Origin of the sequence: Paenibacillus sp. OSY-SE (assembly GCF_000283315.1) — a bacterium.
In the GTDB taxonomy this organism is placed as follows: Bacteria; Bacillota; Bacilli; order Paenibacillales; family Paenibacillaceae; genus Paenibacillus_B; species Paenibacillus_B profundus.
The window spans coordinates 1-56,230 of the sequence record NZ_ALKF01000162.1 but is presented as its reverse complement, the minus strand read 5'-3'; the positions used below and the strand labels follow the sequence as shown (position 1 = coordinate 56,230).

The 56,230-nt window shown below is 49.7% G+C and carries 55 protein-coding genes, 1 rRNA gene and 2 riboswitches; of the genes, 2 read left to right on the top strand and 54 right to left on the bottom strand.

Annotated elements, in window-relative coordinates:
* Positions 1-146: 146 nt before the first annotated feature.
* The 43 genes from A372_RS0108000 to A372_RS0107785 form a co-directional block, all read right to left on the bottom strand.
* A complete protein-coding gene (locus A372_RS0108000; RefSeq protein WP_019420314.1) occupies positions 147-1,097 on the bottom strand; it encodes a peptidylprolyl isomerase in 951 nt (316 codons plus the stop codon).
* Positions 1,098-1,139: 42 nt separating this feature from the next.
* Positions 1,140-2,057, bottom strand: a complete 918-nt coding sequence (gene hslO / locus A372_RS0107995) for an Hsp33 family molecular chaperone HslO (protein WP_019420313.1) — start codon at positions 2,055-2,057, stop codon at positions 1,140-1,142.
* 65 nt (positions 2,058-2,122) lie between these two features.
* A complete protein-coding gene (locus A372_RS0107990) occupies positions 2,123-2,896 on the bottom strand; it encodes a type III pantothenate kinase (protein WP_019420312.1) in 774 nt (257 codons plus the stop codon).
* A gap of 6 nt (positions 2,897-2,902) precedes the next feature.
* A complete protein-coding gene (nadC, locus tag A372_RS0107985; RefSeq protein WP_019420311.1) occupies positions 2,903-3,766 on the bottom strand; it encodes a carboxylating nicotinate-nucleotide diphosphorylase in 864 nt (287 codons plus the stop codon).
* Positions 3,759-5,375, bottom strand: coding sequence for an L-aspartate oxidase (gene nadB, locus A372_RS0107980; protein WP_019420310.1), 1,617 nt, complete (start codon positions 5,373-5,375; stop codon positions 3,759-3,761). The genes nadC and nadB overlap by 8 nt, the downstream gene beginning before the upstream one ends.
* Before the next feature lie 138 nt (positions 5,376-5,513).
* On the bottom strand, positions 5,514-6,458 hold the full coding sequence (gene nadA, locus A372_RS0107975; RefSeq protein WP_019420309.1) for a quinolinate synthase NadA: 945 nt from the start codon (positions 6,456-6,458) through the stop codon (positions 5,514-5,516).
* A gap of 167 nt (positions 6,459-6,625) precedes the next feature.
* A complete protein-coding gene (ftsH, locus tag A372_RS0107970; RefSeq protein WP_019420308.1) occupies positions 6,626-8,761 on the bottom strand; it encodes an ATP-dependent zinc metalloprotease FtsH in 2,136 nt (711 codons plus the stop codon).
* Positions 8,762-8,851: 90 nt separating this feature from the next.
* Complete coding sequence (hpt, locus tag A372_RS0107965) at positions 8,852-9,400, bottom strand: hypoxanthine phosphoribosyltransferase (RefSeq protein ID WP_019420307.1); 549 nt, start codon at positions 9,398-9,400, stop codon at positions 8,852-8,854.
* A 136-nt stretch (positions 9,401-9,536) separates the two neighbouring features.
* Positions 9,537-11,123 (bottom strand): tRNA lysidine(34) synthetase TilS, encoded by a 1,587-nt coding sequence (gene tilS / locus A372_RS0107960; RefSeq protein ID WP_019420306.1) that lies wholly within the window; start codon positions 11,121-11,123, stop codon positions 9,537-9,539.
* Between the two features lie 209 nt (positions 11,124-11,332).
* The gene (locus A372_RS0107955) at positions 11,333-12,376 is read right to left on the bottom strand and encodes a protein kinase domain-containing protein (protein WP_019420305.1); all 1,044 of its coding nucleotides are present in this window, start codon (positions 12,374-12,376) and stop codon (positions 11,333-11,335) included.
* A complete protein-coding gene (locus A372_RS0107950; protein ID WP_026010953.1) occupies positions 12,348-13,112 on the bottom strand; it encodes a VWA domain-containing protein in 765 nt (254 codons plus the stop codon). The genes A372_RS0107955 and A372_RS0107950 overlap by 29 nt, the downstream gene beginning before the upstream one ends.
* 218 nt (positions 13,113-13,330) lie before the next feature.
* Complete coding sequence (spoIIE, locus tag A372_RS0107940; RefSeq protein WP_019420302.1) at positions 13,331-15,835, bottom strand: stage II sporulation protein E; 2,505 nt, start codon at positions 15,833-15,835, stop codon at positions 13,331-13,333.
* Between the two features lie 528 nt (positions 15,836-16,363).
* Positions 16,364-16,858: a S1 domain-containing RNA-binding protein gene (locus A372_RS0107935; protein ID WP_019420301.1), complete on the bottom strand. Its 495-nt coding sequence runs from the start codon at positions 16,856-16,858 to the stop codon at positions 16,364-16,366.
* A 124-nt stretch (positions 16,859-16,982) separates the two neighbouring features.
* On the bottom strand, positions 16,983-17,309 hold the full coding sequence (locus tag A372_RS33545; protein ID WP_019420300.1) for an FtsB family cell division protein: 327 nt from the start codon (positions 17,307-17,309) through the stop codon (positions 16,983-16,985).
* A gap of 144 nt (positions 17,310-17,453) precedes the next feature.
* Entirely contained in the window at positions 17,454-18,095 is a 642-nt protein-coding gene (gene yabQ, locus A372_RS33540) for a spore cortex biosynthesis protein YabQ (RefSeq protein ID WP_019420299.1), read from the bottom strand.
* Positions 18,092-18,379 carry a sporulation protein YabP gene (gene yabP, locus A372_RS0107920; RefSeq protein WP_019420298.1) on the bottom strand — a complete coding sequence of 96 codons (288 nt, stop codon included), beginning with the start codon at positions 18,377-18,379 and terminating at the stop codon, positions 18,092-18,094. Before yabP ends, yabQ begins: the two co-directional genes overlap by 4 nt.
* 74 nt (positions 18,380-18,453) lie before the next feature.
* Entirely contained in the window at positions 18,454-18,945 is a 492-nt protein-coding gene (queF, locus tag A372_RS0107915) for a preQ(1) synthase (protein ID WP_019420297.1), read from the bottom strand.
* An 89-nt stretch (positions 18,946-19,034) separates the two neighbouring features.
* On the bottom strand, positions 19,035-19,760 hold the full coding sequence (gene queE / locus A372_RS0107910; RefSeq protein ID WP_019420296.1) for a 7-carboxy-7-deazaguanine synthase QueE: 726 nt from the start codon (positions 19,758-19,760) through the stop codon (positions 19,035-19,037).
* Positions 19,757-20,245, bottom strand: coding sequence for a 6-carboxytetrahydropterin synthase QueD (gene queD, locus A372_RS0107905; RefSeq protein ID WP_019420295.1), 489 nt, complete (start codon positions 20,243-20,245; stop codon positions 19,757-19,759). The genes queE and queD overlap by 4 nt, the downstream gene beginning before the upstream one ends.
* Positions 20,242-20,913, bottom strand: coding sequence for a 7-cyano-7-deazaguanine synthase QueC (gene queC / locus A372_RS0107900; RefSeq protein ID WP_026010952.1), 672 nt, complete (start codon positions 20,911-20,913; stop codon positions 20,242-20,244). The genes queD and queC overlap by 4 nt, the downstream gene beginning before the upstream one ends.
* Before the next feature lie 300 nt (positions 20,914-21,213).
* Positions 21,214-21,257, bottom strand: a riboswitch (PreQ1 riboswitch).
* Between the two features lie 163 nt (positions 21,258-21,420).
* Positions 21,421-21,699, bottom strand: a complete 279-nt coding sequence (locus A372_RS0107895; RefSeq protein ID WP_019420293.1) for an RNA-binding S4 domain-containing protein — start codon at positions 21,697-21,699, stop codon at positions 21,421-21,423.
* The gene (locus A372_RS0107890) at positions 21,699-21,971 is read right to left on the bottom strand and encodes an HU family DNA-binding protein (RefSeq protein ID WP_019420292.1); all 273 of its coding nucleotides are present in this window, start codon (positions 21,969-21,971) and stop codon (positions 21,699-21,701) included. The genes A372_RS0107895 and A372_RS0107890 overlap by 1 nt, the downstream gene beginning before the upstream one ends.
* 185 nt (positions 21,972-22,156) lie before the next feature.
* Positions 22,157-23,677 (bottom strand): nucleoside triphosphate pyrophosphohydrolase, encoded by a 1,521-nt coding sequence (gene mazG / locus A372_RS0107885; RefSeq protein WP_019420291.1) that lies wholly within the window; start codon positions 23,675-23,677, stop codon positions 22,157-22,159.
* A 161-nt stretch (positions 23,678-23,838) separates the two neighbouring features.
* Positions 23,839-25,575 (bottom strand): putative polysaccharide biosynthesis protein, encoded by a 1,737-nt coding sequence (locus A372_RS0107880; protein WP_019420290.1) that lies wholly within the window; start codon positions 25,573-25,575, stop codon positions 23,839-23,841.
* A 750-nt stretch (positions 25,576-26,325) separates the two neighbouring features.
* Positions 26,326-26,868 carry a stage V sporulation protein T gene (gene spoVT, locus A372_RS0107875; protein WP_019420289.1) on the bottom strand — a complete coding sequence of 181 codons (543 nt, stop codon included), beginning with the start codon at positions 26,866-26,868 and terminating at the stop codon, positions 26,326-26,328.
* Between the two features lie 448 nt (positions 26,869-27,316).
* Positions 27,317-28,411, bottom strand: a complete 1,095-nt coding sequence (locus A372_RS0107870; RefSeq protein WP_019420288.1) for a peptidylprolyl isomerase — start codon at positions 28,409-28,411, stop codon at positions 27,317-27,319.
* Complete coding sequence (gene mfd / locus A372_RS0107865) at positions 28,398-31,928, bottom strand: transcription-repair coupling factor (RefSeq protein ID WP_019420287.1); 3,531 nt, start codon at positions 31,926-31,928, stop codon at positions 28,398-28,400. Before mfd ends, A372_RS0107870 begins: the two co-directional genes overlap by 14 nt.
* 235 nt (positions 31,929-32,163) lie before the next feature.
* Positions 32,164-32,394: an anti-sigma-F factor Fin gene (locus tag A372_RS0107860; protein ID WP_019420286.1), complete on the bottom strand. Its 231-nt coding sequence runs from the start codon at positions 32,392-32,394 to the stop codon at positions 32,164-32,166.
* Between the two features lie 64 nt (positions 32,395-32,458).
* Positions 32,459-33,019, bottom strand: coding sequence for an aminoacyl-tRNA hydrolase (gene pth / locus A372_RS0107855; RefSeq protein ID WP_019420285.1), 561 nt, complete (start codon positions 33,017-33,019; stop codon positions 32,459-32,461).
* Between the two features lie 120 nt (positions 33,020-33,139).
* The gene (locus A372_RS0107850; RefSeq protein ID WP_019420284.1) at positions 33,140-34,093 is read right to left on the bottom strand and encodes a ribose-phosphate diphosphokinase; all 954 of its coding nucleotides are present in this window, start codon (positions 34,091-34,093) and stop codon (positions 33,140-33,142) included.
* 149 nt (positions 34,094-34,242) lie between these two features.
* Positions 34,243-35,628 carry a bifunctional UDP-N-acetylglucosamine diphosphorylase/glucosamine-1-phosphate N-acetyltransferase GlmU gene (gene glmU / locus A372_RS0107845; RefSeq protein WP_233698612.1) on the bottom strand — a complete coding sequence of 462 codons (1,386 nt, stop codon included), beginning with the start codon at positions 35,626-35,628 and terminating at the stop codon, positions 34,243-34,245.
* A gap of 132 nt (positions 35,629-35,760) precedes the next feature.
* Positions 35,761-36,045, bottom strand: coding sequence for a septation regulator SpoVG (gene spoVG / locus A372_RS0107840; RefSeq protein ID WP_005545528.1), 285 nt, complete (start codon positions 36,043-36,045; stop codon positions 35,761-35,763).
* 137 nt (positions 36,046-36,182) lie between these two features.
* Entirely contained in the window at positions 36,183-36,566 is a 384-nt protein-coding gene (locus tag A372_RS0107835; protein ID WP_019420282.1) for a RidA family protein, read from the bottom strand.
* Positions 36,567-36,591: 25 nt separating this feature from the next.
* Positions 36,592-37,440: a pur operon repressor gene (gene purR, locus A372_RS0107830; protein ID WP_019420281.1), complete on the bottom strand. Its 849-nt coding sequence runs from the start codon at positions 37,438-37,440 to the stop codon at positions 36,592-36,594.
* A gap of 318 nt (positions 37,441-37,758) precedes the next feature.
* Positions 37,759-38,613 (bottom strand): 4-(cytidine 5'-diphospho)-2-C-methyl-D-erythritol kinase, encoded by an 855-nt coding sequence (gene ispE, locus A372_RS0107825; RefSeq protein ID WP_019420280.1) that lies wholly within the window; start codon positions 38,611-38,613, stop codon positions 37,759-37,761.
* Positions 38,614-38,818: 205 nt separating this feature from the next.
* Positions 38,819-38,998, bottom strand: coding sequence for a small, acid-soluble spore protein, alpha/beta type (locus A372_RS0107820; RefSeq protein WP_019420279.1), 180 nt, complete (start codon positions 38,996-38,998; stop codon positions 38,819-38,821).
* A 176-nt stretch (positions 38,999-39,174) separates the two neighbouring features.
* Complete coding sequence (gene veg / locus A372_RS0107815; protein WP_019420278.1) at positions 39,175-39,450, bottom strand: biofilm formation stimulator Veg; 276 nt, start codon at positions 39,448-39,450, stop codon at positions 39,175-39,177.
* A 147-nt stretch (positions 39,451-39,597) separates the two neighbouring features.
* Complete coding sequence (yabG, locus tag A372_RS0107810) at positions 39,598-40,491, bottom strand: sporulation peptidase YabG (RefSeq protein WP_019420277.1); 894 nt, start codon at positions 40,489-40,491, stop codon at positions 39,598-39,600.
* Positions 40,492-40,587: 96 nt separating this feature from the next.
* Positions 40,588-41,481: a 16S rRNA (adenine(1518)-N(6)/adenine(1519)-N(6))-dimethyltransferase RsmA gene (gene rsmA / locus A372_RS0107805; RefSeq protein ID WP_019420276.1), complete on the bottom strand. Its 894-nt coding sequence runs from the start codon at positions 41,479-41,481 to the stop codon at positions 40,588-40,590.
* A 4-nt stretch (positions 41,482-41,485) separates the two neighbouring features.
* Complete coding sequence (rnmV, locus tag A372_RS33535; protein ID WP_019420275.1) at positions 41,486-42,058, bottom strand: ribonuclease M5; 573 nt, start codon at positions 42,056-42,058, stop codon at positions 41,486-41,488.
* Between the two features lie 386 nt (positions 42,059-42,444).
* Positions 42,445-43,566, bottom strand: a complete 1,122-nt coding sequence (locus A372_RS0107795) for a 3D domain-containing protein (RefSeq protein ID WP_019420274.1) — start codon at positions 43,564-43,566, stop codon at positions 42,445-42,447.
* A 311-nt stretch (positions 43,567-43,877) separates the two neighbouring features.
* Positions 43,878-44,081: riboswitch (cyclic di-AMP (ydaO/yuaA leader) on the bottom strand.
* Between the two features lie 192 nt (positions 44,082-44,273).
* Positions 44,274-45,041: a TatD family hydrolase gene (locus A372_RS0107790; RefSeq protein ID WP_019420273.1), complete on the bottom strand. Its 768-nt coding sequence runs from the start codon at positions 45,039-45,041 to the stop codon at positions 44,274-44,276.
* A 94-nt stretch (positions 45,042-45,135) separates the two neighbouring features.
* Positions 45,136-46,410, bottom strand: a complete 1,275-nt coding sequence (locus tag A372_RS0107785; protein WP_019420272.1) for an HD domain-containing protein — start codon at positions 46,408-46,410, stop codon at positions 45,136-45,138.
* Between the two features lie 357 nt (positions 46,411-46,767).
* Here A372_RS0107785 and A372_RS0107780 point away from each other — a divergent pair, with 357 nt between their 5' ends.
* Positions 46,768-47,022 (top strand): AbrB/MazE/SpoVT family DNA-binding domain-containing protein, encoded by a 255-nt coding sequence (locus A372_RS0107780; RefSeq protein WP_005545514.1) that lies wholly within the window; start codon positions 46,768-46,770, stop codon positions 47,020-47,022.
* A 274-nt stretch (positions 47,023-47,296) separates the two neighbouring features.
* Here the strand turns inward: A372_RS0107780 and rsmI are convergent, their stop codons facing one another.
* The 10 genes from rsmI to A372_RS0107730 all read right to left on the bottom strand — a co-directional run bounded on the left by rsmI (position 47,297) and on the right by A372_RS0107730 (position 55,127).
* Entirely contained in the window at positions 47,297-48,217 is a 921-nt protein-coding gene (gene rsmI, locus A372_RS0107775; protein WP_019420271.1) for a 16S rRNA (cytidine(1402)-2'-O)-methyltransferase, read from the bottom strand.
* A gap of 1 nt (position 48,218) precedes the next feature.
* Entirely contained in the window at positions 48,219-48,983 is a 765-nt protein-coding gene (locus A372_RS0107770) for a methyltransferase (RefSeq protein WP_019420270.1), read from the bottom strand.
* Between the two features lie 121 nt (positions 48,984-49,104).
* Positions 49,105-49,491 (bottom strand): DNA replication initiation control protein YabA, encoded by a 387-nt coding sequence (yabA, locus tag A372_RS0107765; RefSeq protein WP_019420269.1) that lies wholly within the window; start codon positions 49,489-49,491, stop codon positions 49,105-49,107.
* 34 nt (positions 49,492-49,525) lie between these two features.
* Entirely contained in the window at positions 49,526-50,326 is an 801-nt protein-coding gene (locus A372_RS0107760) for a PSP1 domain-containing protein (protein WP_019420268.1), read from the bottom strand.
* Entirely contained in the window at positions 50,327-51,307 is a 981-nt protein-coding gene (holB, locus tag A372_RS0107755) for a DNA polymerase III subunit delta' (protein ID WP_019420267.1), read from the bottom strand.
* A gap of 85 nt (positions 51,308-51,392) precedes the next feature.
* On the bottom strand, positions 51,393-51,836 hold the full coding sequence (locus tag A372_RS0107750; RefSeq protein WP_019420266.1) for a YaaR family protein: 444 nt from the start codon (positions 51,834-51,836) through the stop codon (positions 51,393-51,395).
* A 24-nt stretch (positions 51,837-51,860) separates the two neighbouring features.
* Positions 51,861-52,190 (bottom strand): cyclic-di-AMP receptor, encoded by a 330-nt coding sequence (locus A372_RS0107745; protein WP_019420265.1) that lies wholly within the window; start codon positions 52,188-52,190, stop codon positions 51,861-51,863.
* A gap of 145 nt (positions 52,191-52,335) precedes the next feature.
* Positions 52,336-53,001 (bottom strand): dTMP kinase, encoded by a 666-nt coding sequence (gene tmk / locus A372_RS0107740; protein WP_019420264.1) that lies wholly within the window; start codon positions 52,999-53,001, stop codon positions 52,336-52,338.
* Positions 52,998-54,617 carry an aminotransferase class I/II-fold pyridoxal phosphate-dependent enzyme gene (locus tag A372_RS0107735; protein WP_019420263.1) on the bottom strand — a complete coding sequence of 540 codons (1,620 nt, stop codon included), beginning with the start codon at positions 54,615-54,617 and terminating at the stop codon, positions 52,998-53,000. Before A372_RS0107735 ends, tmk begins: the two co-directional genes overlap by 4 nt.
* Positions 54,618-54,944: 327 nt before the next feature.
* Positions 54,945-55,127, bottom strand: a complete 183-nt coding sequence (locus A372_RS0107730) for a sigma factor G inhibitor Gin (protein ID WP_019420262.1) — start codon at positions 55,125-55,127, stop codon at positions 54,945-54,947.
* A gap of 504 nt (positions 55,128-55,631) precedes the next feature.
* Between A372_RS0107730 and A372_RS33530 the strand changes: the two genes are divergently transcribed.
* Positions 55,632-56,033: a hypothetical protein gene (locus A372_RS33530; protein ID WP_237728502.1), complete on the top strand. Its 402-nt coding sequence runs from the start codon at positions 55,632-55,634 to the stop codon at positions 56,031-56,033.
* Positions 56,034-56,143: 110 nt separating this feature from the next.
* Here the strand turns inward: A372_RS33530 and rrf are convergent.
* Positions 56,144-56,230 (bottom strand): 5S ribosomal RNA (gene rrf, locus A372_RS35375); the annotation flags it as partial.

The following is a 56,230-nucleotide window of genomic DNA, read 5'->3' as shown; positions in this document are numbered from 1 at the left end:
TTCGAGGGTGAATGCAAGATTCGATGCCGAATCACATCTTGCGATACTCCGTTATCAAAAGGGGACTTTTTGAACTTCCTCTATAAATAAAAAAAGGGATAGTCGCAAGAACAAGCATCTCCCTCGCTCTTGCGATTACCCCTTCATTATCCATGATGTTCGGCGAATGCCGAATCCTTGATTGCCGCATTGTACTTTTTTCGCAGCGCCTCTTCCCAGTCCGTTAAAGGCGATGTCTTCGACAGAGCCAAGTCTTTGCGCACCCGGCCTCGAAGCGCCTTGCGTTCTTCCGGTTCGACTTCTTTTTTTCCGTTCAGCATCACGATAGCATACCCGTCCTTCACCTGGATCGGTTCTGATATTTCACCGACTGACATTTGGGTGGCCGCATTCAATTCAGCTGTGTTCACGAAAGGATCATCTTCATCAATCCACCCAAGCCGTCCTCCTTGGTTTGAAGTAAACTCATCACGGGAAAGCTGCTCGGCAAGGTCGGCAAAGGTTTCGCCTTGCTGCACCCGCTTCAAAATTTCGTTGGCTTCCCGCACGGTCGGGACGATAATGTGGACGATGTCATATGACGCAACTAGCTCGTATACATCGCGATGCTTCTCAAGATACCTCTCAACTTCTTCCTCCGTCACTTCTACACCGTTGGTCGCAATCTTCTCCATTAGGAGACGGTTATACAAATCTTGCCGCAGCTGCCTGGGACTCATTCCAAGCTGCTCCTGCATAGCCTGAAAGTAGACCTCTTCATCATCATACCCTCTCATCTGCTGCTTCAGTTCCCATTCCACTTCTTCCCGGGTAACATCGATTCCGAGCGTTTTCGCTTCTTTTTCTGCCGCTTTGGACGTCAATATTTGCTCTAGCACCATAGCTCCGTACTGACGTTGTAATTCGGCGTCCCATTCCGATCGAGTCACCAACTCATCGCCTATTGTGGCAACAACTGACGAGGATTTAGGGGGGAGTGTTGCATCATGCTCTTCTGCCGTCGTGTCGAGCCGAAAGATGAGGATGCCTGCAAGTATGATGATGCAGGTAAATAAAATAATGATGCAGCCCCATAAGCTTTTGACTTCTTTCGTCATATTGCTTGCTTCCCTTATCCCATATTTCCGTTCATACGTGCGCTAGTTCTTCGTTTGTTCTACCAGTTCCACTAATTCATCACGGTTAAAATCATACGCTTCATTGCAGAAATGGCACACGACTTCAGCCTTCCCGTCTTCTTCAATGATAGCATTCAATTCATCTGTGCCGAGGCTGATAAGCGTCTTCTCTACCCGCTCTTTGGAGCATTGGCAGCGAAAGACGATTGGCATGGAGTCCATCACTTGAACGTCATCAACAATCCACGTCACCAATTCTTCAAGCTCCAGACCTTGATCCAACAGAGCAGTAATCGGTGGAAGTATGCTGAGCGACTGTTCGATTTTGTTGATTTCTTCATCCGTCATGCCAGGCAACAGTTGAATGATGAAGCCTCCGGCATGAAGCACCGAAGAGTCGGCATCAACCAGTACTCCTAATCCGACTGCAGATGGCGTCTGCTCGGATGTGGCGAAATAATAAGTGAAATCTTCGCCAAGTTCGCCAGAGATGATAGACGAGCTGCTGCGATAAGGCTCCTTCAGTCCCAAATCTTTCATAACATGGATAAAGCCATCCCGGCCAACCGCTCCAGCGACATCGAGCTTGCCTTGCTCATTGCTTGCCAGATGGACTTGCGGATGCGTAACGTAACCCCGAACCTCGCCGCGCGCATTCGCATCGGCTACGATTTGTCCGATCGGTCCGTCGCCTTTGACCTGAATCGTAAGTTTCTCTTCTCCCTTCATCATCGCCCCCATCATGGCAGCGGCCGTAACTGTGCGGCCAAGGGCTGCAGTTGCAGTAGGATAGGTGCCGTGGCGGCGCTGCAATTCATCCACTAACTGTGTCGTACGAACGGCAAAAATACGGACTTTCCCTCCGAGCGCTATGCCGCGAATGAGTTTATCCTGCTGTTTATTTTGCTCGTGTGCTTGTTGTTCCTTGCTTTCTATCATTGAAGCCTCCTGTTGCGCTACATATTTTCAGACGTGTGACCACATCGATTAGTACCTCTAATTGGTTACACTTTATTTCGGTTATAGATGAGACGCAATCCTTCTAGCGTAAGCAACGGATTGGTCGTATCGATCGTGCGCGATTCACTGGCAATCAATTCGGCGAGTCCGCCAGTCGCAATGACTTTAGGATGCGCCCCCAGCTCGTCCCGTATCCGGTCAATAATCCCGTCTACTTGGCCCGCGTAGCCGAATATAATACCGGCTTGCATCGAGTGAACCGTATTCCTGCCAATGACCGACTTCGGCTTCGTCAGCTCAATGCGAGGCAGCTTGGCCGCATGTTGGTACAACGCTTCCGTCGAAATACCGATACCGGGCACAATGGACCCACCCAAATAGTTCCCTTTACTATCTATCACGTCAAACGTCGTAGCCGTACCGAAATCGACCACAACAAGCGGATCTTGCCCTCCGTACAGCTCTATCGCCCCGACCGCGTTAACGATTCGGTCCGCCCCCACTTCACGCGGATTCTCATAGCGGATGTTAAGCCCCGTCTTAACGCCTGGACCGACAACGACCGGCGTTTTAAACAAATAGGTCTCGCATAACTGTTCCAGCGTATGCATAATTGGCGGTACGACGGAAGACATAATGACGCCTTCTATATCTTTGACCGATAACCCAGCCAAAGCAAACAAGTTATGAATCATGACCCCGTACTCATCGGTTGTCGCCTGCCGGCTTGTCGACAAGCGCCAATTATGAAGCAAGGTTTCTTGTTGATATACTCCTAGTACAATATTCGTATTTCCAACATCGATGACGAATATCACGGTACACTAACCCTCTTTCTTCGCATTCAAATCGAGACTGATGTCGAGCGCCGCAAAAGAGTACGTTAACGCTCCAACGGAAATGACATCGACACCGCTCAGCGCTTTGCTGCGAATCGTATCCAGTGTGACTCCTCCCGATGCTTCAATCAGAATATGCGGCCCGGCGTCGCGAATGAGCTGCACCGCTTCTTTCATACGCGCTTCATCCATATTGTCGAGCATAATAATGTCGGCTCCGGCCTGAATCGCTTCGCGAACTTGTGCAATCGATTCCGCTTCGACCTCAATCTTCATCGTGTACGGAATCTGTCCGCGTGCCCGCTCCACAGCAGCCTGAATACCGCCGGCTCCCTTAATGTGATTGTCTTTGATCATCACTGCATCATAAAGACCGAAGCGATGGTTAAAGCCGCCTCCGACTCTAACCGCATATTTTTCCAGCGCACGGTGCCCCGGCGTCGTCTTGCGCGTATCAACGAGCTTGGCAGATAGACCTTCGATCGCCTGTACGAAAGAGCTCGTCTTTGTCGCAATGCCGGACATCCGCTGCAGCAAGTTCAAGGCAAGCCGTTCTCCCATTAAAATGCTGTGCGTACTCCCTTCCACTTCGGCCAAAATCGTACCGCGCTTGACAACATCCCCGTCCGAGACTAAGGCCTTGAACTGCAATGCATCATCCACGACCTCAAATACGGCTTCGGCAACAGGCAGCCCAGCGATGACGCCGTCATCCTTCGCATGAATAATCCCTTTCGACGTATGCCCAGCAGGAATCGTGAATGCAGTCGTGACATCTCCGGTACCCAAGTCTTCCTCCAGCCATGCTTCGAGTTGGCGGCGCAAGGCCATTCGTTCCACGCTAAACATCGTTGATTCTCTCCTCTGTTATCCCTCGCTCGCGATGCACCAGCGTATGTTTGCGCCAGCATTCGTCGTCACGCTCTGGATAGTCTTCACGGGAATGTGCTCCGCGGCTTTCTTCGCGCCAAGAGGCTGATTCGGCTACAAGCATAGCGCAGGTAAGCATATTGGCAAATTCATATTCTTCCCGTTTCGTTAATTTCACATGAAAAATCGTATCTTGCCGCTTCAACTCATCCAATCCTTTAGCTAGTCCTTCCGCATGACGGCGGAGCCCAGCGTAACGAACCATCACCTTCTGCAGCTTCAGCCGTCGTTCGACAACAGGCTGACACGAATGCTCCCGCCGTTCCGCTTGGTAATCCGTACGAGTCTCAGAAGGAATGAGCGGGGATAGCTGGGATATGTGATCAACGATGCGTCGGCCGAAGACGATAGCCTCTGACAACGAATTGCTCGCGAGGCGGTTCGCTCCATGCACTCCGGTAGAAGAGGTCTCTCCACAGGCGAACAGGCGCCGAATGTTCGTTTCTCCATTCAGATCGGTCTTGATTCCGCCCATCATGTAATGCGCCGCCGGCGCTACAGGTATCCAGTCACACGTTAAATCCAAACCGTATTGCAAGCAGGTTTCATAAATGGTAGGAAACCGGTGCTTAATCATATCTTCCGATTCATGCGATATATCCAAATAAACGAACGTAGATTTGGTGGCTTCCATCTCACTCAGGATGGCACGAGCAACAACATCGCGCGGCGCAAGCTCCAATTGGTGATGGTATTTCTCCATAAAGCGTTCACCTTTAATATTACGAAGTACCGCTCCTTCACCCCGAACTGCTTCCGAGATAAGAAACCGTGGTGCCCCCGGGTAGCAGAGCACAGTCGGATGGAACTGAATGAATTCCATATCTTGAACATAAGCCCCCGCCCGGAACGCCATTGCAATGCCGTCCCCAGTCGCAACTTCCGGGTTGGTCGTATAACGGTACAATTGACCCGTCCCTCCGGAGCATACCACAGTTGCCTTCCCGCTCACAAATACACGCTCACCATCAGGGCGCTGTACGATGACACCGCGGCATTCCCCTCGTTCAGCGACTAAATCAATCGCGAAATGGTCATCCCATACCGTCACATTACGCAGCCCTTTTACTTTATCTGCTAACGCACGCACAATTTCGTAGCCGGTAGCATCTCCATTCGCATGCAGAATGCGCCGATGACTATGTGCCCCTTCCTTGGTCAGCGCAAGCGCTCCGTTCTCCACATCGAATGCGGTCCCCATATTTATGAGCTCCTGCACGCCGGCAGGCCCTTCATGAACGAGCACGTTGACCGCTTCCTGTGAGCAGAGACCCGCACCTGCAACGAGCGTATCTTGGCGATGATAAGCTGGAGAGTCATCCTCTGCAATCACTGCCGCAATTCCTCCCTGCGCATAGCGCGTGTTGCTGTCAAAGAGCGATTTCTTCGTAATGATGAGCACGCGGTGCTGCTCGCTTGCTTTAATAGCTGTATATAATCCCGCGATTCCTGCACCGATGACGATAACGTCGGTATGTGTCTGCTCAATGTTATCAAGTGAAAAATCGATCAAATACGGTGGTATCATGCCCGTTCATCTCCTCAATAGCCCTCGGTTCATTTCAGCAATGACGAAGTCACTTCTTATGCGTGTTCAAAAGTGCTTCGTGATCAAAAGGGGACCTTTTGATCAACCTCTTCTTGTTGATCAGAAGAGTAGCGCATGCTACTTCACTTGTAACATACGCTCCAATGATAACCGTGCTTTCTCTGCGACATGCGGCGGCACGTAAATTTGCGGCTGCATCGTTTCGAGGCATTTCACGAGTTTTTTCAAGTTATTCACTTTCATATTCGGACAAACCAAAAATTTGGTTGCAAAATGAAACTGTTTATCCGGGCTGTCTTTACGCAACTGATACCCCGTTCCATCTTCCGTGCCGATAATGAATTCCTTCGCATCGGAATTTTTGCAATATTCAAGGATGGCTGTCGTACTCCCTACAAAATCACCCATGGCCACTACTTCCGGACGACATTCCGGATGAACGACGAACGGTGCATGCGGATATTTCGACTTCATCTCCACGACATCTTTTACCGTCAGCATATCATGCGTGTTGCAGTACCCTTCCCAAATAATCAGCTCTTTGCCTGTCTTCTCTTGTACATAATGGCCCAGATTTTTATCGGGAACCCAGATAATTTCGTCCGCATCAAGCGATTCAATGACCTTAACCGCATTCGAGGACGTACAACAAATATCCGTCTCCGCCTTAATCTCTGCCGAAGAATTAATATAAGTTACAACCTTAGCTTTCGGATGCTGTGCTTTCAGCTTGCGCAATCCGTCCACATTCACCATATCGGCCATCGGACAACCGGCACGTTCATCGGGGATAATGACCGTTTTGTTTGGTGCCAATATTTTGGCGCTTTCCCCCATAAAATGAACCCCACAAAATACGATAACTTCCGCATCGGTTTCCGCTGCTTTTTGGGCCAACAGAAACGAGTCGCCCCGAAAATCAGCCACTTCCTGAATTTCATCCCGCTGATAGTAATGAGCAAGAATAATTGCATTGCGTTTCTTCTTCAGTTCCATTAACCGTTCACGAAGTTCCCGTTGCTGCTCTTCCTTGCGTGCCAGTGCCAGTGCTTCTAACTGCACCTTCTCTTCACCCCTTGGCCTTGTCGTTAACACTTAATTTACACAACGCCTCCCCCCGTGTCAATTCAATCTAAGCGGTTGTTCAAAACAAAAAATAGAGTGCACATGAATGTGCACTCTAGAATCGCCGGAATCAGCGAATGAGGGTATAACTATAGGCTGCCATCTTACTTATCGTCTTTCTTCTCTTCTGTTGGATCCGAAGGAGAAGAGGATGACTCATCTGATGGAGTCTCTTGTTGAGCATCGGATGACGATGGTTCCTGCTTAAGCTCTTGCTCTTGCGGAGAAGAACTGTTCGGAGCATCGTCTGCCGGCTTAGCTGTGCCGGTATCTCCCCATTGTGTCGGGCCGAGCTTCTCCGGTTTGCCTACCACGTTCACCTTCACATCCCCTGTCGTTTCAATTACAGGAGTGTTGCTGGATGAGCCTGTTGAATCGGAGTTGATCTCAAATGGAGCTTTGCTCAATTTGCCTTCTTCAATGAGCTCCTTGATTTGCTCGAGTTCAAGTGTTTCTACTTCAAGCAACGTCGTCGCAATCAGATTCACTTCACGTGTATGCTTAGTCAAGAGCTGCTTCGCACGTTCATAACACTCGTTCATAATGTTCTGCATCTCTTGATCAATTTCATAAGCAATAGCATCGGAGTAATTCTGTTCGTGGCCCAAGTCACGGCCCAAGAACACTTCTCCTTGGCGATTACCGAACTGCATCGGTCCAAGCTTGTCGCTCATTCCGTATTCCATAATCATGCTGCGCACAATGCGCGTCGCTTGCTGGAAGTCACTGTACGCGCCTGTGCCAATTTCCCCGATAAACAGTTCTTCGGCAACGCGTCCGCCGAGCAAGCCGGTCACTTTGTCCAGCAGCTCCTGCTTCGTTACGAGCATGCGGTCTTCCTTCGGCATCATGATAACGTATCCGCCTGCGCGTCCGCGTGGAATGATTGTTACTTTGTGAACCATATCGGCATGCTCCAAGAAGTATCCGATAATGGTATGTCCTGATTCATGGAAAGCAACAATGCGCTTCTCGCGATCACTAATCATGCGGCTGCGTTTCTCCGTACCGACGATGACGCGGTCAATTGCTTCATCAACGTCCTGCATCGTAATATCCTTGTGGTTCTTCCGTGCGGCAAGCAGCGCCGCTTCGTTCAACAAGTTCTCCAAATCGGCGCCTGTAAATCCAGTCGTCCGTTTGGCGATCGTTTCGAGTCTCACGTCTTTGTTCAACGGCTTGTTGCGCGCGTGAACTTTCAATACCGCTTCGCGGCCCTTCAGATCTGGGCGGTCCACCGTAATCTGGCGGTCAAAGCGGCCCGGACGCAGAAGCGCCGGATCGAGAATATCGGGACGGTTCGTCGCCGCGATAATGATGATGCCTTCGTTCGCGCCGAAGCCGTCCATCTCAACGAGCAATTGGTTGAGTGTCTGCTCCCGCTCGTCGTGCCCGCCGCCGAGTCCGGCGCCGCGCTGACGTCCAACGGCATCAATTTCATCGATAAAGATAATGCAAGGCGCGTTCTTTTTCGCATTTTCGAACAAGTCCCGCACACGTGACGCACCGACCCCGACGAACATTTCGACGAAGTCCGAACCGGAAATGCTAAAGAATGGTACGCCTGCTTCACCCGCTACGGCACGAGCAAGCAACGTCTTACCGGTACCCGGAGGACCGTTCAAGAGTACACCTTTCGGGATGCGCGCGCCGAGTGCGGCGAATTTGCGCGGATCTTTCAGGAACTCTACAACTTCCACCAATTCCTGCTTCTCTTCATCCGCACCTGCCACGTCTTCGAAGGTGACGCGTTTCTTCTCTTCGTTATACAAGCGAGCACGGCTCTTACCGAAGTTCATTGCCTTGCCGGCCCCGCCCTGAGCTTGATTAAAGAAGAAGAAGAACAGGACGAACATGATGATGAACGGAATAATGGAGGTCAAAAACGTAAGCCACAGGCTTTGTTCCTCCATCTTTTTCCAGTTAATTTTAAGCGATTGCTGGTTTTCCCCAGCGTTCATAATCTCTTGTACAGCCGGGTTGCTGTCCGGAATATACGTAACGAACTGCTGAGATTTCGCCCCTTCTGGAATCTTCTTATATTTACCGATGACCAAATATGCCCGACCTTCATACTGAATCGTCATTTCTTCTATATTGTTGGTCGTTAGCTCTTTGCGAAACTGGTCATATCTCGGGGTGTCCGTGGCTTCATTGCCGTTTCCGATAAATTGGACAATACCAACCACGACTAAAAAAAGAATCAGATAAAAACCAGAGTTCTTAATAAACCGATTCATCCCCAACCTCCTCTCAAGGACACGAAGTTATTGTATCATAGCACGTATTGCCATCACAACTTGACCACGCAAGCAATGACAGCTGAATTGTTACTTTGCTTCATCTGTATAAATTTCGGGTTTTAATACACCAATGTATGGGAGGTTGCGATATCTTTCGGCGAAATCGAGACCATAACCGACGATAAATTCATCGGGTAGCACAAAGCCTTTATAATTAGCTTCCATATCTACGGTACGGCGCGCCGGTTTATCAAAGAGCGTAACTACACGGATGGAATTCGCTTTACGTCCTTGCAGCACTTCGATAAGATAGCTAAGCGTTAACCCCGTATCGATGATATCCTCCACAATCAATACGTCGCGGCCATCAACAGGCACATCCAAATCCTTGATAATCCGGACGACACCTGACGATTTCGTTGATGCTCCATAGCTGGACACAGCCATAAAGTCCAATTCCAACGGAACGGAAATCCGCTTCACCAAATCAGCCATAAAGATAAAAGCGCCTTTCAGAACGCAAATGACAAGCGGGCACTTTCCTTCATAATCACGGCTGAGTTGTTCCCCCAACTCCTGCACTCTCGCTTGTATTTGTTCCTCGCTAAATACTACCTTTTCAATGTCGTTATGCAATGATGGGCCCCTCCTAGAGTGAATACTAATTAGTGCGTGTTCAAAAAGGGACTTTTTGAACAACCTTTAATACTTATGTGAACAAAGATCGTTCCATACGGTTACGAATGACCGAACTGCTGTCATATCGTTGATACTACGTTGAAGCATGCGCCCCGCCTTCCAGTACGAAATGAATGATGTACTGAGTTGACGGCTGTACGAGCGCAACATCGGAACGCCGTACTCCGGGCACCCATACAATTTGTCCGTTATGATCCGTCACAATAGGAATGAAGCTTCGCAATGACGGCCCAATTTTAGCATCAACGAACATATCTTGCACTTTTTTGCTGCCGTTTAATCCTTGCACACGCATCCGATCGCCCGGCTGGCGAGATCGGACATGAAGCGGCCAGCACAATGTGTCTGCATCGAACTGAGCTTCCCAAGTCCGTCCGCGCACGCGCGGGCCCGCACTAGAGTCACTACTGTCAATGAGATGCCGCATATTCGAAGTTGCATCTCTATCTGCTGCAGCCCTGATCATCCAGTGCAGCATGCTGTTATTAAGCGGTAACGATAAATGACCCGATGTACTCGTTCTATGTATCGTCAAGCTCTTCACGCAGCGGATATCATCAGAAGCAGAGACATCCTGACGCAGCCACAGCAGACGGTCATATTCGCGCACGAACGCAACGTCGCGAGAAACATCCATTCTCCATGTGGAAGGGTGTTCTCTTGCCGCCGCATTCCGCAGCGTGTCAATGACATCAAAATCAATCTGTTCCGCTTCCCGCGTGAGATAATTTAATATTAGTTTAATCAACCTGCGTTGTAAAGCAACATGTGTATTGCAAAATGTCTTCCGGTCTAGAAGATAACCCGAGCCAGCATGAGAAACGAATGGACTTCCCTCATCATTGTTTACCGTCTTCACATGTCGTTGAAACAACCTATGCGTTTCTTCCTCCAACCAGTCGGCCTCATCCCGCAATGTATCCGCCATTCTACATAGAGCAGAGACTAACTGCGGATTTTCGTTCTCTAATAGAGGCAAAATATCTAAACGCAATCGGTTGCGAGTGTAGTCACGTTTTGTATTGCTGCTATCCGTTACATAAGGAATGTTCCGCATGGCGCACCACTCCAGTATATCCGTCTTCCGCATATGAAGCAGCGGCCGAATATACGTAAGTCCGCCCTCCTCGCGCTTCCAAGCCATACCAGCCAGACCGGTGCTTCCAGTTCCGCGCAGCATGCGCATCAGCACGGTCTCCGCTTGATCATCGGCATGATGGGCAAGAGCAATATGAGAGGCATCATAACGCTGGGCAACATCCTGCAGAAAAGTGTACCGCAACTCGCGAGCAGCGGCTTGCGGATTCAGTCCCCGCTGTTCAGCAAGTCCAGGAGCATCGACGCGCGTCATTGCGAAAGGGAGTCCCAGCTTCTGTGCCTCCCGCTCCACAAACAACGCCTCTTCATCAGATTCCCTGCTGCGAAAGCCGTGATGGACGTGAGCGACAATAAGACGGCCCCTGCCATCTACCTCGCGCTGTTCAATCAATTCATGAAGCGCATAGAGAAGCAGCATCGAATCCGGTCCTCCGGACACAGCGACCACGATTGTATCCTCTTCGTGCCACAGAAGACGCTGCTCCGCCGAATCCTTAAGTCTCACAATCCACTGCTGCCAAGCATAGTCCCTTCCTTGGCCCGGTCTTTCTCCTGGTGCCATTGTTCATCCCCGATTTCTGTTCAATATAACTTCTTACTGATTCAACTCGCAAACATATGTATGAGGCAAAGACTAAAAAACTAGAACTTCGTTATGTTATGTATAAGAGGTTGTTCAAAAAGTTCCCTTTTAATCACGTACTATAAATAATAAGTACGATCCAAAATCCATTAAGATTCAAACCTTTTCTTTTTTTCAATATAACACAATCACCTCCGTAAATCGAAGCCCCATGCCGCCAACGCGATACTTATGACCAGCAGAAATACAGACACGCCAAAAAACCATTTCAACCATAGCGGAGTCGGCCGATGGGGCTTCTTACTCGTCCGGTATAGTCGATGGCTCAGTTCCTGCCATTGTCGATAGGCTTCCTCTGAAGAGGCGAATGCACCTTTTAGAGCACGCGTAAGCCACGATTCAAAAGGTCTCAATCGCGGATGGTTGCGCACTAATTCCTGCAAGTCCTTCACATCGCGTGTCTGCGGTAAGCTAGCCTTCAGACGTTCGCGCAATTCTTTCTCGCCAAGAATCTGAATCGTCAGTACGGCAAAAGAAAATAAATCGTACCCGCAATCGGCCGATCGGGAGCCTGCGTGCCAGTACCCGCGATCATACAGCTCGGTGAACTGCTTCACGCTATTCCCGATTGCAGTTAACCCGCCGTAATCAACAAGCTCGACTGTGCCGTCATCGTTGACAAGCACATTTTCCGCTTTCAGGTCACCGAACACCCAGCCGTGCTGATGGACTTTATTTAGCCTAGCCAATAGCTTCCCCCCGACCAGACCGTACCAGTCGGCTCCGTTCTTATAAATATACGCCTTCAAGCTTACACCGGGAACATATCTCATGACGTAAAACGGAATCCGCTGTCCACTCACATCCGCATCGTCAATGTCGACAAGAAAAGGCCTGGCGCCGTGGCGGCCGACTCGACCGTCCTGTGTGCGGCGCTGGCGCTCCAAAGAACGCAGCGCATTGATTTCAGATTGAAAATCGACCGCATCCACTCCCATCTTGAGTGCAAATGACCCCGAACTCCGCTCGCGGTTCTCCTCTATCGCCAGCATGGTCACCAAATAGACGACACCGTTCGCTCCGCGCCCTAGAAGCCGCTCTATACGATACATGCGTTCGTTCCACATGCCTTTCAGCACGGTCCCGGGCGCGACGCTGATTTGCCGAACCGCAGTCTTAACGGTATGCAGTTGTCCTCCCGCTTTAAACGATGTAGTCACTCCATATCCCATCCGTTCCCGTTCCTTCTTGTTGATACGTTTGCTCCTCGGCTGAGGAAGAGCTTGTATGACTATCATATTGGTAATAATCGATCACTTTCAAGAGGGCTGGACCCGTCGGCGTTGTCCCCCGCATATTCAGCCGTTGAAATAAGCGCTTTGCGCGGCCGATATCATCCGTCCATTCCAGATCTTGTACCGCTTCCTCCCCTCCATGAGGCCCCGGAAAATGAAAGACGCTCAATTCGCTCTTCCCGACCCGTGCCTGCAGACTGAGCATCAAATCGCGTATCGCCTCCTCCACCGCAGCCAGCTTCGGCTTCATGCTCGCGCTGGCATCAATTAATAGAGCAACTCTAAGCTGAGACTGCTCGCTCATATCATCCATCACACGCACCACTTCAGCGCGCTGATCCGGAGGGAGCGCTTCAACGCTGTCCGCTCCATCAGCCCCAAGAATTTGCCGCAGCTCCTTATTCATAGCTTGATGAATCGTCTGCACGACGGTCTTGCGCGTCATCATCTGAATCGTCTGCGAGAGTTGATGCGACTGCACAATACGGCTGATGCCGCCTCCCGCCTGCGCAATATCTTCAATTTCACGTCCGCCCAGCACCCCTATCGTTCCATAATCTACAATGCCGACAACGTTCACCGCAATGCCTAACTCTCTTGCCTGTGCGGCGGCAACCGCCGGCTGCACCCCCACGTTGGAACATCCGTCCGTAACGAGTAAGATCTGCTTCATCATTTCCCATCACCCTCCCATCGTCACTAACAATCTAGTTCCAGTGTTGCCTTTGATGAGAGAGTTTAACCCTAGCATTGACGCAATGCAGCGAATTGCTAGAGATAATGATGACGAAGCGCTAAATTATTTCATGTTCAAAAAAGTCACTTTCCAGTACGAAGAAGTACAAGTTATCGTAAGAAAACTGCACCGGAAGCACTTCAACCTCTTAAAGGTTAACTTACCGTAAGTGGACGGTCCATTCGATCATGTCCGTTCCAATGCAGAGTGGCCCACTGCGGCTGATGCCGCGTCACCCTCGTTACGACGACCGTCATATCGTCTTCTATCCGCCCGCTGGAATGGCGAATGACCGTTTCTAACAAAATATCGGCTATCTCCTGCGGATCATCCGTCTCCAGCTCACTGATCAGACGCTTCATCCATAGTTCCTTATTCACCGCAGGCCCTGGCGCATCAAAAATGCCATCCGTCATCATGATGAGAATATCATCCGGCTGTAATGAAGAATCAATAAGTTCAATATCAATATCCTGTATGATACCTATCGGCAAATTTCCAGAAGAAACTAAACGCACCTCGTTTCCGCTCTTAATAAAACTTGGAATTGAACCACTTTTCATAAAGGTTGTATTGGCTGAATATAAATCAATGATTGCCAAATCAACGGTCGCAAACACTTCGTCAGGTGATCGAAGCATCAGCACAGAATTGACCGATTGAATGGCCAGCTTCTCATCAATGCCCGATTGCAGCAGCTGAGACAGCAGATTCAATGTAGCGCTGCTCTCCATACGGGCCCGCTCTCCGTTGCCCATCCCATCGCTTAAAGCGACTGCAAACTTTCCGCTTCCGAGCTCCAAAGCGCTGAAGCTATCCCCAGATAACATATCACCTCCCTTCGCCGCACTGGCGAGACCGGTCTCTACTTCAAATGCTTTGGCCGACACAAAGGTCACCATCCCATGGCCTTCCGTGCCTGTCATCCGCTCTTCACGTACGGCGATATGTTCGCCCAATATATCGGACAAGAGCGGCGCAATTAATTTGCGGCATTCATCGTAACCATCCGTAAAGGAATGAATCATTTCAATCTCGATACGGCCGGGGTCTAAGGTCAATATGTCGACCCGATGCACAGACAAGCCCAAATCCTCCATAGCTTGCCGTATTTGTTCCTCCTGCATAAAGAGCTCGCGTCCTTCCCGCTGTATTTCCCGCGCCAAGTCGTCCATCACCTGCGATACCCCATCCAACTGATCGGCCACGAAATGCCGGCTTTCCTGAATTTGCTTGCGCCAATGCTCATCATGTTGATAGCGAATAGAATGGTCGCGCAGCAGAGCCATCACCTGTGGTGCCTTCATACAGTGGCTCTTCCACGTCTGGGGCATGTGCTTCTCCTTCCATTCGGTATATTCGGTCTGATTCTCCACCTTGTGCAGCATTTGCGTCATCACCGTCATCGTCTGCACATATTTGTGGCTCCAGCAGGCCTGGCGCCTAGGACAAGCGGTGCAAGTTATGGCAGACACCGATTCAACTAGACTATTTGCCTTCTCATCTTCTGTAAGCGGCTCTTCCGTATTGGCCGTCTGCTTGAAGCTGCGTGACAGCTGGCGGAATACTTCCGAGAACTGCTGCACGCGATCCGCGGTCATATCCCGGACCCGCTTCGCATATTCATGCTGCGACTTCGCATGTTCGCTCGTACCAGGCACATACTTGGCCAAGGTCGAGCATATGGATTTAGGAGTAAGCAAAAATAGCGCCGCAGCGACGATCGTCTCCCACGTTGAGGCCATCACCTGAATCGGAGGCCCAAGGTAGACGGACAGAATCGCTGTCCCGAGCAGCATGCCGAAGGCGACAGCCCAGCGTTTCCCTTCACGCAGAAGCCCGGCCAGAAGCCCGGCAAACGCCAATACGCTCATTTGCGTCAAGGAGCTCGGCTCGGCGAGGCCCAGAATGAGGCCTAACACAACACCTACGGAAGCTCCAAGCGGAGCGCCGCCGACGAGCGCGAACAGCAGAACGAAATATCGCGATAAAATATGATCAAGCTGAAGCGATTGAACCGTCCATCCTACGGCTCCCGTCATTACAGATGCGAGCAGTATCATTAGGCAAATCATTTCCTCGATGCGCAATGTGTAATTGCGTTTGCTCATCGTCAGCACAGGCAGCGCCTGAATGAATACAAGGGTGAGCACCAGACCGAGGATGGCGTCGGTAAAGTCCATCAGGAAGGCATACCACGTAAATGTCGTCGATACGAAAGTGACGAATAGCTTTACGATGAGCGTGGCGCTGAACACCATAAACGGAGCCGCATTCATGTCGGTTCGTTCATAGGCTTTCAATCCGCGGTGCAGAAGGACAATGAGCAAGAGCTGCATTCCCATCATGAGTGTGATCGGCACGGGGGCGAACAAGCTGCCGGCAAGCAGCGCCGTGCCTACCCATGTTGCCAGCTCACGACGAGTAAAGTAAATAACCGTGAAAAAGGCTGCAGCAAACGGAAACAACTCATTTAAAATCATTGCCCGCCCAAGCAAAAATCCGATCAAGACGAACATAATTGTCCACTTGCGTGTGCCAAGGACGCGTCTGAACCGCTCCAAGCGCCATTTGTTTGCGCTTTGTGCCCACACGCCTTCACCGTCCGTAACACCTTGCCAGCTTTTCTTCGGAAACGGAATTACCTTCGTCTTACTCATTGCCAAGCACCACCTATTCTCTGAATTGTGTGCTCTCATTATAGAAAAGGGAATCGAAATAGTTTGTCATAATAAGGAATTCCATCCAAAAAACTTTCCGACATCAGTTGAGCCTCGTGCAAAAAAGCGGACAGGCTCAGCCTGACAAGGGGTTGCGGTCAGTTCTCTCTCTTTGCTGAAGCAGTGGCATTGTCACATTTTTGTAACGCTTTCACAGGAAGCGAAGAAGAATCGGGGGCAAAGCATACAGAATGACGTAGTAACCTGTCGTAAGCGCTGACCCCAACGACAAAAAAAGTACAGCCGACAAACGGCGTGCGACGAAACCCCGATTCCGTCACAACGTGGTGGACAGGCATATGACGCTCCCACGGGTGCCGACGAAGGTTGGTCTAGGGGACTCACGGCGTTCAGCTAACGCAAATAACCTTCCAGACCGCGCAAAAGGCGGGAAGGCTTATTGTCGTGCCATTAAAAAAAGCCGCAAAACCGATATTTTCGGCTTGCGGCTTCCATTTGTTATATTCATTACATCCGGCGAGCGCCACGGCCTCCGCGCTTGGATTCCGTGTTCTTCTTCAAAGAAGAAATGCGTTCTTCACTATCCTTAAGGAAGCGCGACATTTTATCCTCAAAAGAAGCGAAATTAGGCGACTTGCGTCCCCCCCGGTCCCGGTTCCCTTGTCCATACCTGCCTCCATCTCTTCCTGGACGATCAGGACGAGGTCCTGGACGGTCCGGACGGTCCGGTCGAGGTCCTCTTGGAGGTCTCTGTTCCGATGCAGGTTTATCAATAGTTTGCTTAATAGACAAGCCAATCTTGCCGTCCTTGTCGACGTTAATAACTTTGACCGTGACGATATCGTCAATCTTCAAATGGTCATTCACGTCCTTGACGTAGTTATCGGCAATTTCAGAGATGTGAACCAGTCCCGTGACACCTCCCGACAGATCAACGAACGCTCCAAAATGCGTAATACCTGTCACCTTGCCTTCTAACTTGGTGCCCACTTCAATTGTCATAGAATAAAATGTTCCTCCCTTAAAATGTTAAACGAAAACATTGATCAACAAAAACAATGCTTATGTGGTGATTATACTGTAACGGCGCGATATTGGTCAACCGACGGTTGTCCCGATTTTACGCCTATTCATCGTGTTTTCGAATGATGACTTCATCAGGCAGTACCATGCCTCGACTTCGCGCAATCTGCAGGATGTATTCGGTCGTATTGAGCCGTTCCACCTCCTGCTTCAACTCGTTGCGGACTAGCTCTGCCGCATGCTTTTCTTTCTCGCGCACCTTCAAATCCTCGCGCAAATCTTCCATTGTGGACATTTGAGTAATGTACGTATAAGTGCCCCATCCCAAAAACAGTACCATAAAGGCCGTCCACAGACGAAGCCTACGTTTCGCTCCAGCTATTTTCTTATCGCGATAGCGGTCTGGTGTTCGGGAAACAGACACAGACATACGCACACCTCCTTGAGTTCAATCGTCCACTTTAACGTATACCCTCTACTGCTCCCTATGAAACGGGCGGTACGGCTCTGCCGTCGTCTGATCAAGGACAATCCGATACTGCGAGGTGAATGAGATTACTAGTCGACACAGTTATTATTGCTTATTCTTCGGATGAAGGACGCGTCCAATGAACTGTATACCCCGATTCATCCAAGCAGTGATGCGATGAGCCGTCAGCTTCAGAGTCTGCCCGGTTCTCAGCATTCGCTCTGTCATACCGAAGCGGTTCCATACCGGCATGACAAGCGGTCGAAACGCCCATAGCACAAGAAGTGCCAGCGGTCTTAAACATTGTAGCACAATTTTGATAAGGAACATAGCGACCGATTTTAAAAATAAGATGAAGCCCTTGGTAAAAAGCCATATCGCTTTCAACGGCAAAATGATAAGAACGTAGAGACATCGCAGCACAAAACGTACGATCGCTTTGACCGCCTTGACCAACCACATCACGACTGCGACGGTCATCTTGCTAAGAACGACCGCGTAGAGCCATGCCCCACAGGCCAGTCCCAGAAACACGTAAAACCTCAATTCCCCCTGATTGCCCTTGACGAGCATTTGGAAAACGAACAGCGTCGCAGCGAGCCAATACAATACATCCAAGAATGGTAAAGTCCATCGAGGAAATTTGAATTGCCCCGCTACGACGCGATAGCTGTCATACACCAAGCCCAGCGCCAGCCCGCTCATCATCATGAGCAGGACGGTCATCCATTGCGTATACAGGCTCACTTGAATAACTTCCCGAAAAAGCCTTTGGATTTATCTTGAGCGTTCGCGTCCAAATAGGTCAGGGAGTTGACCGTGCCTTCAATGGCGACGAGTCCTTGATCGAGGCTTAAGTTTTTAATATGCAAATTGTGGCCGCGTATCGTCAGGAACCCGCATTCGGTATCCAGCAAGAACTCTTCGCTGTCGAAGCTCTCCACTTTGTTTACTCCGCTAATTTCAAGCAGCTTGCGGTTCAACATTTTAATTTCCTGACGTTTAGCCGTTGATTTTGTTAATTCGTTCATAGCATGTACCCCTCCTTCTCAACACTAGCTTATGAAGGGGCCGCAAGAATAGAACTCCGATTGTTGAACAAGCGTTATCGGTTATCGATTTTTTCCGGATACATATCGTGATTCATGAGCCGGTAGGACGCCATCTCTTCGTATTTTGTTCCCGGGCGTCCGTAATTGCAATAGGGGTCGATAGAAATACCCCCACGCGGCGTAAATTTGCCCCATACCTCGATATATTTCGGATCAAGCAGGGCGATAAGGTCGTTCATGATGATGTTGACGCAGTCTTCATGGAAATCGCCGTGATTACGGAAGCTGAACATATAGAGCTTGAGCGACTTGCTCTCGACACATTTCTGACCGGGAATGTAGCTGATGTACATCGTCGCGAAGTCCGGCTGACCTGTCATTGGACATAGACTCGTAAACTCCGGACAATTGAATTTGACAAAATAATCACGGTTCGGGTGTTTATTATCAAAGGATTCCAATACGTGCGGTGCGTAGTCTGCCGGATATTCCGTCTTGGCGCCGAGCTGCTGCAATTGCAGCTCCGCTTCATTTCTGCCTGCCATAAGTGATCTCCCCCTCTAACTCTCTTAAATTAATATTTGTGAGTTATAAAAAACTTTTCAGCACCGAGAAGTACAAGTTTTGTTGCCTCTTATACGCCGCGCTTATTGCCCCACACAAGCGTATGAAGCTGCGGCAGCACTCGTACCCGATTCAGCCTCGGTTCGGCGGCTGTTCGGTCAATTAGCCATTCGTATTTACGCAGCAGGCTCCGGATGAGTTCGTCATCATCAGAGCTGTGCACATCGTCGTTGCCCGTCTGCAGGACGAATGGAATGTCAGCATATCGTTCATGGACGCGTATGGCGTACTGTAAGTCCTGCTCGTCGAAAACGACAACCTTCAAGCATAATCCTTTGCATTCAGAGCGGTTCCACAGCCGGTTCACGATGTCGTCCAGCCGATCGAAATCAGTATCCATCCCGGAGCTCGGAGGCTTCGGGGACAGCGTGACATCATCAATGCGCATGAGCCAGTCCTGCCAGCGCGAGCCTTGCGTCTCCACTGCGGAGCGGATCCCATGCGCATGCAGCAGATCGACGAGTTCGCCCATGCCAGGTATTAAGGCGGGATTGCCGCCTGATATGGTGACATGCTCGAAGCAGCCTGCGGCTAGTCTGTTCAATTCGTCGAAAATATCCTCTGCCGCCATCGGACGAATGTCTTCTTTCCCCGATCCATCCCACGTAAAGGCGGAATCGCACCATGAACAGCGGTAATCGCAGCCTGCCGTGCGCACGAACATCGTCTTCTGACCGACAAGCAGGCCTTCCCCCTGCACGGTCGGGCCGAAGATTTCCAGAACCGGTATCGTCATGAGTCCATCCACTCCCGTCTGGCCTCAGCGTAGCTCGTTGGTGTCTCATAAAGGCGCACGAATTCCACTCGCCCGCCTTCACAGCGGCTCTCATACGATTCCGTGCGCAGCGCGGCATCCATTTGCTCGTACAGCCATACGACCATATTTTCCGCCGTCGTGTTCATCAGAGGCAGCGTCTCGTTCAAATAACGATGATCGACATACGGCTCGATGCGGTCCTTCCAAATGTCCTTAATATCTCCGAAATCGAGTGCCAATCCGATATCGTTCACGAAGCCGCTTAATCCGAACACGACTTTGTACGTATGGCCATGGAGATTTTTGCACTTGCCTTCATAGGCATGCAGATGGTGAGCCGCATCAAAGGTGAACTCCTTGCTCACGAGCACCCTGTGGCGATGATAGCGCAGCGATTCTCGTGAGATGTCCGCGCCTAACGTCTGCAGCTTGTCTACGATGCGGAACGGTCCTGGTGTACTCATACGCTCATATCCTCATGCTGCTGGCGTTCCGCCAGATAGCTTTCCAGTCCTGCACGGCGCAGCTTGCATGACGGACACTCGCCGCACCCGTCGCCCGGCAGCCCGTTATAGCAGGTGACCGTTTCCGTGCGCACGAAGTCGAATGCGCCGAGTTCATCGGCGAGACGCCAGGTCTGCGCTTTATTTAGCCACATCAGCGGCGTATGCATAACGAAGCCGTAATCCATCGCCAGATTGAGCGTAACGTTTAATGACTTGACGAATACGTCGCGGCAGTCCGGATAACCGCTAAAGTCGGTTTCACAGACACCGGTGACGATATGTCTTGCACCCATTTGCTTGGCGTAAATCGCCGCGAACGAGAAGAACAGCAGGTTGCGTCCTTCGACAAACGTGTTCGGCAGCTGCCCTTCTTCATGCGCAATGTCGATATCTCCCCGCGTCAGCGCGTTCGGCGCCAGCTGATTGAGCAGCGACATGTCAAGAATGCGGTGTGGAATGTGCAGCTTCTCGGCGATCCGCTTCGCGTAATCCATCTCGCTCTTGTGCCGCTGTCCGTAATCGAACGTAATTGCCTCCACTTCGCCGAAGCGCTGCATGGCCCAGAACAGGCACGTGGTGCTGTCTTGACCGCCGCTAAAGACGACGATCGCCTTCTCCTTCGGCATGTCCGCCTTTCGGTCTTCGTGTGGGCGTGCTTCAGCGAAGCTCGACACATTGATATGGTTATTCATTTCTGTTTCCATGTTTTTCTCATCCTTTCTTGTTCCCTCGTCTGCCATGCACCGGGACGCGCCCGCATACCTGCATTCTTGAACAAAGCGAAAGGCATGTGCTCAAAGTACATGTTTAAAAAAACCTTTTTAAAAAGACTTATAAAGCACAAAAAAGACAGCACTAAGGAAACATACTAATGAGTGTTCAAAAAAAAGGGACTTTTTGAACTTCACTAGATCCGTAGGATACTGTCAGCCTTAGTTTTTTATAGAGGGAGATTGCGAACCTCTCCCGCAAGGTATGGTCCTCGCGGAATGTATGCAGTTGTTATTCATTATAGAGAATGGAAGCGGAAGTTTCAAAACCATATTTCGCTAAATACAGGGTGGAACACAAAAAAAACGGCTTCCCCCTTTAGAAAAAGGAAGAACCGTTTCTTCTTGTCATGCATATGGCGTCTACCAGCCGAAATCGTTCGATTTCGGAATGGCTTCTTCCTTGAGCAGAGAGTACATACCCGCCGCTTCATCTTTCTTCGTCGTCTCTTGGAGACGCTCCACGCGGACGGTGACGAGCTTCTGTCCGAATTGAACCGTTATCTCGTCGCCAACCTTAACAGACGTGCTCGGCTTCGCTTCACGTCCATTCAAGACTACACGTCCCTGTTCAGACACATCTTTTGCGACGGTACGCCGCTTAATGAGTCGCGATACTTTCAGGAACTTGTCCAGACGCATTATTTTACTGCTTCTTTAAGCTTGTTGCCCGCTTTGAACGCTGGAACGACGGATTCAGGAATCTCGATCGTTTTGCCTGTTTGCGGGTTGCGGCCCGTACGGCCTGCGCGTTTGCGAGTTTCGAATGTACCGAAGCCGATCAGTTGAACTTTGTCACCTTTGGACAATGCATCTGTTACTTCACCGAAGAAACCGTTCAGGACGGATTCAACGTCTTTCTTAGTCAAGCCGCTTTTTGTAGAGATGTTAGTAATCAAGTCAGTTTTGTTCATGTGTATTGGCCTCCCAATCCTATTATTCATTCATAGAGTGTGTTGGCGTGCAAGCTAACGCTTGAGCCGCGGAATACTTATTGCATGTATGTATTCTTGCTTTTTAGGAAAATTCCTTCCCGGTTGCGGCACTTTTTCATATTTTGACGAAAAATAGAGAATATTAGGGCCGCTGCACGCCCGGGTTACGGTTCGAGCCGCTTCGCTTCCTGCCACCACCGCTCCATTTCTAGTAAATCAGTTTGGTCAAAAGATTTGCCGTTTATACGAAGCTGCTCTTCGATATATTGAAATCGGCGCACAAATTTGCGGTTCGTGAGGGTGAGCGACTCTTCCGGATCTGCGGACATGAAGCGGGCTGCATTGACGACCGAGAACAGTACATCGCCCAGTTCTTCGGCGGCATGAGCCATATGCTTGTCCTTATCCTCTTCACCCGTTGCCGAATCTACCGAAGCAATCGCCTCTCGCAATTCTTGCAATTCTTCGGCTACTTTGTCAAGTACATCTTCCACACGATCCCAGTCAAAGCCGACCTTGGCCGCTTTTTTCTGCAATTTGTAAGCTTTCATCAGCGCCGGCAAATCTCTCGGCACGCCATCTAGAACGGATGCTGCTTCACTCGCGATCCCTTTGCGGCGCTTCTCTTCCGCTTTCATCTGCTCCCAGTTGCCGAGAGCCGATTCAGCATCCGCTGCATGCTTGTCGCCAAACACATGGGGATGACGGAAAATCAGCTTCTCATTCAGCCCCTCAATGACATCATACACGCCGAATGTGCCCGTTTCTTCCTCTATCTGGGAGTGAAGCATAATTTGCAGCAGCAAATCGCCGAGCTCCTCCTGCATATGCCCCGGATCATCATCATCGATCGTTTCGAGCACCTCATACGTTTCCTCAATGAGGTTGTTCCGAATCGATTGATGCGTCTGCTCCCGGTCCCACGGACATCCTTCCGGACTGCGCAGGATGGACACAATCTCGTGCAAGCGGCTAAACGTGCGGTTCCGCACCGCATCGTCCGTTGTACGAGGAACCCAAATGAGCGACAGATTGCCGTAACCGTCCAGATGATCCAGCTCGTGAAGCGGCACGCGCACAATCTGTTCCATTCCTTCGACACCAAGCGCATGACCAACCGTGATTTCATAGTCATCCGGATAAATCTCCATCAGACTTAGCTTCACATCAGAAGCCGTAAACGTATCATACACTTGTCCGATGACCGTGTGCAACCGGGGATTCAAGCCAGCAGGCTGAAGCCCTGACGCATCCAGCAATTGAAAGCCTTCAATCGGATCGAATCCGAGCGCAATAAACGCCTGATCAAGGAAGCTCTCCCCGCCTACAATCTTCAACGCAATCCCTTGTTCCGAACAGCGCTCCTTAAGCAGCTGAACCGTCGCCTCCGCCACCATCGGGTGGCCGGGAACGGCATACACGATCGTGCTGTCTGAACTAACCAAGGCCGCCACCATCAATTCACGGCAAATTTCTGCATAGACGCTCGGAAAGTCTTCCTGTGTCTCGTAAATGCGGTCGAACGATCGGTACGTAATGCCGTGCTCCTTGAACAGGGACATAACCGGATGATGCTCTGTGCGCACATAGATGTGCGGAGATTGCTGCAGCAGATTCCATACAGCCAGCGTCAGCTGGCCGACATCGCCGGAGCCAAGGCCGACGACTGTGATGTTACCGGGCATAGTGATGCCTCCTTTATGGTAAAGGTCATGTTCCTATCCTGAATGAATTCATACCAGCAGCATGAATGAACCTGTGCGGACAGCGCCTGCCGTACTAGGCCGGGCGGCTTCACTGCCTTGCAGAGGCCCGTCCGTGTCGGCGGATGTGCCTCGAGGCGAGGCTACGGGCGCCGCCCAAGACGCGACGCGAACGCGGCCAGGCGCGGCCCTATGCGCGGCACGGCGGCGAGCTCATGCGGCGTCACCGCGCCAAGCGCGGCAGCGAGGGCGGCGAATGTCGCCGCTCCGAGCGGCACGCCGACGGCCGTAGCCAAGGCCGCGCCCGAGCGCCCGGTGGCGCCAAGCCATGCGGGCAGCGCTGCGGCCAGGCACACGGTAGCGGCCATACCGGCGAGGGCAAGCGCCAACTGCCCGCTGCGGGCGCCCCAGGCGGCGATGCCGACGCCGCTGACGCGTGCCAGCGCGACCGCGTTCAGCGCCGCTGCGAGGGCGAGCGCTGCGGCCGCGGAGGTGGCTGCCCCGGCGATGCCGTACGCCGGGACGAGCCACACATTCAAGGCCGCCTTCACGCAAGCAGCGGCCAGCAGATGCAGCGCCGGGGCCCGCACCGCGCCCATGCCCTGCATTAAGGCGGCGGTTACTGCCTGGAATACGCCGCTAACCGCCGTGGAAGCAACCAGCACGAACGCCGTCCATCCGGCGTTATCCGTGTACAGCGCCACGTTAATAGGCTCAGCCAAGGCCATAAGCCCGACCGTGGCGGCCAAGCCAAGCAACCACGCCCAGCGCTGCGCAGTTCGAATAAGCGCACGCAGCTGCTGCTCATCCTGCCGCCGCACCGCCTCTGCCACCGCTGGCACAAGCCCGACGGCAAGCGAGCCCGCCACCATCGTGACAAGCTGCACAAGCGGAAACGCGCGGCTATATATGCCGAACTGCACAAGCGCGGCAGCTTCGCTCAACCCTTGCTCCAGCAGCAAGCGCGGCACCGTGAACACATCGACCACGTTCACGGCCGGCATTACAATCGCGCCGAGGCAGATCGGCAGAGCCGTCCAAGCGAGACGCCGCATCCATGTCCAGAGCGTGGGTGACCCCGCTCCCTCTCGAGGAGGAGTCCCGTCTAGAACAACGGCCCCTTCCGCGAACCTCACCGCCTGCAGCGCGACATCAACTGATAATGCCTCATCTGCCGCATCAGCAATGGCTTCTTCCCGCTTCCTTGCCTTGCGGCTCCGCTGCTTGCGATGCTCTATCCACCAGTATATCCCCATTGTCAGCAAACCGCACACGCCGCCCGCAAATGATCCAAATGTGGCGCCTGCGGCCACCGTCTCATTCGGTGCGCCATGGCTTGTATAATATAGCAGCAGCGCGATCATCACCGTCACTCTGCCAGTCTGTTCGATCACTTGCGACACGGCTGTCGAATTCATTTCCCCGCGCCCCTGATTATACCCTCTCAAGGCCGCAGCAAGCGGCATGACGAGCAGAGCATAAGCCGAGCTCTGGATCGCCGGTACCGTGTGACGGTTGCCGATCCATCCGGCTATCGATTCCGCGCCCAACATCAGCGCTACGAACCCAATAAGACCAGTGACAGACATAAGTAAGCAAGAGGCGTACAGCATTTTCTCTGAGCCCCGCTCATCACCGGCCGCCTCACATTCCGCCACCAAGCGGGCAACTGCTACCGGAATGCCAGCTGAGGCGATAACGACAAGCAGGACATAGAACGGGTAGACCGCATTATAGATGCCGAAGACACCGTCGCCCCCGATGTTTTGCAGGGGAATTTTTTGCAATGTGCCGATTACTTTTGACACGACTGTAGCCAAGCCTAACATCAGCGCACCGGATACGACTTGTCCCGACGTGCGGGATTTTCGATCATTCAACTGTCATCCCGCCATTCTGTAACGTTCGTACCGTATTATATCATAATCGGTCACCAGGCAAGGAAGACGAAGCGCACCGTTCATAACGCGGCTCATACTGCGCCGATGATGCAAAAAAACATAAGGAAACCTTTATCGAGTCCTTTCAAGATATGCGATTGCGTGTAAAACAGGCTTTATGTTTTATCGCTAAAAAGGAATGTGTTCACAACCTTCCCAATAGTCACAAAAAATCGCCTTGAGGCGTACCCTCTGTCAAATAACAAGACATTGACTCTTCATAATTATCGAAATGTTCCGTTCGTGCAGTGGCGCATTCAGACTGACGGTGATTTGCTTCATTCGCCCCTTTGCTTCATTCTCCCCTTCCATCGGGAAGGAGGCACGCCCAATGACCACTTTGATTTACTGCCATTGATCAGCCGTTTTATTCCATGATATACGTGTCGGCATGTGCCTTATCCTTGACGTTATCCCTCCTGACTATTTGGAATAATGGAGCTAAGGGCCATTACACGGAAGACCAGCAACATGTTGTCGTTTGAAGTCAAAGGAGCTGCAATTCTGAATGAAGGGGAGAGTGAAGCAAGGGATGGAACAGTCATATCATCCCCGGGAAGGGTTTAGTTGAGGACTCCAAGGCGAAAAACATCTTTTATCCCGATATTTTATAAAAAACTCCCGCACCGTTAAGGTTCCACGTCAGACGTGTACCTTATTCGTACAGGAGTTCCTCTTGCAGATATATGATTACTGCTCCATCTGTTTGCCTAGGAAGCCAGCAGCCGTTTCCGCCATTTTCATTTCCATTTGCGCCATTTTCACGCTATCGTCCTTGTTCAACAGCACGACTGTGCCGATAGGGTCGCCGCCAGTTACAATAGGCGCCACTACGAACGATGAGAACGGTTCTTGATTGTCTTTGACGATTTCGTAGTTGCCTGCATTCGTCTCGACGACTGTCTTGCGATTCTCCATGCAATTCTCGAGCAGCATGCCGATTTGCTTGTCCAAATATTCTTTCTTGGAACCACCTGCTACCGCGATAACCGTATCGCGGTCGGAAATCAACGTAATATGACCTGTGTTCTCATACAAAGATTCCGCATATTCTTTAGCAAAATCGCCTAACTCGCCGATTGGGGAATATTTCTTCAGAATGACTTCGCCATCACGATCTACAAAAATTTCAAGTGGATCACCTTCGCGAATCCGCAATGTGCGGCGAATTTCCTTTGGGATAACAACACGTCCGAGGTCATCAATACGACGAACAATACCAGTAGCTTTCATAAATGGTTGCCCCGCTTTCCGTAAGTAATTTTAGGTCTACTGTATTATTTTTAATTAGGAGAGATGCGGTATGGATTCTAACACTGACCATAGTATTCAACTACTCCCAAGTTCTTATACATACACATGATACGTAGGAAAAGCCATCCAAGTTGCAAAAAAAATCACATTTTTCGACATTAAACGACAACTTTTTATTTCGTTTTCTCAGAATTTTCACATTTTCCCCAATTCCTTTAGCATAAATTGGTTTTCTTATCTGTTTTTGTCGAATTCGTATGGTTCTTTCGACTTGTCCTTTTACGACGTACAAAGGAAACTACTTATAGTATGCCTACATTTCTCCAATTCATGAGTGCATACCATGAAAAAAAGCGGCTCTCTGCCCGAAACGGGGAGAGGCCGCTTTGCATTCTTGCACAAAACATAGTCAGCAGTACGAGGATAATTACTTCGTTCCTTCTGTTTTATCCTCTTTCTTGTCTGTCGCTCCATTGTCTTTCGGTGTTTCTTTGTTCGCGTCTTCTTTCTTCTCTTCCTTTTTATCCTCTGGCTTCGCTTCCTCCACCTTAGGCAAGTCAATCTTCGTAATCAGCTTGTCCAGCTCTTTTTCCATGAAGCTGTTCATGATTTCGGAAGCAGCACGTGTGCGCAATGCGGTCTTCTCGTCCTCGGTCAGCTTGTCATACGTCTTCACGGTGCGCGATTCAACACGCATGACATGGTAGCCGTAATCCGTTTCGACTGGATCGCTGATTTGGTTAATCGGCAGCGTCAGCGCCGCTTCCTTGAACTGCGGCACCCATTTGCTAACAGGCGTGTCTTTATACAAACCGCCATCTGGCACTGAGCCTGCATCATCGGAATATTCCTTCGCCAGCTTCGCGAAATCCTCGCCCTTCTTCAAGCGGGCAGAAATGTCTTTCGCCTGCTTAAGTGCGTCTTCTTTCTTGCGCTCTTTGCCATCCTTGTCTTTAAAGCCAATCAAAACATGGCGAACGGACGCAACCGTCATTTCCTCTTTGTCTTTTTCGAACTGTGCTTTTATTTGGTCTTCCGTCACTTTGTCGTTATAGTCTACAACAACGGTAAGGATGCGCGTCATATACTTCAGGACGTCGTCCTCCGTTAATTTCTTCTCGGTCAAAGCTTCCTTGAAGCCCTCCTGCTTCTTCATGGCCTCAAGCTGTTCCTTGGCTTTCTTCTCGCCCTCTGTCTTGGACTTGTCAGATGCCTTGCCTTGAAGATATTCATAAGCAACCTGCTGCTTCAAGAAGTATTCGCGGAATTGATCCATATTAATAAGCTGTGCATATTCTGGATACATCAACAGCATGTTCCCTAGCTCTATGTCGAACTCTTTTTGCGTAACTTCTCCGCCTTCATACGTAGCCACGACTTTGCTGTCGTCTTTCTTTGCTGCTCCTGTTCCTGCTTCTGCTCCGGAACTCTTGCCACAGCCCGCCAATACAGAAAGGGCGAGTACTGCAGACAAGGCCAGCATCAACCACTTCTTAGAACGCGTCTTGTTATTTTGCAACATTTTGCAATTCTCCCTTCGATTTGATCGCATCTTTCGCCTCTTGCATGAATTGCTCAAGCTGCATCAACAGTTGCATTGCATCCATTCCACGCGCGTTCACTTTCACGATGCCATGCGTATTCCGGTCTACTGCAATACGTCTATCAATGCTGGTGGCGATGGCAGCCAATTTCTTACGGTCTAACCACGGTTCAGCCGAAGGGTGGACCTTTAAGGTGACCGCCTCCCCGCGTTGCACAATGGATTCTAATCCATATTGCTTCGCATACAGCTTCAGCCGGGCAACGGCAAGGAGCTGCAATACAGCAAGGGGCGGTTCCCCGAAGCGATCGATGAGTTCATCTCGCAATTCTTCGACTTCGTCTAACGAGGCAAGACCGGCTACTTTTTTATAGATCTCAATCTTCTGAATACTATCATAAATATAATTCGGCGGCAAATAGGCGTCGATGTTCAGATCGATAAGCGTCGAGAGCTCCTGCTGCTCCTCGATAGCGATGCCGTCTAGCTCCGCTTTGCGCTTGTTGATTTCATCAGACAGCATTTGTGAGTACAAGTCGAATCCGACCGAAGCGATGAATCCGTGCTGCTCTGCGCCGAGCAAATTCCCAGCTCCACGGATGGAGAGGTCCCGCATCGCGATTTTGAAGCCTGAACCGAGCTCCGTAAATTCTTTAATCGCTTGCAGCCGTTTCTCCGCCACCTCGTTTAATACTTTATCCCGCTGATACGTAAAGTACGCGTACGCGATCCGATTTGAACGCCCGACGCGGCCTCGCAGCTGATACAGCTGGGACAAGCCCATCTTGTCCGCATCATGCACGATGAGCGTGTTCACGTTCGGAATGTCTACGCCTGTCTCGATAATGCTTGTGCTGACGAGCACATCGTACTCTCCGTCCAGGAAATCCAATATCGTCTTCTCCAGCTCTTGCTCCGACATTTGACCGTGACTGACCGTCACTCGAGCTTCCGGCACGAGCATCTTGATATGGTCTGCCATCTGATGAATACCTTGAACACGATTGAATAGGAAGTATACTTGGCCATTCCGGGCCAATTCCCGTTCAATCGCTTCCCGTACGAGCGCATCGCTGTATTCAAGCACATAGGTCTGAACCGGGAACCGATTCTCCGGCGGAGTCTCGATAACCGACAAATCGCGAACGCCCAGCATGGACATATGAAGCGTGCGCGGAATCGGCGTTGCGGTCAGCGTTAGCACGTCCACGTTCATCTTGAGCCGCTTCAGCTTCTCCTTATGGGTAACGCCGAAGCGCTGTTCTTCATCCACGATCAGCATGCCCAAATCTTTGAAAATGACGTCCTGCGAGAGCAAACGGTGGGTACCAATGACGATATCGACGACGCCTGTCTTCAAGCCTTTAATCGTCTCATTCTGTTCCTTGCGGGAACGAAACCGGCTCAACACTTGAATGTTGAATGGATATTCGGCAAAGCGTTCCCGGAACGTTTCATAATGCTGCTGCGCCAAAATGGTGGTCGGTACCAAAATAGCAACCTGCTTGCCCTCAATCGCTGATTTAAAGGCAGCTCGTACTGCCACCTCCGTCTTGCCGTAACCGACGTCACCACACAGCAAGCGATCCATCGGACGAGGCAGCTCCATGTCTTTCTTAATCTCCTCGATGGTGCGGAGCTGATCCCGCGTTTCATCATATGGGAACATTTCTTCAAATTCACGCTGCTCCGGTGTATCCTTCTCAAAGGCATAGCCTGAAGAAGCTTGTCTTGCGGCATACAGCTTAATCAGATCATCCGCAATATCTTTGACCGACGAGCGAACTTTGTTCTTGACCTTCGTCCACTCCGTACCGCCCAGCTTATATACCTTCGGCTCCTTCTCTTCCGAGCTGACGTAGCGCTGAATGAGATGGAGCTGATCGACCGGAACGGACAATTTGTCTCCGCCGGCATACAAGATATGCAAATAATCCTTATGAATGCCGTTGATCTCTAACGTACCGATACCAATGTATTTACCGATTCCATGGTTCTGATGAACGACGTAATCTCCTACTTTGAGCTCCGTATAGCTGCGAATTCGTTCCGCATTGTCCATCTTCGCGCCCTGCTCCGCCCGCCGCGTCTTGCGCTGCTTCTGCGAGAACATTTCGCCTTCGGTAATGACGACAAGATGAACAGATGGCAGTTCGAAGCCGCTTTGCAAGTTCCCCTTCATTATGGTCGGTTCGGGGATCTGATAATCCTGAAGCACGCGCCGGATGCGTTCCACCCGTTCGTCTCCGTTCGCTAACATGATGACGTTGGCACCGGTCTTTTTCCAGCGTTCCATCTCCGCCTTAAGCACATTCATCTGACCGTGAAAGTTCTGCATCGTGCGACACATGACGTTAACGATATTTTGCGGCTGCGTATGCGGCACCTGTCTTAAAAACAATGCCATGAACACGGTTTGGAACGGACGCTTGGCAAGCGTATCGTCTGCGCTCAGCCCAAGCTGAAGCGATGGCAGCGTCTTGCCGTTCTGCAGCAGGTGCGTACTCCACTCCATTTCGTCGCGATCCAATTGCTTCGCCGTCTCCATGACACGCGCAGGCTCATCCATAATAATAAGCGTATCCTTTGGCATATAATCATACAGCGTGTGCTGCTCCGGATGAAGTACAGACACGTACTTATACATTTCTTTAAAGTATACGGAACCGCGCAGGCGCTCGATTTCATAGCCGATTTCTTGCTGCAGCTTATCCTTTACCTGACGATCGGTCATCTTCGATAATTGGTCTTCCAGACGTGACGATGCCGCTTCAGCCGCTTGGACGAAGCGAGTCTTATCCGCAATCAAGTCTTGGCTTGGCGTTATCGTCAACTGCTTCAGCTTCTCTATGGAACGCTGATCGTGCGGATCGAACGAACGAATCGAGTCGATTTCATCGTCGAACCATTCAATTCGGTACGGAAATGGCGAAGTTAGCGGATAAATATCAACGATGCCGCCGCGTACGCTCATTTCCCCTTTCGTTTCTACCCGCTCGGTCCGCTCGTAGCCAAGAGACACCATCTGCTCCAAGAAGCTCTCCAGCGGAAGCACATCTCCGAGTGCTAACGACACCGCCGCTTGGGCCATCACTTCGCGGGCAGGCAAAAACCGCCGCAATCCAGCATACGGCGTGACGACAATTCCGCGAAAGCCTTGGGCAGAGCGTGTCAGAACTTCGATTCGTTGCGCATTCACCTCGGGACTCGAGATAGCCGCTTCCGCAGCTACCAACTCGTTCGCCGGATAGAGCAGCACTTGGTCTGAAGAGAGACACTCCTGCAAATCCTCAGCTACCTTCTGTGCGGAAAACATATTATGCGTTACCACGAGTACTGGCCGTTCCAACTGCTTATGGAGCGCAGCCATCATCACTTGACGTGCCGAACCCGACATGCCGGACACTAATTGTTCCTTCATTCCCGCGCGAATGCCAGCAGCTATGGATTCAATATCGCGTTCTTCGGATAAAGCTTGCATGAGTGCATTTAACAAAGGACAGGCACCTCTTTCTCACCCACAAAATTACGATATGACAAGATCTAGTTTCAGGTCCGAAAGTGAGAAGTCCTCTCGCCCTTCAACATATTAACGCGTGTACTTCCACGTATAAACAGACTGTACCGTCCATACCTATAAGGAACAACGGGTTTTGCTAGATTTATTGCTCATTCAAAATAAGCCTCGGCAAACAAGCCAAGGCTGACGTATGTTCCGTATAATCAAGCTTTCATTGCAAAGGCGATGGCAGCAGCGACAATTCGGGGTGCATTTGTATCGCTTCTGTGCAATAATCGCAAGTCATCCGCACCGTTACGTCTCCATTGGAATGAACCAATATATATTGTTGGCGCTCCTCCGACGTTAGTTGATGAAAGCCGAGTCGGGTTTCATCTATGCCGCTTTCTTCAAGGCGCCCAATTAACGTATGACAATGTTTGCAGACATAGTTCACAGACATCTATATGCCTCCAGTTCAGGGAATATACCGTTTAGTATGTCCCTAATGAAGGCAAATTAGCCCATTAGCCGTTAAATTTCGCCATCGTTTGCTCAAACGTATGCGTTAACGCAAATTCGACCGCATCGCACGTCTTTTCCACCGTCTGTTGGAGCATGTCCTGATCTTTTTTAGCAAACCCTGACAACACGTAATCAACGATTTCGCGTCCTGGTTCCGGCCGGGAGATGCCCATCCGCATCCGATTAAAAGATTGTGTCCCGAGATGCTGAATAATGGATTTAATGCCATTATGCCCGCCGGCACTGCCTTGATACCGCAAGCGTACCTTACCAAGCTCGGTATCCAAATCATCATACAAAACGATGAAATCATCGATATTCGTTTTATAGTAATCCATATAAGCACGAACGGCTTCACCCGATAAGTTCATAAATGTCATCGGTTTGATAAGGGCAACCTTCTCTGTACCAACGCGGCCTTCGCCGATTAACGCCTTGCATTTGCTCTCCCTTATTTCGATGCCGAAGCGATTCGAGAGCGCATCTATGGCCATAAAGCCGATATTGTGGCGAGTCGAAGCATATTTCATTCCCGGATTCCCGAGACCTACAATCCATTTCAAGACTGCTCCTCCTTTCAAATGCCGATAAGGGTTACTTCTTCGGCCGTAGCCAAAGACGTAACCCTCGTTCATCTATACTGCTTCTGCTTGCATCTTCACAATACCATAAGAGCCTCGCTCTTATTCAATTTCAAACAATTTACTAATCGATAGCTCTTCGTGAACGCGAATAATCGCTTCACCCATTAACGGTGCAACCGACAGCACGTGCAGCTTGCTGGACGGGTTCTCATGCTTAATCGGAATCGTATCCGTGACGATCACTTCTTTGAACGGAGATTGCTCCAAACGATCCATTGCAGGACCGGATAGGACCGGGTGCGTGCAGCAAGCATAGACGTCTTTCACTCCAGCTTTAACCAATGCATTCGCCCCAAGGACAATCGTGCCTGCCGTATCGATGATGTCATCGATAATGATCGCCGTCTTACCCTTGATGTCTCCGATAATGTTCATGACCTCACTGACGTTCGGTTCCGGACGGCGCTTGTCAATAATCGCAAGCGGCGCGTTCAAGAAATCAGCCAATTTGCGTGCGCGCACGACGCCGCCATGGTCAGGCGATACGACAACAACATTTTCCAACTGCTTGGACCGGAAATATTGCGCCAGAATCGGTACTCCTAGCAGATGATCTACTGGAATATCGAAGAAACCCTGAATCTGTGTTGCATGCAGATCCATCGTAATGACACGATGCGCACCCGCCGTTTCGATCAGATTCGCGACTAATTTCGCAGTAATCGGATCGCGGGAACGCGCTTTGCGGTCTTGCCGCGCGTAACCGTAATAAGGAATAACTACGTTAATGCTCTTGGCTGATGCACGCTTTAACGCATCCACCATGACAAGCAGCTCCATCAAGTTATCGTTGACCGGTTCGCAGGTCGATTGCACGACATACACGTCGCATCCGCGAACGCTCTCGGACAATTTAACTTGAATCTCGCCATCACTGAAGCTTGTTGTTACAGCATCTCCCATTGGAATGCCGATGTACTCTGCAATCTGGTTTGCCAACTTGGGATTGGAGTTGCAAGTGAAAATTTTCAACTTGGAATCACAATAAGTCATGATATTAAAAACCCTCCGTGCCGGTTCTTGGTCATCGTTGTTTAGTAGTGTCCGTTAATGGTGTTGCTTAGCTTATCCGTTAAAGGTCTCAACTATAAAGGCTCTCTTCTACATGCTACCATAATTAAGCGATGGCGCAACTATATTGCTCACGATTCCCGTTCTTTCTTCGCTTTTGCACGGGCGCGAATCTTATCCGCATAGCCTGGCTTATTCACTTGACGTTCACGGGCAATCGCCAATTCATTATCTGAAACATGGTGTGTAATCGTTGAACCAGCAACGACATAGGCTCCATTGCCGACGTTGATCGGTGCGATGAGATTGACATTGCTGCCGATAAACGCATCGTCGCCGATTTCCGTAACGGATTTATTATATCCGTCGTAATTGACCGTAATCGCCCCACATCCAATATTTACATTCTTGCCTACTTTCGCATCTCCAATATAGCTTAAATGCGAAACTTTCGTATGATCATCCAGAGAGGCATTTTTAATCTCCACGAAATCGCCTACCTTGACGTGCTCGCCAAGGCGCGCACCTGGGCGCAAATACGCAAACGGACCTACGCTGCTATCGCTGCCGACAACGGCCTCCTGCAACACCGATTGCTTGATTTGCACACGTTCGCCAACGAAGGAATCGGTAATTTCGGTATTCGGTCCAATCACACAATCCGCTCCGATGGTCGTACGTCCTTTCAGACTCGTTCCGGGCTCAAGCACCGTATCCGGTCCGATCTCGACGTCCGCTTCAATATACGTTTGTGCAGGGTCGATAATAGTAACACCATTTAACATATGGCGTTTGTTGATACGCTCCCGCATTAAGCGCTCTGCCTCCGACAGCGCCAATCGGTCATTTACGCCGATCGACTCGCCGATATCATCCGTACAAAAGGCTTGTACGGTTTCGCCTTGCGCTTTCATAATGCCGACTACGTCAGTCAAATAATACTCTTGCTGGGCGTTATGATTGGTAACCTGCTCCAGCGCAGCAAACAGCTTCGCATTATCAAAGCAGTAAGTGCCTGTATTAATCTCCTTCACTGACTGCTCTTGCGGCGTGCAATCTTTCTGCTCAACGATTTTCAAGACCGAACCATCATTGTCTCGAATAACCCGACCATAGCCGGTCGGCTCTTCAAGTTCAGCCGTCAAAATCGTCGCTGACGCCTGCGCACGCACGTGCAGCTCCATCAACTGTGCCAACGTCTCCGATGTCACTAGCGGCGTATCTCCGCAAATGACGAGAGTTATGCCCTGTTCACCATCAAGAAGCGCCTTTGCTTGCTTTACTGCATGTCCAGTACCGAGTTGTTCCGCTTGTAAAGCAAATTCCGCGCGATGACCCAGGTAGCTTTGAACCGCTTCGGCTCCATGTCCCACGACAACGACAGTGCGCTCGCTTTGCACGCGCTCTACCGCATCGAGAACATGTCCCACCATCGGTTTTCCACACACCGGATGAAGCACTTTATACAACTTCGACTTCATGCGTTTGCCTTGTCCAGCAGCAAGCACAATGGCCATTCTTTTCAAAGCGTCCGACCTCCTGCTCTCCCTGTACTCCATAGTAGAATATATCTCATTATGAACAAAAAGAAAAGAGAGCCCCCTATGATTGGCTCTCTTTCTTTGCAACCCCAATATTAACCAAAAAGATTATGCGCCCTCTTCAATAACTTCCTCTTCCGTAGCTGCGCGCTCATATTCAGCCAATACCGCAGCTTGAATCTTCTCGCGTGTCGCCGATGAAATCGGATGAGCAATGTCACGGAATTCGCCGTCTGGCGTCCGTTTGCTCGGCATCGCTACGAACATGCCGTTGTTACCATCGATAACACGGATGTCATGGACAACAAACTCGTTGTCGATCGTAATCGAAGCGATTGCTTTCATTCTCCCCTCTGTGTTGACGCGGCGGAGTCTGACATCAGTAATTTGCACGTGTGTTCACCACCTTTTTCCAACAAGACTTGGTGTATAATTCCACACGCGCAACTAAAATCCTTCTTAAATTTGCCAAGAAACAAACTTTTTTTGAATTTTTTTAACCTTCTTTAGCCATTTCGACAAGCTTCGATTTATATCGCTGCAATGAGTTCAATTTCGACAAGGACATCTTTCGGAAGCCGCGCTACTTCAACAGTAGAGCGTGCCGGCTTATGTGAACCAAAGTACAATTCATAGATGGCGTTCACTTGTGCAAACTGATTCATATCTTTTAAAAATACAGTGGCTTTTATCACATTCCCCAAAGAAGAACCCGCTTCTTTCAAAACGGCTTGCAAGTTGCGGAATACTTGGTGCGTCTGTTCTTCAACTCCGCCCTCTGCCAACTGACCTTCAGGAGTCAGTGCAATTTGACCAGATGTAAATACGACATCGCCCCATTTGACTGCTTGGGAATACGGGCCTATAGCAGCCGGTGCCTCGCTTGTCGCAATCATTTCTAATGCATTTGACATAGAAAGACCTCCTCTAAGAGATGGCTTATCTTTCAACCATGACTTCATGATTATCAAAATAGTTCCCTGGTTTCACTATCAACTGACGTGACCGCGGATCCGACGCAGACACGCGAATCAAAGAGACGTAATCAGTCAGTAAGCGTTCCTCTTTCGATACGTCCTCTGATTCTACAAGTACGCCGACACCTGCTACGGTAGCGTCGAATTCGTGCAGCAAATCCATCATACCGTGCACCGTGCCGCCTGCCCGCATAAAGTCATCCACAATGAGCACACGGGAACGTTCCTTCAGCGCCCGCCGCGCCAGCGTCATCGTATGGATGCTCTTCTGTGAGCCGGACACGTAGTTAATACTAACCGCTGAACCTTCCGTTACGACATGGTCGCGACGAACAAGCACAACCGGCAAATTAAGATGGGCTGCCGTAGCATATGCAATTGGAATCCCCTTCGTCTCCACCGTCATGACCACATCGATATCACGTCCAGCAAAGGCCGATGCAAACATGCGGCCAACATCATTCATCAATCCAGGTTGTCCTAATATATCTGTTATATAAAAGTATCCGCCTGGAAGCATCCGATCGGGCTGCTCCATTGATGTGCATAACGACTCAATAACAGGCAGCGCCTTATCAGGGCCGCATTTCGGCATATATTTCACCCCGCCAGCCGCTCCGGCCAGCGTGAGCAAGTCGCCTGTTCCTTCCGTCTCACACACTTCTTTAATAATAGCCAAATCTTCGCTGATGGAAGACTTGGCCGCCCCGTATCGTTCTGCGAAGGTTGTGAGAGAGATGAGCTTATGCGGATTAGACATGAGATATTGCGTCATTTCGACCAGACGAGCGCTGCGCTTCAATTTTTTCATCCTAACCCCTCGCTCAAAACCGAATAATATATTGTAAATACTACATGAATGTACGTTAATTATCAAGACAACAACTGATTGTCAAGACAAAAATTTCATTTTGTGTAACGAAATTGTCTTAAGTTCCACCGATGTCGAAACCACTTACTGTCATGCTTCGTGATCAAAAGTTAACTTTTCAGCACCAAGAAGGTTGCATGAACCCGAAGAAGGAGGAGCGGAGTGTAGGCAAACTACATGAGCACCGGACTTCTAGGGTGAATGCAAGATTCGATGTCGAAATACTTACTGTCATGCTTCGTGATCAAAAGTTAACCTTTAGGAGAGCATGCGGACGGCATATACTTCCTTGCAAAATCCGCGCAAGCCATTGTAAATACGTGCTATCTTGGATTCCTTGGACACTAAGCCGAATACCGTCGGGCCGCTTCCGGACATGAGCACGCCTTCTGCACCGAGCTTCTCCATCGTTTCCTTCAACTGCTGCACCTCCGGGTGCATCGGCAGTGTAACGTCCTCCAGCACGTTGCCAAGCGATTCGCACAGGGTATGAAAGTCCTGGCCTTGAATCGCCTGCAGCATCCTCGCTAAGGAAGGGTGCTCTTGAATATGCTGTGCCCTTAGACGACCGTAGACATCGGCCGTAGATACGTTGATTGGCGGCTTGGCAAGCACCACCCAGCATTGCGGCGGATTCTCGATCGTTTCCAGCTTCTCGCCCCGCCCCCGCGCAATCGCAGTTCCTCCCGTTACGCAGAACGGCACATCCGAACCAAGCTCCGCTCCTAACCGCTGCAGCTCCTCGTCCGAAATGCCGAGCCGCCACAGCCGGTTCAAGCCGCGCAGCGTCGCCGCAGCATCGCTGCTGCCCCCGGCCAAGCCCGCCGCGACAGGAATCTTTTTGTCCAGATGAATATATACGCCTTGCTTCACTTCATATCGTTCTTTAATTAATTTTGCCGCTTGGAACGCCAAGTTTTTCTCATCTAACGGTATGTAACCTGCCTGACTGGAGATGATAATCGTGTCGCGAGGCAGCTCCTCCATTTCGAGACGGTCCGCTAGGTCCACCATCGTCATTACCATTTCGACGTCGTGATATCCGTCCTCACGCTTGCGTAACACGTCCAGTAGCAAATTAATTTTGGCTGGCGCCTTCTCGTATACTTTCACTCGCGTTCACCCTTCTTTATCCTACGGATCGCTTACGTTATTATAACAGACTCTACTTGGCAAGTCATTCGCGTAGAACGGGATATCATCGGTACCATCTTTTCCTTTTTTTACTTGATCCAACCATTTTCCCGCCAATGAATAAGGAAAGCGAACAGAGTGACGATGATGTCATTCCGTTCGCTTTTTTTGGCAGAACAATCAATTATTTCTTCGCTGCGGCTTGCTCGGCCAATTGAATGGCACGCTTTACCATATCTCCTGCATCTTTGGCTCGGATGGCTCCCCACCCATATTGGGTAACGGTGTCATAGAAGCCGAGGTCTTTTGCTAATTCGTACTTCAACTCCTCAGACATAAAGCTGCTGCGTCTTCTTCGACTCATCGTCATACCTCCTTCGGCGGAATCCGGACCGATTCCAAAAATGTGGCGCATTTAAAACGCTGCGCGAGGCGTGTATCTATAATGTTGGTTACAGCAAAAGGGGTTATTCGCTGCAAGCCGATCATATTTGTGGGCAACAAAAAAGCAGCCCATTAAGGACTGCCCGTCATGAACGTTCAACCACGAACGTATTCAATCTTCATTTCGCCATTCTCGGCGCATACGGTCACTTCGACCGATTCTGTTAATATATCTGCATAGCTATAGGACACTCGTTTGAACGCGTTCTGTTCCTGGTCCAACTTGACAATAAATACAGAAGGGTAGGTTTCTTCCAACACACCCGTGCGTTCAATCGTCTTACGACGACCACCGTTTGCACGGAGCAAAATCTTCTGGCCGACATGAGCTTCAAGACAGCGACGAATTTCAAATAGCGCATTTCTCGCCATTGTAGCTACCACCTCTTTCCTTGTCCATTATAAACAAAGTTAGAGGAAATGTCAAATTAAATAAATAATTATAACAACAAGCTTTGTTAGGTGTCAATGTGTTTTTTTGCCCAATTTCTTAAGTTTCTACAATTCATCGTTTTTTATTCAAATTACGGACGGTGTTACGTCCAAATTGGATAAATCTTTCCATTTCGGCATCCCAACACGATAGCTCCCTCGTGTCTCGATTCCGCCCACTCCTTCCAGTCCCGTCATCGTATGTGATGTGATATCGCCTATCTGTACCGTTTCGCGAATCGACGTATACGAGGCTTGCACAGCGACATACACCGGATCCAATGCATGAATCATAATCCGGCCGGGTGAACTGGCGAAGTTCGCACCAGATTGCAGCAGCGCCTCGAAATGGGATTGGCAAGCTCCCGCTACGATGGTCAGTAAATCAAGATGGCGTTCGAACTGTCTCGCGGTTTGTACGGCATTCACGAAATTTTTTGAATTTTTATAGCTTTGCAAGCTATATAAATCCCGATCCTTCATACTTTTCAATACTCCATCATGCCCTGTAATGACGACGATGTCCGGATGCACGCGGGGAAGCAAGCGGTACAGCATATCCGCCATATTCGCCTCATGCACGTAATGCCCCTCGGCCGGTACTCGAAGCTGATTATATATCGCCATGCTCTTCTGCAAATAGTTCGAATCACCATCCAAATGAAGCACCTTGCCAGGCATATCAAAATAAGCAGATGAATGGGGAACCTCGGCAAATTGAAACTCGGCGCGGCGGCGTTCGGTCTGTTGGCGTTGATGTTGCTCAATTGCCTTGACTGATTCCAGCATAGTAATATGAGCTTGCTGCGTACGACGCTTAATTGTTGCTTGCGAAACATTGACCAAATCTCGAACTGGAGAATCGGCGAGCAGACGAAATTCAGTCCCTTTTATAATCGCCGTATCCTGAAAAACCGCATCAATGCGGAATGTAATATCGCCGCCGTATGACTTACGTACGACCAGATCTCCTTGCTTCATAGGATCGATCACCTCTCCAACTATCCTATGGGCAAAAGTGCAGTTTGGTGATTGCCTACATTGGCGACCATCACGGTTAGCTCGCACCGTGCTGAATTATTCAGCTGCGTTGACCGCACGTCCTATGCTATCGCTTAAGCGGGCAAATTCTTCAAGAGACAGCGTCTCCCCGCGTCTTGTCGGCTCAATGCCGGCAGTAGCAACCGCTTCAGCCAGCGCATCCGTTCCACACACGCTGCCGTAGCGCGCCTTTAAATTGTTCCACAGCGTCTTGCGCCGCTGAGCAAAGCTCGCCTGCACGACCTCAAATAGATGCTGCTCGTCCGCTACTTGAACAGGAGGCTCCTCCCTTACGCGCAGTCGAATAACGGTAGACTCTACATTAGGCTGCGGGATAAAGACCGTACCCGGAACAGTGCAAATCAGCTCTGGCTCGGCATAGTATTGCACAGCCACACTTAAGCTGCCGTAATCCTTGCCTCCCGGACTCGCTGCCATGCGCTCAGCCACTTCCTTCTGTATCATGACGACAATATGCTTCAGCGGAAGTTGTTCTTCCAACAGCTTCATCATAATCGGTGTGGTCACGTAGTAAGGAAGGTTGGCCACGACGCTTACCTTGTCCATCCCATGAAACTGTTCGCGGAATAACTCTTGCAAATCCACCTTCAGCACATCGCCATGAACGACCTGCACATTTGGATATGGTTCCATCACTTCGTCCAGAATGGGGATGAGACGCTGATCAATCTCTACAGCCGCTACACGGCCCGCTCGCTTCGCCAACTGTTCGGTAAGCGCTCCAATCCCTGGACCAATCTCTAAAGCCCCTGTAGAGGCATCCAGTTCGGCTGCATCGACAATGCGCCGCATTATATTCATATCGATCAAGAAATTTTGTCCCAAGCTCTTCTTAAAAGAGAAGCCGTGTTTGCGAACAATTTCCTTCGTTCGCGAAGGTGTTGCAATATCCGTAAACGAGTGATTCATTCGTTCATGTCTCCTTCTGCTGTTGTTGCGCGGTGAGATTGGATTCCTCCAGTTCATGCAATGCCTGTTCGAACTCTTCCCGCCCGATTTGAAACATAGCGCAGCGTTTTAACATCTGCTTCGCATTGCAATAGCCGATACCCAGTCTTTCACCCAATTGTCTGCGGCGTTCGGCGGAACCTGCAAAAGTTGTAAGCCCAGCTTCCACCAAATCTGTCCACGTAAGCTCCGTATGTAATGCAGGCATTTCTGTCCGTATCTGCTGCAGCGCTCTACGTACCGCTTCAGGGGAGGCGTTCTCCACCCCGAGATCCCCTTTTGCAATCGCCTCGTGCCTTGGCAAGAACGCGTGCTTGCAGCCGGGAACCTGCGCAGCGATCAGCTTGCGAATGCGCTCCCCGGCATGGTCGGGATCCGTAAATATAATAACACCGCGCCGCTCTTGCGCCAGAGCAATGCGGCGGATGGTCATATCATTGAGAGCCGATCCCCCCGTCTCGATCGTATCGGCTTCCACAGCGCGCTGAATTGCAACGGTGTCGTCTTTTCCTTCCACGACGATTACTTCTCGTATCAACGTTCTTACTCCTTCCTCATGTCCCCCACTTTTGAGCACGTAACTTATTTAAATAGATGTTCAAAAAGGCCGCTTTTCAGCACCGAGGAGGTTGCAAGAACCCGAAGAAGGAGGAGCGCGGTGTAGGCGAGACTACATGAGCACCTGAAATGTTTCCGTAGGAAACATACTTCGGAAGCATAACCTCTTCGAGGGTGAATGCAAGATTCGATGCCGAATCACATCTTGCGATACTCCGTGATCAAAAGGGGACTTTTTGAACAACTCTAAAAAGCACAAAAGAAGAGGGATCTCCCTCTTCTTAGCATGACATAAATCGTTATTCATTACTATATCCTAAATACACGGCAGCAAACCGCGTGGCTTCTGCCGCGTCATCGAATCAATTAATTCGCTTCCGGCTTCACCGGACCGATCACATACACCGTATGGCCCTTTTTCCTGCCAAACTTGCGTACAGCACCTTTGCTTTCGTAATAAACGTCAATAATTTTACCTTTTACCGCTCCGCCTGTATCTTCAGCACGTCGGAATCCGACGCCCTCGATATACACCCACCATCCAAGCGGAATGAGCTTCGGATCTACCGCGATCGTACGTCCTTCCACCACCTTGGTGCCGGAGGCGGTCTTGGCTCCCGGTGACCCTTCTTGTTCCGTATAGGCGGTTAATTGAACGTTCTCCAGCATATCCTTGTAATCGAAGCCGACCTTGCCCCCTTTGCCAGAGCCGACACTCGGAGAGCTTGCCGACAGAACGACCACTTCAGGTTCCTTCTTCGTTCCATAGGCTAGAACCTGATTGACCTGCTTCGTCTGAACGGACTTATCCACTAACTTCGAATATACGAGTTTGCCGTCCTCATATACTTTTTCAATCTTTTGGACGACGATTCCCTCTTTCCCCTTTTGAACCGTCTTCGTCTTCCCCTTCAACAAGGTAGGATCAGCTTTCTTGACGACTTGGAATGGAACCTTCACTTTTCGCTCTTCTACGTTCTTACTGACACGCACGATACGAATGTCCATATTATTTGCAACGGCAGCATCTTGACCCGGATATACCTTGTCAGCCGTCTTGACAGGTATTTGAAGCGATACTAAAGCCTCGCTCACCGATTTTTTGGTCGTATAATGCGTCTTCTTCTGTCCGTCTACCATCACGTTAACGGGTAACGCGCGTTCGATGACGATCTTATCGCCATCTGTTATTTCCGTATCCAACGGTTTGGATACGGCATCATGTGCCCCTACCGCTATCGCATGCTCATCCAAAACATTACGAAGCGTATCTTGGCGTGTTTCTATAGCGTGCTCTTGTCCATCTACGCGGATGGACAGTGTCTTCTTCGATGCACCATACATATATAATACCGTAATCAACGTGATAACAACCGCAACAGCAGCAATGACAGACACGACACGTACATTTTCATGCTTCCATCGCATTGCGAGCGACATGCTGGATGATCGGGGTTCATGGGTTTCGTCATTAACGATCTCTCCCACTTCTCGGTCCTCCTTACATAGTCCCGCCGTCGAGTGTTTTGCATGATTCCATCTGACGCGACTATATCAAGAATGTTTGCGAAGAATACGTTCATCTATCGAGCTCATGTGCAAGCTATGGTCGAATTCTTCACACCAACTCCAGTAACGGCTGCTCCCACCTCCTATTTCATAACCCTATGACGTCTTTCTTTTCTTTATTCGAAAAAAGAAGTTTCAAGAGAAAACAAAAGAAGCCTAGCGTAAGAGGCGACTCTTGTCGTGGCTTCCCAAATGAAACCCAAACGTCAACAGTGTAGGACGCACGCGGACCCCTCTCTCCGATACGCTGACGAGGTTAGCTGTCGGGTTCGGGCTTGTGAGAGTCGCCCTATCTCAACTCACCGGCTCATGGCTCGGCTGTTCAGAATTCACCCCTAGGATACATTCCGCATGAATGAACATGTATTCATTCCCGGATTGTTCGCGCTTTGGTTCCCCCGCTCTCCAAAATGGAGATTAAGCGATACTGGTTGGTTGGAACAATATTCAAGTGTTTACGAACATCTGTGAGAAATCATATCGTGTTTGCAATCACCTTGTAAAGATGGTATCAATCACGTTTTAAGTCAAAAAGGGTTAAAAAAAAGTAACAAAATCGCTTTTTCGTGAACAAATCCACTTATCTTGTGGTCTAGAACTTTATTTCATCGGTTTTTCATTGATTTTCACCGTATGTCAAAACATGTCAGTCCGTTTTCAGTCGTTATTCTGCAAAATTCTTCAAATTCCATTCCTTTCAATTGCGCCGCTGCCTCTGCTACGAGACGCACATGAGCAGACTCGTTTCTTTTCCCGCGAAAAGGGTGAGGAGTCAAATATGGGGAATCCGTTTCGACGAGTAATCGGTCATCGGGTATCTTTACAAGCACTTCTTTGGGCTGCTTTGCATTTTTAAACGTAATCGGTCCGCCAAAGGAAAGGTAGAACCCCATGTCCAGACACATTTTTGCAGTCTCCCAGCTGCCAGAGAAGGAATGCATAATCCCGCCGACTTCACTCGCCTTCTCTTCACGCAAAATACGAATCACATCTTCATGCGCCTCGCGATTATGAATGACGATGGGCATGTTCAACTCCCGGGCCAGCCCGATCTGCTGACGAAATACACGCTGCTGAACATCCTTCGGTGAAGTATCCCAATGATAGTCGAGACCAATCTCGCCGATGGCGACGACTTTGTCATGCTTGGTGAGCTCGGCAATCCAATCGATATCCTCTGGCTTCATCGTTATGGCATCCACCGGATGCCAGCCTACAGCCGCATATATGAAATCATATTTCTCAGCTAACGCCATTGTTGTAGGAATAGTCTCGCGGTTAAAGCCGACATTGACCATACGTGTAACGCCCTGCTCCACAGCATGAGCGATCATTGCCTCGCGATCCTCGTCAAATGCTTCGTTGTCCAAATGGGTATGCGTATCAAATAACACGTCAATGCGCTCCTTTTAAAATTGTATTGATTACTTTCTCCTTCTTAATTTAAAGAGCTTGTTTCACTTTCCATCCATCGACCAGTTCTTGGACTCAATTTTTTCGCTGCAGGAACATCCGCTTCACTTCATCCGTGAGCCGGTGTTCCACCGCTTGAAGCTTGTCCATCGGGAAATAAATGTAATGATTTCCACGGCGAATGCCGCTGATGGAACGCACGATGTCCGATTTTTTGGACAATTCCATCACTTGGTCATGACCATCCCACAGCAATATGTGCTGCTGCGTCGGTTCGTCTCCCGAGCGATACACATCATACGGATTATCCGAAGGTGAATCGAACATAATGTCGTAGTCCGGATTCAAGCCTGCCGCATGCCATTCACGGCACAGCCATTCAGCATTCAACTCATCCACTTCAATATACTTGTACAGTTTACGCTCGATGAATCGCTGACACAAGTCGGCGAGAAGCTCATCCGGTTCATTTATCCATTGCATAAAGGCAGTCTGTACAAAAGCCTCATCCAACTGCACATACTGTGTGGTTGTCAACGTCCCTTCAAACAGCGCATCAAGCGGTTCCAAAAAATAGCGGAATGAGTAGCCCTGCAAATAAAGCTCCTTGGCCCGCTTGAAAATGTGCCTCAGCACCATTTCCGAACTGCGTGTAACGGGGTGAAAATAAACCTGCCAATACATTTCATATCGTGAGAGCAAGTAATGCTCTACCGCATGCATACCGCTTTCCTTCACGACGATCCGATCTTTATATGGACGTACGAGCCGCAGTATACGGTCAATATCAAAAGTGCCGTAATTGACACCCGTAAAATAGGCGTCCCGAAGCAAATAATCCATACGATCCGCATCAAGCGGACCAGACACCAAATTGACGACAATCGGATAAGCATACGTCTTGCGAATGACCGCAGCTACCTGCTCTGGCAATGCCGGATCAATTCGCTGCAGCACCTGGTGAATTTCAGAATCTTCCAATATAATACGGCATGTCCAATCTTCGTGGAACATGCCGAACGCCTCTTCAATGGAATGGGAAAACGGCCCGTGCCCTACATCATGGAGCAAGGCGGCACATAACGCGACGAGCCGTTGTTCCTGTGGCCAATCCTCATAGCCATTGCGTTCGAATTGGGAAATGATGCGGCGTGTGATTTCATATACACCGAGTGAGTGGGAAAATCGGCTATGCTCTGCCCCGTGAAACGTCAAGTATGACGTACCGAGCTGGCGAATGCGGCGCAGCCGCTGAAATTCTTTCGTATTAATGAGATCCCAGATCGTGCGATCCTGAACATGCACGTAATTGTGAACCGGGTCTTTAAATACCTTTTCTTCTTTTAACATGGGACTTCACTCCCCTCTGAGCATATTTAAACAGCTTGCAAAGATTATTAGAGGTTTGCATTATTAGTTTATTCGACATCGTTTTTAAAATCGATGATGTTGTCGAAAAGGTTTTGTTTATTCGCGTTTCCCTTTATTTCCTAACAAAAAACACCATCTAAGTGCAAATGTGAGTAGTAAATCGTAAAAAATAGTTAAATTTCAGTTAAAAAAATGCTAAAAACCATAAATTAGCACGATATCTACGAATTTTACAGGTTGACTAATTTGGGAATGGTTGGTACGATAATAAACAGCCAAATTAGAAATTTGTCGAATTGTGACTTATTATGTAATTAAAGAGGAGAGCGTTAAACTATGATGAAGTCCACTGGTATCGTTCGTAAAGTTGATGAACTGGGTCGTGTCGTCATTCCAATCGAGCTTCGCCGCACCCTTGGAATCGGTGAAAAAGATGCGCTGGAAATTTACGTGGATGGAGAGCGCATCATGCTGAAAAAATATGAGCCTGCATGCATCTTCTGCGGCAATGCTGAAAACGTTACATACTTTAAAGGAAAAATTGTTTGTCACGAATGTATTTCGGAAATTCCTCAACCTGTGACAAAATAAGAAAAATAGTATATAATAGCACTAATCACACATGTTAATTCTAACCTTTTTCATATCTTCCTTGATGCCCTCATGGTTATTGAACCCAACCATGAGGGTCTTTTTTTTGTTGTGGGGCGCGGGTTTCACGCCCTATCAGCACTTCATCATGCCCGCTTCTCTCCAATGATTACGTTGGCGACAGGATGAAGTTACCACAACCTTCTTCGCTCCATTCACTCCTGCCCACTCATTTTTTTTATAAAATTTGTTCTATTCAGCATTTATTCTATTTCTAATCATCTTGTCTTTCCTTTTCCATTTGCAACAAAGCTTGATAAATATCCCGTCTCGAGACGCCGCGATCTTTGGCAGCCAGCTTCATCGCATCTTTACGGGAAATATGTTGCTCCCTTTCGTAATGCGCTACGTGCTCTTCTTCACTTAGTGGCTGCCACCAAGCCTGACTGGCCTCCGCTGCAGCTGTCTCGTCTTCGCTTGCCCCTTCAACCACGAGGCAGCACTCGCCAAGCGGCGGATGCTCCAGTACGTAAGCAAGACATTCATTTACATTGCCACGGACGAAGTGCTCATAGCGCTTCGTTAACTCACGGGCCAGCGTCATGCGTCGGTTCGCACCGAACGTATTCACGATACGTTCAAGTGTCTTTGCGACGCGGTGCGGCGACTCATAGAAGAGAAGCGTGCCAGCCTCTGCTGTAAGTGACGCCAGCATCAACTCGGCGCGTTTCCTATCGCGGGGCAGAAAGCCTGCGAACGTGAACCGTTCGGTCGGCAGCCCCGATGCGATGAGCGCTGAGAGTGCGGCGTTGGGGCCGGGAATCGGAATGACGGGAAGCTCAGCTTCTATCGTCATCCGGACCAGATCGGCTCCCGGGTCGGAGATGGCTGGCAGACCGGCGTCGCTCACGAGGGCGATACGCTTCCCTTCCTGCATGATCCGCACCAGCTCCGGGCCGCTGGCCTGCTTATTATGCTCATGGTAGCTGTACAACGTCTTCCCGTGAATCTCAAAATGGCTGAGGAGCTTTCGCGTCTCGCGCGTATCCTCCGCGGCAATAATATCCGCTTCTGTCAGCGTCCGTACGGCACGGTACGTCATATCCTCCAGATTGCCGATCGGCGTTCCGACTAAATAGAGCGCTCCACTTCTGTCGGAGGCGTCTTGATAACTATATTGTTCCGTTATGTTCATGTTATCCATCCTTCAACTGCGATGCTTGGTCATAATAAATGTCCATTAATTCCTCACAGTACTCATTTCCTTCATTATATACGATTAGCGGCGGCAGCAACCGCACATCCGGCTTCCCGTCCCGAGCCGCTTCGATTAGCACCATATTGGCTTCCGTGCCTGCTCGCGGGTGAACAAAGCGAATTCGCTTCGGTTCAAGCCGATACTGCCGCATGAGCGCCATCATGTCCGTCAAGCGGGAAGGCCTATGCACCATCGCCATTTTTCCGCCCGTCCTTAGCAACCTCGAGCATGTGCGGATAACATCTTCCAACGTACATGCCACTTCGTGGCGGGCCAGCGCCTGATGCTTATTCACCTTCGTATCACCCGTCTGAATCGGCATGTATGGCGGATTGACGGTCACGAGCTCGTAATACGGACGTTCCGGCCGCGGCTGAAACGTTTTTAAATCGCCTGCCATTATCGTCACCCGCTCCTGCAATCCATTCAGTTGCACACTGCGGCTTGCCATCTCGGCTAATCGCGGTTGAATTTCTAAGCCGTCGATGTCCGCTTTGGTCCGTGTCGATAGCAACAATGGAACTACACCGTTGCCCGTACACAAATCCATAATCCGCCCGCGTGCCGGAACAGTCGCAAACCGTGCCAGCAGCACGGCATCCATGGAGAAGCTAAACACTTCGGAGCTTTGAATGATTTTCAGCTCATGTGTCAGTAAATCATCAATCCGTTCCGAAGGCTGAAGCTTCACCGTCTCGCTCATTTTTTTCATAACTCCCCTACCTTTACCTGCATCCATACTTTGGCCAGTCGGCCCACCCCTTTAGATATGAAGAAGCCGTAGGCGGGGGAACTTATCCGTTCCCGCTCACCTACGGCCGCGGTTATTTATTTAGGAAGGACAGACAGAACAAACAATCGCCTTCCGTCCGCAAATGTCCATAATACACGTTGCAAATGTGAAACCCTTCATGGTACAGCCGCGCTAAATTGTCGTAACCTTCGCCAACCACATTTTCCTTGGCCTCGCTAAAAAGATCAGGATCGTCGGCTGCGGGCACTGACTCCCCCTCTGCTTCCGGCAAGGCTTCCAAATGTTCATGGTGTTCGTGGTGCAGCACTTTGCGCAATTGCTGATTCTCCATCCACAAGCGTTGATTCTCTTCCAGCAGTTCTTTGACGACGAGTTTCAGCGCACCAAGCTCTTGATGAAGGTCTCCCATATGCGTTTCCAATTCATGAATCTGCGCAAAAATGTCTTTCTTCTCCAAGTTCCCACCCCAGAGCGTGAAAAAGTCCGCCACATTATTTTACAACAACGTCGTCAAAAGGAAGCTCTTTGACTTTACTTATCTCAGCCAGCTGAACATGCACCTTTCGCTCGCCAGCATTGATGCCGACAACTTTGCCTTCTCCGTACGACGTGACAACCCATTTTCCTACCGTCGGAAGTTCTTCCTTGGCGCTTTCGTAATTGTCATGCTCGTACTTCAGACAGCACATCAAACGACCGCACAAACCGGATATTTTGGTAGGATTCAACGATAAGTTCTGGTCTTTTGCCATTTTTATAGATACCGGTTCAAAATCACCTAACCATGAGGAGCAGCATAATACCCGTCCGCATGGGCCGATACCGCCCAGCATCTTCGCTTCATCCCGTACCCCGATTTGTCGAAGTTCAATCCGAGTGCGGAATACGCTGGCCAAATCCTTTACCAGCTCACGAAAATCTACGCGGCCTTCTGCCGTAAAGTAAAAGATAATTTTGTTCCGGTCAAACGTATACTCTACATCCACCAGCTTCATCTTTAATTGATGAGCCCGTATCTTCTCAATACAGGTGGTAAAGGCATCCTTAGCTGCTTGACGATTCGATTCCACCAAAGAAGCATCTGCTTCATTGGCGATACGAATTACCTTCTTTAAGGGAAGCACTACATCGTTCTCGCCGACGATCTTCGGACCGATGACGACTTTGCCGTACTCGATGCCGCGCGCCGTTTCGACGATCACATGCTGGTCCCTCTGGACCGGCCACTCGACCGGGTCGAAATAATAAATTTTGCCCGCTCTTTTAAAACGGACGCCGACTACATTATACAATCAAGTACCTCCTTGCATCCCAACCAGAAACTGCTCGAACGCAAGCTGCGGACTTACATTGGCGCGTACCCGCTTCTGCGCCTCTGTCGCCGCATCCATGCACCGAATCCACCCTTCAGCCGATTTCGTCCAGGCCAACTTGCCTATCGCATCAAGCTGATCTCGAAAGACGAGGCTGTCCTGCCGGTTGTATTGGTAGTTCAACATATCTCGAAACCAGAGATGGAACAAACGAAACAGCATGTCCGCATGCTCTGCAAGCTCGGTCTTGAACACCTTCTGCTGTGCCATAAGAAGCGCGGAAGACAATCGTGTTCCGCACTCCTTTCCTAATTGTAACATTACGTTTCTTAGTTCTGCAAACCAATTCTGTTGGCACAGCTGTATGCCAGCATCCAATCCGTTCACGACGTGAACGGCGGCGCGCGCTAACGCAGCCGGACATCCTTGTTTTATCAATTCGCTGCAGATTATTTGCGGATCTTGCGGGGTAAAAGGTACCCCTTGCGAACGGGACTGAATGGTAGGGAGCATAGCTTGACCATTTTCTGTAATAAGAATCGCAGTAATCGGACTCGTCGGCTCCTCCAAAAATTTAAGCAGGCTGTTGGCCGCTTGCACAGTCATACTCTCCGCCTGCTCTATAATATACACCTTGCGCCCAGCCGCATGGGTGCGATAAGAGAACTCTCGCTGAAGCTCTCTAATTTGGTCGATTTTAATACTCTGACCTTCGGGTGAGATCACTTGCACATCTGGATGATTGCCATGCTCGATTTTCCGGCAAGACAGGCATTCATCGCAAGCATCATCCTGCAGCCGTTCGCAGAACAGTGCTTTCGTAAACGTAAAAGCCGCCCCAAGCTTCCCCGTACCTTTCGGACCGCTGAACAAATATGCATGTGAGACCTTACCCGAACGCAGACCATTCTGCAATATTTTTTTAGCTCGTTCTTGCCCTAATATGTGTTCAAACGACATCGCCTTGTAATCCTTCCTATCAATAAGTGTTCAAAAGGGGACTTTTTGAACTACCTCTATAAAAACATATGTTGGATATTTAGATTCAGTAGCATAAATTGATCAGCATGCCACGGATTTCTCCGACTTTTTGCAAGAGCTCTATTTTGCCCTGCTCGGTCTCCAACAATTCCTCCGCTAATGCAATCAACGCTTCATCAATTTCATCCACGAGTTTATACCGTTTGTTCCGTCCCCGGCGATCCCAGCCGCGCGCGTCGCGGATCTTCATCCCCTGACGAACCGTATCTTCCAAGAACCGCTTCACCAACGTCCGATACTGACGCAACTCTCTTACTGTCATCGACTTGGCGAGACGCTCACCTTGCCGGTGAATGTCCTGCAGCCGCTGCTGCAGCTCCTCACCGCTGGAGCGCTCATGGCTATGATGCATCATGTCTGCGAACGATTTGTGCTGAATCGGCTTGGTTAGAGATTCGCCCATGCGGACGTCTTGACCTAGTGGACGATATCCGGGATTGATTTTCACTTCATATCACCTGCAATCAATGGTCTAGAATTGCTCAAATCGTTCAACCGGCAATACGAACACAGTCGCTCCGCCAACCTGCACCTCTACAGGCAAAGGCATATACGAATCCGTCGTGCCGCTAAGTGGTGTTACTGGCGTTACCAATTGATCTCTTACTTTACAGTTGTTGCGGATGACATTCAGGACGGCACCAACTTGATCATCATCGACACCGATCATGAACGTCGTATTGCCCGCTCGCAAAAATCCACCTGTACTCGCCAGCTTTGTTGCACGAAAGTTCGCTTTGACTAATGCACCGGAAAGACGATTGCTATCTTTGTCCTGTACGATGGCTACAATCATTTTCATGCCTGTCATCCTCCTTATAGTTCGTGTTCAAAAAGGCCGCTTTTCAGCACCGACCGAATCAATTCTTGAAATACTTCGTGATCAAAAGGGGGCTTTTTGAACAACCTCTTATAATTCAATTCAAGTAGTGATTGTTTATTCCTACTTACTTACACGTTCGTACCATGAAATCCTGCGTTCGTTCATATAAAATGTCGAACATTTGGCTCATAATGCACTCACTCGACTGATTGGCGTCGATGCGGACGATGCGCTCTTCATGAAGCTCTGCCAATTGAACATATCCTTCGCGCACCGCTTGATGAAATGCAAGCTGCTCTTGATCGAGCCGATTGAATTCACGCGTATGGTTCGCCGCAATTCGGCCAAGTCCGATCTCTGGCTCGATATCGAGCCAGAACGTCACGTCCGGCATCGTGTCATGAATGGCAAAACGGTTAATTTCCCACACCGCTTCCATGCCTAAGCCGCGCGCATGTCCCTGATAAGCAAGACTGCTGTCCACGAAGCGATCGCATAATACGACAGCTCCCTTCTCTAGTGCTGGAATTACCTTCTCGACCAGATGCTGGCGTCGGGCTGCCGCATACAGCAGCGCTTCCGTGCGCGCATCCATCGTCGTATGAGACGGGTCAAGAATAATATGGCGAATCTGTTCCGCAATCGGAATGCCTCCGGGTTCACGGGTTACGACCACATCAAGTCCGCGGGTATTAAGGTACTCCGTGAGCTGCTGTATCGCGGTCGTCTTTCCCGCGCCCTCCCCGCCTTCAAGTGTAATGAACCAGCCAGGACGTTGTCTATCTGTCATCTCAGTTCCCCTTTTCCCATCTGATCCTTCGTTACATATACTTTAATCGTCTGCAAGCTGTAATCCTCTGCATCGTGACACTTCGCCCCAGCTGCAGCAAGCTTCGCCAGCTCATTCACAGCCGCTGCTGTGATGGTTTCACCACGATATAGGAGCGGAATGCCTGGCGGATACGGGATAACGGCTTCTGCAGCTACCATGCCTGCCGCCTCTTGCAGCAGAACTTGCTGCGTGGTGCCGACATTGGCTTCATAGATAGAAAAAGGAACCGGCTCAGAATGAGGCCGAGACGACGTCAAGCTTCCAATTGACTGGGTGATCGCCTGTGTACCAGTACCATCATATGAAGGTTTATTACCCATTGACACCGCGATCGATTGCAATGCCTCAATTAAGCGCCTCGCATCCTGCAGCGTGCTGCCCAGCGTGAATACGAATACGACGTGTCGAAGGTCAGCCATCTCAGCGACACAGCCGTATTCCGCAAGCTTTTCAAGGAGGTCGTATCCGCTAATGTAATCGTCTTTTTCCCGAATAACCACTTTCATTGGATCCAGATTGTCAAAGGCCGAAAAATCGTTGCTTCCGCATGGTTCGCTCTGTTCAACTGATACGTAAGGCTCTTGCTTGACCAGCAGTTCGAACCTCGGCAGCTGATGCATCTGTTCGCGCAGCCACATTGCGGCTGCCAGCCCTTGCTCAAAGGCTTGCGCCCCCTTAACGTCAATCCATTGGCGGCTAACGTCTAACGAAGCCATTAGCGGATAGGAGGGGCTCGAACTCTGCAGCATTGTCAGTAGTTGCTTCAACCGCTTCCTTGCAACGTAAGGCCCTTGCACATGCAGCATGGCGCTCATCGTCATGCCACTCAGCATCTTATGCGTAGATTGCACAACACCGTCTGCCCCCATCGCTAAGGCCGATTCGGGAAAGGACGGATGCAGTCCATAATGGGCCCCATGGGCTTCATCCACGATGAGTGGTATCTCATGTCGGTGTGCCGCTTGAGTAAACGGCCGCAAATCGATGCCCATGCCGTAGTAATTCGGATTGGTCAAGAATACAGCCTTCGCCTCAGGGTATTCTTGCAAAGCCCCCGCTAAGACATCAATATGTGGTGCGGTAGCCAAGCCGCTGACCTTATCTATCCTTGGAGTAAGAAATACGGCCCGCGCCCCGGCCATCATTAAGGCGTGGAGGACCGATTTGTGCACATTCCGCTGTACAAGAATGAGATCCCCCGGTTGACTGCAGCAGCTCATAAGAAGCGCCATATTACCTACCGTGCTTCCTCCTACAAGAAAATGCGTTTCTTCAGCGCCGAAGCAATGAGCCGCTAACTGCTGAGCCTCTGCAATGACCCCCATCGGATGGTGGAGATCATCCGTCCCTTCAATTTCAGTTACATCGATAGCTAACAGCTGTGCCATACGATGCAGCAGTTCCTGTTGCTCCCCCACGGTTTCTTGCACAGCTTGCTTGTACACCGCCCCGTTTTTGTGTCCGGGAACATGGAACGAGGTGCGTTTCTCACTTATATAATGAAGCAAAGCCTCCGCTAAGGGGGCCCTAACGTCAAAAAGTCGATTTTCAGATTGTTGTTCACTTCGGTTCATGCCGATATGCCCCTTTACGTGTGCCATTCTAGCTTGCCTGTACTTTAAGTGCGTGTTCAAAAAGACCACTTTTCAGCACCGAGAAGTACAAGTTTTCGCAGTAAAACTACATCGGAAGCAAGCTCTTCAAGAATGAATGCAAGATTCGATGTCGAAATACTACCAGATGATCTTCGTGATGAGAAAACCTCTATCGAGGTCTTAATGGTCAAAAGGGAACTTTTTGAACAACCTCTTTAATTGTAGCTTATATTAAGCTTAGCTTCATCCTTTATCCTAACCAAATAGCAAAAAAGAGCCCAGTAGTTGAGCTCTCATCCTATGACCTTATGCATTAATGTGCACCCACAAACGTTTTAAACGATGAATGAAAAAAGAATATTTTTTGTCCTGCACATCGGTCTTGACCATCTCCTGCTCACAGGAGGTACAAATGAACTGATTGACGACCGTAATGCCGTCATTCGTCGCTTCACCACACACAATGCAGTGTGTCTCCTGATTTTCCATGGCAATCCCACCTTTGGACGTTTTATAGCTAGTATGCCCCATACTCTATGGATTTATACCAGTTTCATAGTTGCTTTCATAACTTTTTTAATGAGTGTGACCTAAATATGCTGAGTATCCCCCTGTACTTGACCTAATTTCATGCGAGAAACACTATCATTGTTCGTCACATGACGGTGTTGCGGTCGGTTCTACAAGTAAGTTTATGAGCAAACGACTGTATTGGTGTCTGTACGTTCTATGCGTATATACAGCGTATGTGTCCTTTTTCTATGGACAGTGTATCGCCTTGCTTTTTCACAGCTATTCTACATTTTCATAGACAATATTCCGATATATAACCTATTCCTCAAGATGACGAAAGGGATGAAACGTACGATGACCTTATTAAACAATGATCGAACCTTTTATCATTATCAACTCTTGAAAAAGGTCAGGTTTGTTCGCGCTTTTTCAACTTGTTATCTCTTACTGGCCGCGATATCACTCTTAGCGGCAATATATATGAGCGGTGTGATCGGCATTGCATATGTAGTTACTTCATGGATTGTTATCGGATGGGTTCATTACGTTACTGGAAGATCTGTCTTCGTCATTGACCGTTATTCGTATAAAGGAAGATGGACGTGGAGATGGCGAATGCCATGGATAGGCTTTCTGCCGCAAGAACAGCAATTTATTAGTCATCGGTATTGGTCAAAAATATTGTGGCACACCACTTTTATTACGTTCATCGTCATCGGTATCCTCAGTCCTTGGCTTCCTATGGGGCTCACACTGCAACTCGTGTTTTGGCATTTATGGTTAATGGTCCCCCGCATATTCGGTACCTTATCTGCTCTTGCCGAAGGAAAAAATGGCTTAGTAAAGCTGAATGAGTCCGATCTTTCTGTATATAAAGCGTAACAAGTTAAGACACCCGGAACCGGGTGTTTTTTTACCTTCTATATTCTCACCTAAAAAACATATATAAACAAAAAAAGCCCACCAATGAGAATCATCAGTGGGCTTTGTCTGCTTGGCAACGTCCTACTCTCCCGGGACCCTGCGGTCCAAGTACCATCGGCGCTGGAGGGCTTAACGGTCGTGTTCGGGATGGGTAC

Coding starts and splice junctions, on each gene's coding strand:
- A372_RS0108000 (WP_019420314.1), bottom strand. CDS start 1,097: ATGACGAAAGAAGTCAAAAGCTTATGGGGCTGCATCATTATTTTATTT.
- hslO (WP_019420313.1), bottom strand. CDS start 2,057: ATGATAGAAAGCAAGGAACAACAAGCACACGAGCAAAATAAACAGCAG.
- nadC (WP_019420311.1), bottom strand. CDS start 3,766: ATGTTTAGCGTGGAACGAATGGCCTTGCGCCGCCAACTCGAAGCATGG.
- nadB (WP_019420310.1), bottom strand. CDS start 5,375: ATGATACCACCGTATTTGATCGATTTTTCACTTGATAACATTGAGCAG.
- ftsH (WP_019420308.1), bottom strand. CDS start 8,761: ATGAATCGGTTTATTAAGAACTCTGGTTTTTATCTGATTCTTTTTTTA.
- tilS (WP_019420306.1), bottom strand. CDS start 11,123: ATGGCACCAGGAGAAAGACCGGGCCAAGGAAGGGACTATGCTTGGCAG.
- A372_RS0107955 (WP_019420305.1), bottom strand. CDS start 12,376: ATGGGATATGGAGTGACTACATCGTTTAAAGCGGGAGGACAACTGCAT.
- A372_RS0107950 (WP_026010953.1), bottom strand. CDS start 13,112: ATGAAGCAGATCTTACTCGTTACGGACGGATGTTCCAACGTGGGGGTG.
- spoIIE (WP_019420302.1), bottom strand. CDS start 15,835: ATGAGTAAGACGAAGGTAATTCCGTTTCCGAAGAAAAGCTGGCAAGGT.
- A372_RS0107935 (WP_019420301.1), bottom strand. CDS start 16,858: ATGACAATTGAAGTGGGCACCAAGTTAGAAGGCAAGGTGACAGGTATT.
- A372_RS33545 (WP_019420300.1), bottom strand. CDS start 17,309: ATGTCTGTGTCTGTTTCCCGAACACCAGACCGCTATCGCGATAAGAAA.
- yabP (WP_019420298.1), bottom strand. CDS start 18,379: ATGAACGAATTAACAAAATCAACGGCTAAACGTCAGGAAATTAAAATG.
- queF (WP_019420297.1), bottom strand. CDS start 18,945: ATGGCAGGCAGAAATGAAGCGGAGCTGCAATTGCAGCAGCTCGGCGCC.
- queE (WP_019420296.1), bottom strand. CDS start 19,760: ATGACGATACCGGTTCTGGAAATCTTCGGCCCGACCGTGCAGGGGGAA.
- queD (WP_019420295.1), bottom strand. CDS start 20,245: ATGAGTACACCAGGACCGTTCCGCATCGTAGACAAGCTGCAGACGTTA.
- queC (WP_026010952.1), bottom strand. CDS start 20,913: ATGCCGAAGGAGAAGGCGATCGTCGTCTTTAGCGGCGGTCAAGACAGC.
- A372_RS0107895 (WP_019420293.1), bottom strand. CDS start 21,699: ATGCGTCTGGACAAGTTCCTGAAAGTATCGCGACTCATTAAGCGGCGT.
- A372_RS0107890 (WP_019420292.1), bottom strand. CDS start 21,971: ATGAACAAAACTGACTTGATTACTAACATCTCTACAAAAAGCGGCTTG.
- mazG (WP_019420291.1), bottom strand. CDS start 23,677: ATGCCCGGTAACATCACAGTCGTCGGCCTTGGCTCCGGCGATGTCGGC.
- spoVT (WP_019420289.1), bottom strand. CDS start 26,868: ATGAAAGCTACTGGTATTGTTCGTCGTATTGATGACCTCGGACGTGTT.
- A372_RS0107870 (WP_019420288.1), bottom strand. CDS start 28,411: ATGTTGCAAAATAACAAGACGCGTTCTAAGAAGTGGTTGATGCTGGCC.
- A372_RS0107860 (WP_019420286.1), bottom strand. CDS start 32,394: ATGTCTGTGAACTATGTCTGCAAACATTGTCATACGTTAATTGGGCGC.
- A372_RS0107850 (WP_019420284.1), bottom strand. CDS start 34,093: ATGACTTATTGTGATTCCAAGTTGAAAATTTTCACTTGCAACTCCAAT.
- glmU (WP_233698612.1), bottom strand. CDS start 35,628: ATGGCCATTGTGCTTGCTGCTGGACAAGGCAAACGCATGAAGTCGAAG.
- A372_RS0107835 (WP_019420282.1), bottom strand. CDS start 36,566: ATGTCAAATGCATTAGAAATGATTGCGACAAGCGAGGCACCGGCTGCT.
- purR (WP_019420281.1), bottom strand. CDS start 37,440: ATGAAAAAATTGAAGCGCAGCGCTCGTCTGGTCGAAATGACGCAATAT.
- A372_RS0107820 (WP_019420279.1), bottom strand. CDS start 38,998: ATGAGTCGAAGAAGACGCAGCAGCTTTATGTCTGAGGAGTTGAAGTAC.
- veg (WP_019420278.1), bottom strand. CDS start 39,450: ATGGCGAGAAATGCGCTATTTGAAATTCGTCGCTGTCTTGAAGCTCAT.
- yabG (WP_019420277.1), bottom strand. CDS start 40,491: ATGAAGCAAGGAGATCTGGTCGTACGTAAGTCATACGGCGGCGATATT.
- rsmA (WP_019420276.1), bottom strand. CDS start 41,481: ATGAATCACTCGTTTACGGATATTGCAACACCTTCGCGAACGAAGGAA.
- A372_RS0107785 (WP_019420272.1), bottom strand. CDS start 46,410: ATGTTAAAAGAAGAAAAGGTATTTAAAGACCCGGTTCACAATTACGTG.
- A372_RS0107780 (WP_005545514.1), top strand. CDS start 46,768: ATGATGAAGTCCACTGGTATCGTTCGTAAAGTTGATGAACTGGGTCGT.
- rsmI (WP_019420271.1), bottom strand. CDS start 48,217: ATGAACATAACGGAACAATATAGTTATCAAGACGCCTCCGACAGAAGT.
- A372_RS0107770 (WP_019420270.1), bottom strand. CDS start 48,983: ATGAGCGAGACGGTGAAGCTTCAGCCTTCGGAACGGATTGATGATTTA.
- holB (WP_019420267.1), bottom strand. CDS start 51,307: ATGTCGTTTGAACACATATTAGGGCAAGAACGAGCTAAAAAAATATTG.
- A372_RS0107745 (WP_019420265.1), bottom strand. CDS start 52,190: ATGAAAATGATTGTAGCCATCGTACAGGACAAAGATAGCAATCGTCTT.
- tmk (WP_019420264.1), bottom strand. CDS start 53,001: ATGACAGATAGACAACGTCCTGGCTGGTTCATTACACTTGAAGGCGGG.
- A372_RS0107735 (WP_019420263.1), bottom strand. CDS start 54,617: ATGAACCGAAGTGAACAACAATCTGAAAATCGACTTTTTGACGTTAGG.
- A372_RS0107730 (WP_019420262.1), bottom strand. CDS start 55,127: ATGGAAAATCAGGAGACACACTGCATTGTGTGTGGTGAAGCGACGAAT.
- A372_RS33530 (WP_237728502.1), top strand. CDS start 55,632: ATGAGCGGTGTGATCGGCATTGCATATGTAGTTACTTCATGGATTGTT.